The sequence below is a fragment of the Salmonella sp. SAL04157 genome, assembly GCF_046551635.1.
Lineage (GTDB): Bacteria > Pseudomonadota > Gammaproteobacteria > Enterobacterales > Enterobacteriaceae > Salmonella > Salmonella enterica.
In genome coordinates this window covers 56,183-113,853 of sequence record NZ_JBGDVS010000005.1, presented here as the reverse complement: position 1 = coordinate 113,853, position 57,671 = coordinate 56,183, and the positions used below count along the sequence as shown (strand labels likewise).

Genomic DNA, 57,671 nt, shown 5'->3' with positions numbered 1-57,671 from the left:
TGCGCGACAACCGCATCTCCCAGCATTACCGGGATGATGGCGTGATCCGCGCCTGCCAGCGTAAATCCCGCGGCAGACATCTGCTCACGGAACTGCCGGGCGTTCGCCCACAAGCGATCGCGCAGTTCTGCGCCCGCTTCCACCATCTCTAACACTTTAATAGAAGCCGCCACGATCGCCGGCGCCAGTGAATTGGAAAACAGATATGGGCGGGAACGCTGACGCAACCACTCAACGACCTCTTTGCGCGCCGCGGTATAGCCGCCGGATGCGCCGCCTAACGCTTTGCCCAGCGTACCGGTAATAATATCTACGCGGCCCATTACATCGCAGTATTCATGGGAACCGCGACCGTTTTCGCCGACAAAGCCTACCGCGTGAGAATCATCAACCATCACCAGCGCATCGTATTTATCGGCCAGATCACAGACACCTTTCAGATTGGCGATGACGCCATCCATTGAGAACACCCCGTCGGTAGCGATCAGGACATGACGCGCGCCGGCCTCACGCGCCTCTTTCAGCCGAGCTTCCAGCTCAGCCATATCGTTGTTGGCATAGCGATAGCGCTTCGCTTTACACAAACGCACGCCGTCAATGATAGACGCGTGGTTCAGCGCGTCGGAGATAATGGCATCTTCCGCGCCCAGCAACGTCTCAAACAAGCCGCCGTTAGCGTCGAAACAGGAGGAATACAGAATCGCATCTTCCATGCCGAGGAAGCTTGCCAGCTTTTGCTCCAGCGCTTTGTGGCTGTCCTGGGTGCCGCAGATAAAACGCACGGACGCCATACCGAAACCGTGGCTGTCCATTCCCGCTTTTGCGGCATTAATCAGCTCAGGGTGATTCGCCAGCCCGAGATAGTTATTGGCGCAAAAGTTAATAACGTGGCTTCCATCCGCCACGGTGATATCCGCCTGCTGCGCAGACGTAATAATGCGCTCTTCTTTAAACAATCCTTCCGCCCGGGCGGTTTCCAGATCGTTGGTTAACTGTTTGTAAAAATCCCCACGCATTGCGATTCTCCAGACTGGGCAAATTTCAGCACATATTACCCAAAGCGATACGTTGATACGAGATGACGCGTCATCACTTCTTTAAAATGCAGCATAAATCACGCGTATCCTCACGGGTTATCAGTGAATGGATGAATAGTGTTATGATAAGAGCATTCATGTCTGAGACAGTCTCTGACACCATAATTCAAAGGTTACAGTTATGATCATCGTTACCGGCGGCGCGGGCTTTATCGGCAGCAATATCGTTAAAGCCCTGAATGATAAAGGTATCACCGATATTCTGGTGGTGGATAACCTGAAAGACGGCACCAAGTTTGTAAACCTGGTGGATCTGAACATTGCTGACTATATGGATAAGGAAGATTTCCTGATCCAGATTATGTCCGGAGAAGAGCTCGGCGATATCGAAGCTGTTTTCCATGAAGGTGCCTGCTCTTCCACCACCGAGTGGGACGGCAAGTATATGATGGATAATAACTATCAATACTCCAAAGAGCTACTGCACTATTGTCTTGAGCGCGAAATCCCGTTCCTTTACGCCTCTTCTGCCGCCACCTATGGCGGTCGCACGTCTGACTTCATCGAATCGCGCGAATACGAAAAACCGCTTAACGTTTACGGCTATTCTAAATTTCTGTTTGATGAATATGTGCGCCAGATCCTGCCAGAAGCGAACTCGCAGATTGTCGGTTTCCGCTATTTCAACGTCTATGGACCACGTGAAGGCCATAAAGGCAGCATGGCAAGCGTGGCTTTTCATCTGAATACACAGTTAAACAACGGCGAAAGTCCGAAACTGTTTGAAGGCAGCGAAAACTTCAAGCGCGACTTCGTTTACGTGGGCGATGTGGCCGCCGTTAACCTGTGGTTCCTGGAAAGCGGCAAGTCCGGCATCTTTAACCTGGGCACAGGCCGTGCGGAATCTTTCCAGGCCGTCGCCGACGCGACGCTGGCATACCATAAAAAAGGTAGCATTGAATACATTCCGTTCCCGGATAAGCTGAAAGGTCGCTATCAGGCGTTTACGCAGGCGGATTTAACCAATCTGCGCAACGCGGGCTACGACAAACCCTTTAAGACCGTCGCCGAAGGCGTCACGGAGTATATGGCCTGGCTGAACCGCGACGCGTAAGTATGAAAATTTTGGTCATTGGCCCGTCCTGGGTGGGCGACATGATGATGTCGCAAAGTCTCTATCGCACGCTTAAAGCGCGCTATCCCCAGGCGATAATCGACGTGATGGCGCCAGCCTGGTGCCGTCCGTTGTTATCGCGTATGCCGGAAGTTAACGAGGCGATACCCATGCCGCTGGGCCACGGCGCGCTGGAAATCGGCGAGCGCCGTAGATTGGGCCATAGCCTGCGTGAGAAGCGCTACGATCGCGCCTGGGTGCTGCCAAATTCGTTTAAATCGGCGCTGATTCCTTTCTTTGCCAATATCCCGCACCGTACCGGCTGGCGCGGCGAAATGCGCTATGGCCTGCTGAACGATGCGCGCGTCCTTGATAAAGACGCCTGGCCGCTGATGGTGGAGCGCTACGTGGCGCTGGCCTATGACAAGGGCGTGATGCGCACGGCGAAAGATCTGCCGCAGCCGCTACTCTGGCCACAGCTCCAGGTTAGCGAGGGTGAAAAGTCGCTGATGTGCAGCGATTTTTCGCTATCTTCTGAACGTCCTCTGATTGGCTTTTGCCCCGGCGCGGAATTTGGCCCGGCAAAACGTTGGCCGCACTATCACTACGCCGAACTGGCAAAACAGCTCATTAACGAAGGGTATCAGGTCGTACTGTTTGGCTCGGCAAAAGACCATGAAGCCGGAAATGAGATCCTGGCGGCGCTGAATAGCGAGCAGCAGGCATGGTGTCGCAACCTGGCGGGGGAAACCCAGCTGGAACAGGCCGTCATTCTGATAGCCGCCTGTAAAGCCATCGTCACCAACGATTCCGGGCTAATGCACGTCGCGGCGGCGCTCGACCGCCCGCTGGTCGCCTTGTATGGCCCAAGTAGCCCGGATTTCACGCCGCCGCTGTCTCATAAGGCCCGGGTGATTCGTCTTATTACGGGTTATCACAAAGTGCGTAAAGGCGATACGGCGCAAGGCTATCACCAGAGCCTGATCGATATCACGCCGCAGCGGGTTCAGGAAGAGCTTCATTCGCTGTTGTCGGAAGAGGGCGTTTAATGCGGGTTTTGATCGTTAAAACATCATCGATGGGCGACGTATTACATACCCTGCCTGCGCTTACCGACGCGCAACAGGCGATTCCGGGGATTCAATTTGATTGGGTTGTCGAAGAAGGGTTTGCGCAAATTCCGTCCTGGCACAGTGCTGTCGATCGCGTGATTCCCGTCGCTATTCGCCGTTGGCGCAAGGCCTGGTTTTCCGCGCCCATCAAAGCGGAACGCACAGCCTTTCATCGGGCGGTATGCGCATACCAATACGACGCTGTGATTGATGCGCAGGGGCTGGTGAAAAGCGCGGCGCTGGTGACGCGTCTGGCGCATGGGATAAAGCACGGTATGGACTGGAGTACCGCCCGCGAACCGCTGGCCAGCCTGTTTTATAACCGTAAACACCATATCGCAAAGCAACAACATGCGGTTGAACGGACGCGCGAACTGTTCGCCAAAAGTCTGGGATACGATAAACCGCAGTCGCAGGGCGATTATGCCATCGCAAAACATTTTCTGCATTGCCAGCAGGCGGTTAGCGATCCGTATGCGGTGTTTTTACATGCCACGACCCGCGATGATAAACACTGGCCGGAAGCAAACTGGCGCGAGCTTATCGGCCTAGTGGGCAACACCGGATTACGGATAAAACTTCCCTGGGGCGCGCCTCATGAGGAGGCCCGGGCTAAACGACTGGCCGAAGGCTTTGACTATGTGGATGTGTTACCGCGTATGAGCCTGGAGGAGGTCGCCAGAGTGCTGGCTGGCGCAAAATTTGTCGTATCGGTTGATACCGGCCTGAGCCATCTCACCGCCGCGCTCGACAGACCGAATATTACGCTATATGGCCCAACGGACCCTGGGTTAATTGGAGGTTATGGGAAGAACCAAATGGCATGCTGCTCACCAGAACAGAACCTGGCGAATTTAGATGCCACAAGCGTATTTGGAAAGATTCATTAAAGAGACTCTGTCTCATCCCAAACCTATTGTGGAGAAAAGATGCTAACCACATCATTAACGTTAAATAAAGAGAAATGGAAGCCGATCTGGAATAAAGCGCTGGTTTTTCTTTTTGTTGCCACGTATTTTCTGGATGGTATTACGCGTTATAAACATTTGATAATCATACTTATGATTATCACCGCGATTTATCAGGTCTCACGCTCACCGAAAAGTTTCCCCCCTCTTTTCAAAAATAGCCTATTTTATAGCGTAGCAGTATTATCATTAATCCTTGTTTATTCCATACTCATATCGCCAGATATGAAAGGAAGTTTCAAGGAATTTGAAAATACGGTACTGGAGGGTTTCTTATTATATACTTTATTAATTCCCGTACTATTAAAAGATGAAACAAAAGAAACGGTTGCGAAAATAGTACTTTTCTCCTTTTTAACAAGTTTAGGGCTTCGCTGCCTTGCAGAGAGTATTCTGTATATCGAGGACTATAATAAAGGGATTATGCCATTCATAAGCTATGCGCATCGACATATGTCCGATTCCATGGTTTTCTTATTTCCAGCATTATTGAATATTTGGCTGTTTAGAAAAAATGCAATTAAGTTGGTTTTTTTGGTGCTTAGCGCTATCTACCTTTTCTTTATCCTGGGAACCCTATCGCGAGGGGCATGGTTGGCGGTGCTCATAGTAGGTGTTCTGTGGGCAATACTGAACCGCCAATGGAAGTTAATAGGAGTTGGTGCCATTTTATTAGCCATTATCGGCGCTTTGGTTATCACTCAACATAATAACAAACCAGACCCAGAACATTTACTGTATAAATTACAGCAGACAGATAGCTCATATCGTTATACTAATGGAACCCAGGGTACCGCGTGGATACTGATTCAGGAAAACCCGATCAAGGGCTACGGCTATGGTAATGATGTGTATGATAGTGTTTATAATAAACGCGTTGTCGATTATCCAACGTGGACCTTTAAAGAATCCATCGGTCCGCATAATACCATCCTGTACATCTGGTTTAGTGCTGGCATATTGGGTCTGGCGAGCCTGGTCTATTTATACGGCGCTATCATCAGGGAAACAGCCAGCTCTACCTTCAGGAAAGTAGAGATAAGCCCCTACAATGCTCATCTTTTGCTATTTTTATCTTTCATTGGTTTTTATATCGTTCGTGGTAATTTTGAACAGGTCGATATTGCTCAAATTGGTATCATTACTGGTTTTCTGCTGGCGCTAAGAAATAGATAAAAAAACGCGCTGATACTTATTACGGTATCAGCGCGTTTTCCATCATCAGGACTCAATCACTTATCAAACCAGCTTTTCATTTGTTCCTCGAAACGCTGCGCTACATTTTCCCAACTGTATTTTGAAAACACCAGGGATTTTGCTTTTTCGGCAATCTGGTGGCGTTCCTTATCAGCAAGCGCACGGTTAATATCATTAATTATACTGTCGCTCGACATAGGTTCTGCGAGGTGATAGCCCGTTATGCCATCTAACACAAATTCGCTAATCCCCCCTTTTTTGCTGGCAAGAACCGCTTTTCCTGCTGCCATCGCTTCTACAGCCACCATGCAAAATGCTTCTTCAACCTGAGACGGCACAATAACCAAATCGGCTATATGATAGAAGTTATGCATCTGGTCGGGAGATTGCCCCCCAGCCATAATACAATCCGTTCCAATCTCTTTTGCGGCGTCCAGTACTTTCTTTTGATACTCTGCTTTTTCACCCTTGCGGCTTGCATAAGGGTCGCCAACAACGACAAGTTTAATATTACTTCTTAAGGTACGTAATTTTTTGAACGCCTGCAAAAGCAACAGGATGCCTTTATCAGGCGAAATTCTCCCGGCATATAAGAGAACGGTGGCATCTTCCGCAATATTTAATTGCTGACGAAGATTATCTTGTGGGTTTCTTTTATAAGTCTCAGCACAAAAACCATTAGGAACAATACTAACAGCAGCGGCAGGCAATCTTTCTTCATAAAACGCTTTAAGAAACTGACTGGGCACGATAATTTTTGCATCGTTATCAGGAAGTTCTGGTTCAAATGCGTTATGCATGTGCATAACCAGTTTTGCATTCGGATTGCGCTCTCTGATCTGCCGATACAGTTTCATACTATTATGAATAACAATGACGCTATCTTCCTGGGTAGTCACTTTATCTCTAATATTAAGGACGCGCTGGGAATAGGGTAGTGGGTCGAGACGAGTCCATTTCTGAAAAAGACGCTTATAAACTTTACTAAACCCAATGTAATGAATATCACAGTTATCGTTTATTTTATTATATTCAGGATAGCCAGCATTCTTTATACAAGCAATAGCACTCGGTATTGATAGTCGTTTTGCAACCTGGTAAATCCAGGTTTCTACCGCAGCCGCACCACGAGGAGGAATTGAAAATATAGGAGTAACAGTAAATATGATTTTTTTAATCATAATAGCTATAATCCAGAATAGTTAACTTTATAGAAAAAGAAATGTTATAGAAAAAGAAATTCGTGCCAAAGCAACGCAAAATAATGATTTATCTAGTGTCTAGACAATTTTATCATAATATATTTCACCCTCAAGTTCCGAGGCTGTAATATATGGAATAATATCGTAATGAATTGCAGTATCATCTGATAAATTAAAGATATTTAAATCACTCACATTTTTTCTCATAAAAGTAAAAAATGGCAGTATTTTAAACAGGTCTTTACTAAGCTCAGATGGCATAGGGCTGGTAGTTTCGTCATAGAAACGTGGGCAACTCCCTGTTAAGTCAAGCCCAGAACATATAATACGGCCATACTTGAGGGAATAGGCAACCTGAATAGCGGTATAAGCAATAGTATGGCAAGAGCAATAGCCGATGCTGATATCCTTGCAAAATCCAGCCAGTCGTCCTCTTTTCGAAAGAGGAACTGAAATAAGTAATGCTTTATGAACCCGCTTGAGGATATTAAATTTAATTTTCTTTAAAAAGCCCCCTTTTTCTCGGCGATAAAAGGAGCGAATAATTAAACAGTTTTCTTCAATATATTTTTGATCATCTACTGAAGCCTGTTCGTACACATCAAGATTGACGATAGTAAACTGACTGTTACGGCTAAAGTTATAAAAATCTTCGCGCCGGCGATGAAGGAAGCGAACATCCGTCAGAAGGTACAAAAATGGCTTGACGTTATTGTTTAGCAAATATTGAACAGAACCATTGACTGCAATGACATCTTTCATTCGTAACAAGGACAGCGGCGTCTTTCTGGACGTAGGACCAGAAAGAAAAATAATACAATCTTCAGCCGTTCTTTTCGCAATAAGTTGCAGAACATCGGCGTGAGTTATGAAATTAACGCTGCCCATAAAAAACTCGTATGTTTATCATGCAACCTATAAATAAATGTTATATTCAATAACTAATATTACATCTCAAATTCTCTCAAGTATGTCATAACGCTGCAGCAAATAAAAGTCAGTCAGCCCCTTAAATTAAACCAAACGTGCTACATTGGTCAGCGCTTTTCCTTACCCTTAATACGACGAAGGAAATTTCGAAGTTTTTTCTTATAAATCAATAAGTAAAATCCGATATCTCTCACATTATTCTTGATATCATAATGTCTTTCTAAATCAATACGATCCTTTGCTTTTCGTTGCCTGGAAGGTCTTTTTCCGGACAAATCGATAATTCTGATCTCATTGCCTTGCAGGATAAAGTTACCTTTATGGGGATCGCCCGAAACCATACCATGCTGATGCAGGGAATATATCGACTGTTTGATTTTCCCTCTCACCTCGTCAGAAATTTCTGGCATATCAACAAGTTCAATACCTTCAATATACTCAATTATCATCACGTATGTTTTTACATAGCGTAATGTTTTAATTTCCGCCAGCAGGTAAAAATCATTAAGCGCCGCAAACCCTTCACGCCGCACACGATCTGTCTGATGAAAAAGCTTTTCGTAGTAATCTCCTTTTACTAACGATTTGAAAAATCGTTCAGTATTTTTTACTTTTGGACTAAATACTTTGAGAATATATTTTCCGTAGTCTGTATTAATCAATACAACTTTTGTATCTTCTATATTACGGAAGACTTTAATAATCTGATGATTATAAGATAGAAAATCTTTGAATATCTCAATGTATTTTTCACCGTCTTTTTTGACAAAGACGGTATAGTTTTTAACCTTTTTTTCAATAATCATAATGGAGATTTAGGGAAGGAAATTATTTGTGGAAAATTTTACGATAAAGATATGCGCTTCCAGCCAGAAGGCCTTTAAAATAATGCCCCTGCACGAGAAGATGTTTATATCGCTTCTTAAATTCAACTATGGTACGCGCATCTTTTGCGGGAAAATCTTTCCAGGGCGAATTCAGTCGTGCATTTTTATAATAGATAACTGAAGGATAATTTGCCCAGGCATGCCATGGTTTTGTAGCGCCCGTATAATGAATTAAAATAGTATTATCATTAATTATATTGCTATATTTTTTATGTGACTTATCTTTCAACTCACTTTTGATAGTATAAATGGTATTATACGGTCGCGGAAGAAAAATGACTTTATCCTGTAGGAGAATATTCAGAACATCCTGATCGGGATATTTAAAAGAGTCAGCCTCTTTACCTGCCAGAAGTAAAAATGCCTTTTCAGTTAAGGCATTCTCTTTCCATAATTTCAGGTTAACAAAAACCACGCCGGAGTTAAAATAACCACCTTGTAAATTAAATGCTCTTAATCTCTCATTTACCTTATTCTGGATGGAATCAACATCTTTTACGACCGCAGCGATCTTCTCTGTCAGATCAAGCTGTAAAAGATCTTGCAAAGATCCTTTGCATACAACATCGGCATCCAAATAAAGTAATGTGTTTACCTTCTTGCTGAGATAATCGAAAGCAAATAAACGAAAATACATTGCTCTCGACCATACTTTAGTTTGAGGCAATACCTCAAGGCTTTCTACTTTAATAAGATAAAGAGAAATTTTTATGTGATGCTGTACGGCTAAACGCTCTATATATTTTACAAAACACGGGGAGTATAAATCACAAATAATATGGAAAGCGAGCGGGATATTATTATTTAATACAACTGAAGCAATTGATACCCCCACACCATCAAGATAGTTTTCATCAACACCATAAGAAATGTTTAATACGTTATCATCATTATTATTATTACTTTCATCAAAAACTTTATATTCAGCTATTTCTATCTCAGGAAATGAATCCATTACATCACCTATGGGTTTTATTCAAGAAGTTTACGTTTAAAGTAGGCTATATAATAATTTATACCCGAAGTATAATGCTTCTGATTAAACATATGCTTTGCCGCATAACGTAACTGATGACTAGTGACTGGATTTAAAAGTGCACAATGAGACCATGGTGAGTTGCTCTTAGCCTGTAAAAAATATTGTGACACAGGATAAGCCCCCCAACTATGCCAGGGCTTCGTTGGTCCGATATAATGAACAAATACAGTCTCAGCATCAACTGGATTAATAACTGAATCTTTTAATTCATAGTTAAGACTAAATTGTGTATTAAATTTTTTATCAACAAAACGCGCTTTATTCACTAACAATATATTTAATACATCCTGATCAAGGTGCGTTATGCGCTGTACTACCTCCGGATCTTTTAGCATTTCAATCGCTTTCTTAGAGATATTTTCTGCGCTCCAAAGAGGTATGTTAATTAAAATAAAACCGGCATTAAAATAGCCAGAAACCAGCCCAGGCGTTGCCAAGCTAACCGAGCGCTTAGTCCACCATTCCAACTCGCCTTCAGCAACGACAGCCGCAATCTCATTTTCAGCGAAGTTAAGATCAATAAGCTCCTGAATACTCCCCTTACATGCAATATCTGCATCCAGATAAAGTACTCTATCTGTTTTATCTGAAAAATAATCGGCGATAATGAATCTAAAGTATGTTGCATAGGTCCAGTTTTTGGTACTGGGTAGCGATTTTAAGCGCTCACAGTCGATTAGGTAAACAACAATCTGCGTAGCGTACTGTTTTGCTAATGCCTCAAATCGCTGCTGGTCTTCAGAGTCAAAGAAATCGGTAAAAACATGGAAAGCTAACGCCTTCTCTGGGTTAGCGAGGAAAACCGATGCAATAGAGACACCACAGCCAAAAAGAAAGTTTTTATCAATCCCATAAGCTATATTAAATTTATCAGCATCACTATGTTGTGCATAGTTATAATCTAAAGTCTGTTGAATGACTTCTTCTTCAAAATATTTTCTGCTCATAGTGATCACTTTTGTAATTTCGAGAATATTGCATTATTAAAATTTTTAAAATATAGCACATCGTAAAATCTCTCAATCGTGCCGGGAATAATATCATGCTGATATTTTACTTCACCAGAAATAACGCGATTAAGGTGTCCTACAAAATCATCTATAGCCCCCGGGGTGTAAAGCTCACCATTCAAGCCGGGTTTAATCATATCGCGCGGACCAGACATACAATCAGAACTAATACACGGAATTCCATATGACATTGCTTCCAGCAGGGTCATAGGAAATCCCTCAAATGCAGAGGTAAGTAGTAACGCGGTGACATTTTTTATTTTTTGCTGTACGACTTGCCACGGCTCGCTTTGCCAACCATACCAGATCACACGCTGCTCAATACCAAGCTCCCGACTATAGGCCTGGCACTTTTCAAAATCTGAGCCATCACCAATAATATGTAGCTGCCATTCCCCTGTCGTACGAGCTAAGCCATCAAATAAATCTTTAACTCTTTTCTGTCCTTCAAATTTAAGACGCCCTACATAGAGAAATACAGCGGGTTTATCGCGCTCAGGCGACGGCACAATGATTGTTTTAATAGAGACAGGATTATAAACGACGCTAATATTTTGCGCTGAGATACCCCGTGCCATCATCTGTTCTTTAATACCACTACTGATGGCCAGATGATAATCTGCGTACGTTATACATTCTGCATGTTTTTTATGGTCGAGCGAAAAATGCGGCCACGAGAAAATAGTAAACTGTTTACCACTTTTCTTTCGTGCTTTATTGGCATAAAGACATGAGATGACATCAATACATATCACAATATCCGGTGACGTTTCTTTCAGCCACTGACTAAAATTATAAACATGCTTAGCTCGACGAAGAAAACTTAATTTTATATTTGAGAATGATTGCGCATATTTAATCGCTTTTAGCCATGCTTTATCCATTTTGTCATTACGACAAAAGAAAAACATTTCACAGTTGATTTTCGGAGAGCTATTTTCAAACGTATGGATAACGTTGCTAATAACGGTTTCCATCCCTCCAAAACCAGATACCGCTTCGCCTATAAATGCTATTTTCAATGAAGTCACCATTTGCTGACACTCATGTTATTCGGCTTCCTTCACTTTTAAAATTCTGTAAGAACAAACCCAATCAACACTATATTTATACTGAGACCTGATTAAAATCGAACCCCAGTCCATGATTAAAGCTATCTTTTAGAAAAGGGCTGGTTATTTTATAGTTTTTGATAGTTGAGATATTATTTAGGTTATACTGAACTGTGCTATTAAATCCATATATCTCTAATGATATCCCTTGCTCCAGATATTCTAAAATAATGTCCTCGGCTATCATTTCAGAGCTAACATTCAATACACCATTAAACTGATGAGAGTCATATCGAGGGTGAGGAATATATATATCAACCGCTTCTTTTTTAATAAACCGCTGAAGATGCTGAAGAAAAACACACTCATCTTCTTTATTTTTTAACGCATCAGTATATACAGTTCCCAATAATACTTTTTTAAAGCCATTATTCGTATCAGGAAGACCGTTATGGTGTACCAATATAATTCCTTCGGTCTTTTCAATTATGTTGGTTCTATTAGGAAATAGAGTATAATGTTTTGCGTCTAACTTTAATATTTCATCTTTATGATATTTACGCCCCATCAGCTTTCGTATTAACTTCGATGTGGCGCTTATATTCTTATTTTCATACATTATACTTTTCTGATTGATATTATTTGTACCATCATCAAAGGTTTTTATTTCAGAAAAAGTGATACAGGATAAAATATGGTGTATAAGCGGGACATGAAAATTCGCGAAGAAAACAGTATGATATTCTCTGGCATACTTTTCCATGATTTTTTTAGCATACCGTGTTCTTTGAATCGTTTTAAATGTCGAAAATTTTGCTACCTGCGGGACGATGTCTGAGTGCCGACATAACGGCTGAATTTTTTTTAAATAGTACTGATTTTTTACGTTATCTACATCGCCAATAAATAAAACATCAACTTTTTTCAACTGCTCTTTTTCTATAATTGACCGTGCAATCAATAATTGCAAATTAGTCATGCATATGAATAGAAACATATAGCCTCTAAGCTATTTAAATATATAAATTTTATATTAAAGATTTTTTCTTATTGTTCTTTCTTTAATTCGAGCGGCTTTAACATCCGCCTGATGAATCAACCCCGATTCTTTGTGCAAAATCTCTCGCAGGGGGAGAGAGAAATACTCACGCATAAACCGGAATATATCTCGCTGAGTCAGGCCAATATTCATTGAAGAAAAATAAAGCCCAATTAAATCCTTGTCACGCCAGCGAAGGGGAACGTGCTGACGTATCTGCGCGCGATGCAGGTCGATTACGGAGATTTTTAAATCCTCTTCACGACCTGTGAAAGGTAAATGCAGAAGAAAGTGGCAAATATAACAGTCACGATGGTTAATTCCCCCGGCGTGCATTTTACGTACCATAGTCGCAACACGCTTAATAATCATCCACTTCACCTGCGCGTCCGGTGGATTAACAGCCCAGTCAGCACAGTAGTCTTCAAGGCTAATGGTAGGCGTTAAATCTTCGGTGATAATAAATGATGTTCTGGTTAGCGGGTTTACGCCTTTTTCACCAAAACCAACGCCGTGCATCGTATCAACGCCCAGCTCATGTAGACGATGAATGGCGTGCCATTCTCTGTCAGCGCCCAGAACAGGCATACGTAACGAAATCAGGTTCTTCACAATTTCTTTCAGCGAAGTGCCTTTATGCCACTTCAGGAAGTAGCTTTTGCCGTCCAGCTCAAACCGCAATGTTCGACGCGTCTCCAGCTCTCTGAACACTTCGCCCTGTAACGTTTTCACTTCCTCAAAAGCATCTTTACCGCGCCATAGTGTGGTTAACGGCGCTTTCAGCTCAACCATCTAAATCACCTGTAATAATATCTGCGGCCTTCTCCGGTAAGCTGTATAAATCCTGGGTATCAGCATAATACCGCGCATTTTCAGCCCAGGCGCTGCGTAAGGAAGGCTGTGTCAGCGCTTTGAGTAAAACCTCATTTAGCGCATCCTGGCGGAATGGTTCAGTCATCGCTTCGCCACAGTTTGCATCCACAATATAATGTGCATAACCGCACACCGCGGTTGTCAGCACCGGCAAACCAGCAGTAATGGCTTCCAGCAAAACAATACCAGCAGCTTCCTGATAGGCTGGATGCAGTAAAAGGTCGGCTGCCGCCATTAACTCCGCGATATCATTACGTCCGGAGAAAAAATGCACATTCGTGCCGACGCCGCTTCTTTCAGCCAGCGCTGCAAACTTCTTCGGCTTATCCTGCCCAACAACATAGAGCACCGTATTTTGCCGTAAAGATTCGGGTAGCGATGCCAGCGCTTCAATAGAGCGATCCACACCTTTACGGGTAAAGTCAGACCCTACTTGCAACAGTAATTTTTGCTGTTCTGAGATACCATTTTTCTGACGATAAATTTGACGACTGTTTGGGATCTGTTGGCTATATTTTCTGTCCGGGTAAATCCCCGGAGGAAGAATATGGAAACGCTCCGCTTCAGTCTGATAATGTTTTTGGAAGTCAGCAATCTGCTTATTCGTCAGCATTAATAGTTGCGTCGGCTTGCCGTGTTCAAACGTGGCGCGTTCAAAAGCAGCATAATGCCGATAGCGTGATGTCAGGCGATAGAAAAATCCTTTTTCCTGTGCGACTTTTTCGGCGTAACACACGTCTGCGGCGTAATACACATCAAGGCCCGGCATCTTATTGAATCCAACCACCCGATCGACAGGGTGGTCGCGCAAATGGTGTTGCACCCAGGCATAATATTCTGCGTTACGACCGTGGTTCGTCCGGGATTTAACCGGCACGCGGATTAATTCAAAGTTATCCGGGCATTCCCCTTCCCATGACTGAGTATAAACACGAACCTGATGCCCTCGCGCCGCCACGGTTTGGGCAATGCGCATAAAATCACGCTGCAGACCGCCAAAAGGAAAATATTTATATAAGCAAAAGGCAACTCTCATAGCAGGCTGTCCAAATCTATGGGGCGTGCCTCATGCGGCAGCATTTTTTCCGTCGCGGCGATAACATCTTCAGCCGGAATCACGGAAAGGTATTTTTTATTACGATCAAGCTCATGCCGTTCAGGCATCGGCTGATAATTTCCTGCCCAAAACTGAATGATGTCGTCGGTCCAGGGACGCCAGAATACATGATCCGTCGCGCCGAAAAGGCAAATGACCGGCGTTTTGACTGCTGCGGCAATATGACCAGGGGCCGAATCAACGCCGATAAAGAGATCCGCATGGTCAATCAACGCGCCCAATTCAGGAAAGCGAGTTTTACCCGCCAGACCAGTAACCGGTTTTGTCTCACAGCCGCGTGCAATAGCATCCACGCAGGCCATCTCGTCTGCGGCCGGGCCTGACGTCAGTACAACCTGATAACCGCGGCGCTGCACGGCATCAATAACCTGAGAGAATTTATCATTATCCCAGCACTTAAATAGCTGCCGTGCCGTAGGCTGAATAACAACATATTGTCGGGTCACACCAAGTTGTTTGAGCTGTTGTCGCATGTTTTCCCAATGTTCCGGGCGATAGCTCATGGTGGTTTCCGTGACATACTGTTTTAACGCTAACGGCTTTAGCGCGGATAATGTGCGCTCAACAGCATGTTCTCCCGCATAAGGTACTAAATGCGTAAAGCTCTTTTTCCATAAAGCAGACTGACGATTACCGAAATCCTGCGAGATTTTTGTTTTTGCGTTTAAAAAACGCACAATGAGCGCCACGCTCCACTGATCGGTGAGATTGACGACCAGATCATACGAGTTAGCACGCAATTTTTTGATTAGCGATAGCGCGTTTTTAATCTTCTCTTTTGTTCCTGCGCCTTTGTTACTGATGCCGTAGAGTGCATTAATCTCCGGATTTTCCGACAATATCGGTATGGTGTTCTGGTAAAGAAGCACATCGATTTTTGCATCGGGATAATTCTGCTTCAGCGTACTGATGACAGGGGTGGTAAGTAACATGTCTCCATGAAAACGCATTTTTATAATCAGAATTCTTCGAAATGGCTTTTCCACAAGCGACTCTTTGGTTGAAATTGTCCGGATAAATAAGCAGAAAAAAGCACGCTACCGCCCCAGGCTTCACAGCAACCCGATGGCTAATACCGCACTCATTTTAGATGCGCTAGTGTAACACTTCTTTCGCAGCAATCCGATACGAATAATTTTTATACACAATCATTTTTTTAATTATAAATTCAAAGAGATAATAATTTATCCCTCTCTTGTGAATGGTCATTCCCATTGTCTGGGGCGACAAGGGCGGCAAATTTCAATGGATTGCGTAAAAATGCAAAAATAATGAGGTTCAGCGCCTGGAATCCTCGCTTCTGAGCCAATTTGGCGCAAAAATGGGAAAAGTAATGGTAAAGCCCAGGCTAAATACATAGAATCCCCAGCACATCCATAAGTCAGCTATTTACTATGCTCGAATTGCTTTACACCGCTCTTCTCTACCTTATTCAGCCTCTGATCTGGATACGGCTTTGGGTGCGTGGACGTAAAGCGCCGGCCTATCGTAAGCGCTGGGGTGAACGCTACGGATTCTACCGCCGTCCGTTGAAACCGGGCGGAATCATGCTGCATTCCGTCTCGGTGGGCGAAACTCTGGCGGCCATCCCATTGGTCCGCGCTCTACGTCATCGCTATCCCGATCTGCCTATTACCGTAACGACCATGACGCCGACCGGCTCGGAGCGCGTCCAGTCCGCCTTTGGCAACGATGTTCAGCACGTTTACTTGCCTTATGATTTGCCCGATGCGCTCAATCGTTTCCTCAATGAGATTGATCCTAAGCTGGTATTGATCATGGAGACTGAGCTCTGGCCAAATCTGATTGCTGCGCTGCACAAACGTCATATTCCGCTGGTTATCGCTAATGCGCGGCTTTCCGCCCGCTCCGCCGCGGGTTATGCGAAGCTTGGCAAGTTTGTCCGTACGCTCCTGCGCCGTATCACCCTGATTGCCGCGCAAAACGAAGAAGATGGCGAACGCTTTGTGGCATTGGGCGCGAAGAACAATCAGGTCACGGTCACCGGCAGTCTGAAATTTGATATTTCAGTTACGCCGCAGCTGGCGGCTAAAGCCGTTACGCTACGCCGCCAGTGGGCGCCGCACCGTCCGGTCTGGATTGCCACCAGCACCCACGATGGCGAAGAGAGTATCGTTATCGCCGCTCACCAGGCGTTATTACATCAATTCCCGAATTTATTACTGATTCTGGTGCCCCGCCATCCGGAGCGTTTCCCGGATGCTATCAATCTTGTGCGTCAGGCAGGGTTAAGCTACATCACTCGCTCTTCGGGCGAAGTGCCGTCCGCCAGCACCCAGGTCGTGGTAGGCGATACTATGGGCGAATTAATGTTGCTCTATGGCATTGCCGATCTCGCCTTTGTTGGTGGTTCGCTGGTTGAACGCGGCGGTCATAACCCGCTGGAGGCCGCCGCTCATGCGATTCCGGTACTGATGGGTCCGCATACCTTTAACTTTAAAGATATTTGCGCCCGTCTGGATCAGGCGAGCGGACTTATCACGATTACCGATGCGGCTACGCTGGCAAAAGAAGTTTCCTCTTTACTGACCGATGCTGATTATCGTAATTTCTACGGACGTCACGCAGTTGAAGTGCTGTATCAAAATCAGGGCGCGCTCCAGCGTCTGCTGCAACTGCTGGAACCTTATCTGCCACCGAAAACGCATTGAGGACTGTCATGCAAAAACGGGCGATTTATCCAGGCACGTTTGATCCGATTACTAACGGTCATCTCGATATTGTGACGCGCGCAACGCAGATGTTCGACCATGTCATTCTGGCCATCGCCGCCAGCCCCGGTAAGAAACCCATGTTCACCCTGGACGAACGTGTGGCGCTGGCGCAAAAAGCGACCGCACACCTGGGTAACGTAGAGGTGGTGGGCTTTAGCGACCTGATGGCCAATTTCGCCCGCGACAGACAGGCGAATATCCTGATTCGTGGTCTGCGCGCGGTGGCGGATTTTGAATATGAAATGCAGTTGGCGCATATGAATCGCCATCTGATGCCGCAACTGGAAAGCGTTTTCCTGATGCCGTCCAAAGAGTGGTCGTTTATTTCATCGTCGCTGGTCAAAGAAGTGGCACGCCATCAGGGCGATGTGACCCACTTTCTGCCGGACAATGTGCATCAGGCGCTAATGGATAAGTTGAAATAAGTTTCCTTCCTTGCCGGGCCTGGCGTTTTACTTCTGACAGTGACGGCAATAGAACGTCGCACGCTGTGCGTGTTTCGTTGCGACTATCGGCGTACCGCATACCCGACACGGCTCGCCTTTGCGCCCGTACACCTGCAACTCCTGCGCAAAATAGCCCGGTTTCCCATCGCTTTGCAGAAAATCCTTCAGCGTTGTCCCGCCTTGTTCAATAGAGCGCAGCAAAACGGCTTTAATCACCCGTGCCAGCAGGTCGCACTCCTCTGTCGAGAGTGACGACGCCAGGCGGTCAGGGTGAATACCAGCGGCAAACAGCGACTCGCTGGCGTAGATATTCCCCACGCCGACCACCAGCTTGTTATCCATCAGCCAGGGTTTAATCGCCATCTTCTTCTTCGCGCATTTCTGCTGCAAATATTCGCCATTAAACTCATCGCTTAGCGGCTCCGGTCCCAGATGCGCCAGTACGTTATGCCCTTCCAGCTCTTTGGTCCATAACCAGGCGCCAAAGCGGCGAGGATCGGTATAACGTAGAATTTTGCCATTGCTCATCACCAAATCGACATGGTCGTGCTTTTCCGCCGGCAGCGCTTCCGACAGTATCCGCAAGCTTCCCGACATCCCCAGGTGAATAATTATCCAGCCGTCAGGCAGCTCCAGCAGTAAATATTTAGCACGACGCTGAACGCTAAGGACAGGTGTATCGCTCAGACGATAAATTTCGTCTGAAACCGGCCAGCGCAGACGGCCGTTACGGATATGGGCGTGCAGGATAGTAGCGCCAACTAAATGGGGTTCAATACCCCGGCGGCTGGTTTCAACTTCGGGTAATTCAGGCATAACGTCTCCGGCTGTGTGGCAGGTCTCATTAATATGGGGACGGCCAGAAAACAAAAAACCCCGCCGAAGCGAGGTTTTTGTTACATCAAAGCGAGAATTATTTGATTTTCGCTTCTTTGTAGATCACGTGCTGACGGACAACTGGATCGAATTTTTTCAGTTCCAGTTTTTCCGGTTTAGTACGTTTGTTCTTCGTAGTGGTATAGAAGTGACCAGTACCAGCAGAAGAAACCAGCTTGATTTTCTCACGAATACCTTTAGCCATGACTTATTTCCTCTTAGTACTTAGTACTTTTCGCCACGGGCACGCAGTTCAGACAGAACTGTTTCGATGCCTTTTTTATCGATGATACGCATACCTTTAGCAGATACACGCAGGGTGACAAAACGCTTCTCGCTCTCAACCCAGAAACGGTGAGAGTGCAGGTTAGGCAGGAAACGGCGTTTAGTCGCGTTCAGTGCGTGGGAACGGTTGTTACCGGTCACCGGACGCTTGCCAGTAACTTGGCAGACTCGGGACATGTCTATTCTCCAAAAATCAAATTAGCTCGAGCTTCGTATGGGGTATCGGCGCCTCGTCAGGCTTTACAGCCTGGTCATCGCGCAGTTCTATTGAACTCTCGATTGCCAGGCCCAAATGCCAAACCCGAGATTCTCAAAGGTGGCGTAGTATACGCTGACCCGGCGATATGCTCAAGTCCCGAACAGACAAAGATCCCGATGGATCGCGCAAAGAATCTTAAATCCAGCCGCGTTCGGCAAAAGAAACGTACTCTCCGCGCCCAATTATCAGGTGATCGAGCACCCGGATATCCATAAACTGGCAACACTTTATCACGCGCTCAGTGATAAGTTTATCTGCTTTACTTGGCTCTGCGCAGCCTGAAGGGTGGTTATGCGCCAGAATGACCGCTGAAGCATTGAGTTTAATCGCTTCCCGAACAATCTCACGCGGATGCACCTCTACGTGGTTAAGCGTGCCGGAAAACAGGCGGCTGTGCTGAAGCACCCGGTGCTGGGCATCGAGGAAGATCACCAGAAAGATCTCACGCTCTTCACCCGTCAGTTGGCTTTGCAGAAATTCCCGCGTCATTTCCGGACTCAGCAACGCACTTTCCTCATTCATGCGCACGCTGTAATAGCGCCTTGCCAGCTCAGCAATGCCTTTCAACTGCGCGAATTTCGCCAGGCCGATGCCGTTTACGCCGCGAAACTGCGCAAAGTCCGCCGACAGCAGGCCATACAGTGACCCAAAGTGCTGCAATATCTCTTTTGCCAACGTCATAACATCTTTTCCCGGCGTGCCGGTACGTAAAAAAAGCGCCAGCAGTTCCACGTCGCTGAGGGAAGCAATGCCGGATCTGAGCATTTTTTCACGCGGTAATAATTCGTCCAACGTATCCATACGCGCACCTCCTTTTTTAAGGAAGCGGCATAGTGGCACAGCCTTTGGGAGAGATCGACGCCCCGATTTTGTTCTTGCGTAGCGCCTCGCAAAGTGGAGCGCAGGCAAAGACACGACGCCGTAGAGATTGTGATAAAATAGCCGCCTTTCAAAGTCACCCAACAGGAAAGACATGATGAGCCTGGCCGGTAAAAAAATTGTTCTCGGCATTAGCGGCGGTATCGCTGCGTATAAAACGCCGGAGCTGGTGCGCCGTTTACGTGAGCGCGGCGCTGACGTGCGCGTGGCAATGACCGAGGCGGCAAAAGCCTTTATTACCCCCCTGAGCTTACAGGCAGTGTCGGGCTATCCCGTATCCGACAGTCTGCTTGACCCTGCCGCCGAAGCCGCGATGGGGCATATCGAGTTGGGGAAATGGGCCGACCTGGTGATTCTTGCCCCCGCGACCGCCGATCTGATCGCCCGTGTAGCATCGGGTATGGCTAATGATTTAGTCTCCACCATCTGTCTGGCGACGCCAGCCCCGGTGGCCGTTCTTCCGGCCATGAACCAACAGATGTACCGCGCTGCCGCCACGCAACATAATCTGGAGGTGCTCGCCTCTCGCGGCCTGTTCATTTGGGGGCCGGATAGCGGCAGTCAGGCGTGCGGCGATGTAGGACCAGGCCGAATGCTGGACCCATTAGTTATCGTTGATAAGGCCGCCGCGCATTTCGCTGCCGTCAACGATCTGCGACATCTTAATATCATGATTACGGCAGGCCCGACGCGCGAACCGCTCGACCCGGTGCGTTATATTTCCAACCACAGCTCAGGTAAAATGGGCTTCGCTATTGCGGCGGCCGCAGCGCGTCGCGGCGCAAATGTCACGCTGGTCTCCGGTCCCGTTTCGTTACCAACGCCGCCTTTTGTAAAACGGGTTGATGTCATAACCGCGCTGGACATGGAAGCCGCTGTTCAGGCCGCCGTTCAACAGCAGCACATTTTCATTAGCTGCGCCGCCGTGGCTGACTATCGCGCAGAGACTATCGCCAGTGAAAAAATCAAAAAACAGGCGGCGCAAGGTGATGAATTACTAATAAAAATGGTCAAAAACCCGGACGTTGTCGCCGGGGTGGCCGCACTCAGTGACAATCGACCCTACGTTGTTGGGTTTGCCGCGGAAACGAATAATGTGGAAGAATACGCCCGGCAAAAACGTATCCGTAAGAACCTTGACCTGATTTGTGCAAATGATGTTTCTCTTTCAAATCAGGGATTTAATAGCGATAAAAACGCTTTACACCTTTTCTGGCAGGATGGAGATAAAGTCTTACCGCTTGAGCGAAAAGAACTCCTGGGCCAATTATTACTCGACGAGATCGTGACCCGTTATGATGAAAAAAATCGACGTTAAGATTCTGGACCCGCGTGTTGGTCAGCAGTTTCCGCTGCCGACTTATGCTACTTCTGGTTCTGCCGGGCTTGACCTGCGCGCCTGTCTCGACGACGCCGTAGAACTGGCGCCTGGCGCAACGACGTTGGTGCCTACCGGATTGGCCATTCATATCGCCGATCCATCACTGGCGGCAGTCATGTTGCCGCGTTCTGGCCTGGGCCATAAACATGGTATCGTGCTGGGCAACCTGGTCGGGCTGATTGATTCCGATTATCAGGGGCAGCTGATGGTTTCGATCTGGAACCGTGGTCAGGACAGTTTTACCATTGAACCGGGCGAACGTATCGCGCAAATGGTGTTTGTTCCGGTCGTTCAGGCCGAATTTAATCTGGTGGAAGCATTTGACGCCACCGAACGTGGCGAGGGCGGCTTCGGTCATTCTGGCCGTAAGTAAATTTTACGCATCCCCATAACGTCATAATACTGCCGCAAGCGCTGAGTTTGCGGTTATAGCGTGGGTGCTCGCCTGGCAAGTGCTTATTTTCAGGGGTATTTTGTAACATGGCAGAAAAACAAACTGCGAAAAGGAATCGTCGCGAAGAAATACTTCAGTCACTGGCGCTGATGCTTGAATCCAGCGATGGAAGCCAACGCATCACGACGGCAAAACTGGCGGCCTCGGTCGGCGTTTCCGAAGCGGCGCTATACCGCCATTTTCCCAGCAAGACCCGCATGTTCGATAGCCTGATTGAGTTTATCGAAGATAGTCTGATTACCCGTATCAATCTGATTTTAAAAGATGAAAAAAACACCAGCACGCGTTTGCGCCTGATTGTGTTGCTGATTCTGGGTTTTGGCGAACGCAACCCTGGCCTGACGCGCATTCTTACCGGGCACGCGCTGATGTTTGAACAGGATCGCCTGCAGGGGCGCATTAATCAGCTTTTTGAACGCATCGAAGCGCAGCTCCGCCAGGTGCTACGAGAAAAAAGAATGCGTGAAGGCGAAGGCTACACGACGGATGAAAATCTGCTGGCAAGCCAACTGTTAGCCTTCTGTGAAGGTATGCTTTCACGGTTCGTGCGTAGCGAATTTAAATACCGCCCAACGGACGATTTCGACGCCCGCTGGCCGCTCATTGCCGCTCAGCTACAGTAACGCTGACTGGATAGAGGCTCACGCCTTATCCAGGCGACAGAAACATAAGCCCGGTAAAGCGCCACCGGGCAATTCGCTTACACGCCAAATTCTTCCCGGTATGCTCGCACAGCCGCCAGATGCTCAGCCATATCAGGTTTTTCTTCCAGATAGGCAATCAGGTCTTTCAGCGTAATGATGGAGATAACCTTACAACCATAGTCGCGCTCCACTTCCTGAATCGCGGAAATCTCGCCGCGGCCACGTTCCTGACGATCCAGCGAAATCAGTACGCCAGCCAGTGTAGCCCCGTGCGCCTGAATAATCTCCATCGACTCGCGAATCGCCGTACCTGCGGTAATCACGTCATCCACCAGCATCACGCGGCCCTGTAGCGCGCTGCCCACCAGACTCCCGCCTTCGCCATGATCTTTTGCCTCTTTGCGGTTAAAGCAGTACGGCAGGTCTTTATCGTGATGTTCCGCCAGCGCAACCGCCGTCGTCGTCGCGATCGGAATACCTTTGTATGCGGGGCCAAACAGCAGATCAAATTCAATACCGGAATCCACCAGCGCTTCGGCATAAAAACGGCCTAACAACGCCAGGTCGCGCCCGGTATTAAACAGCCCGGCGTTGAAGAAATAGGGGCTTTTGCGCCCGGATTTCAGCGTAAACTCGCCAAACTTTAGTACCTGCTTGTTAAGCGCAAACTCAATAAACTGGCGCTGATACGGTTTCATGGATTCGCTCCTTTTCTTACTTTCATCATTTACGAAATTTACGGACAAAAAAAAGGCGACTTTTCAGTCGCCTTAAAATCAATTTTCTAACGCCGCCTTCTGCGTCGCCACAATGGATTCAATTCCCCCTCGGGCCAGCGCCAACAAAGTGAGAAGTTCTTCATGGCTGAACGGCTCGCCTTCCGCGGTACCCTGTACTTCAATAATGCGGCCGTCTTCAGTCATCACGACGTTCATGTCGGTTTCTGCGGCGGAATCTTCAACATATTCCAGATCGCAGATCGCTTCGCCGTTAACGATGCCTACGGAAACCGCCGCCACCATGCCTTTCATCGGATTGGTTTTCAGCTTACCGTTGGCAACCAATTTATTCAGCGCATCCGCCAACGCCACGCAGGCACCGGTAATAGACGCTGTACGCGTACCGCCATCGGCCTGGATTACATCGCAGTCCAGCGTAATGGTAAATTCGCCGAGCGTTTTCAGATCGACCGCTGCACGCAGCGCACGCGCGATCAAACGCTGAATTTCCATAGTACGGCCGCCCTGCTTACCCTTTGCCGCTTCACGCGCATTACGGGTATGGGTAGCGCGAGGCAACATGCCATACTCTGCGGTGATCCACCCCTGGCCTTGCCCTTTCAGAAAACGAGGGACGCCTTCTTCAATGGAGGCGGTGCACAACACTTTGGTATCTCCAAATTCGACCAGTACCGAGCCTTCAGCGTGTTTTGTATAGTTACGGGTCAGGGTTACGGGACGCACCTGATTAGCGCTACGGCCTGCTGGACGCATATTGAGATCTCCGGCTTAAAACGAATGTGGCTGCGCATTATACGGACTTCCGATGGTTATTCCTATCCTGACAAGGCCTGGATAGCTATAATCCCCTCATCTCTCCTTTAAAAACGGGAACATCTATGATCCGCAGTATGACCGCCTACGCCCGGCGTGAAATCAAGGGTGAATGGGGTAGCGCGACCTGGGAAATGCGCTCGGTAAACCAGCGTTATCTGGAAACTTACTTTCGTCTGCCGGAACAGTTCCGTAGTCTTGAACCCGTCGTGCGCGAACGCATTCGTACACGCCTGACGCGTGGCAAAGTCGAATGTATGCTGCGTTTTGAACCCGATGCCAGCGCGCAAGGCGAGCTTATTCTGAATGAAAAGCTAGCGAAACAATTAGTTAGCGCCGCAAACTGGGTCAAAATGCAGAGCGACGAAGGGGAAATCAATCCGGTTGATATTTTGCGCTGGCCAGGTGTCATGGCGGCGCAAGAGCAGGATCTGGACGCGATTGCCGCAGAAATTTTAGCCGCGCTGGACGGTACGCTGGATGACTTTATCATCGCGCGCGAAACGGAAGGCCAGGCGCTGAAAGCGCTGATTGAACAACGGCTGGAGGGCGTCAGCGCCGAAGTAGCGAAAGTCCGCGCGCATATGCCGGAAATCTTGCAATGGCAGCGTGAACGTCTGGTCGCGAAGCTGGAAGATGCTCAGGTTCAGTTGGAAAACAACCGTCTGGAGCAAGAGCTGGTGATGATGGCGCAGCGCATTGATGTGGCGGAAGAGCTGGATCGTCTGGAAGCGCACGTCAAAGAGACTTACAACATTCTGAAGAAAAAAGAGGCGGTAGGTCGCCGTCTGGACTTCATGATGCAAGAATTTAACCGTGAGTCGAACACCCTGGCCTCCAAATCCATCAACGCTGATGTAACTAACTCCGCTATTGAATTAAAAGTGTTGATCGAGCAAATGCGCGAGCAAATCCAGAATATTGAATAATTCTGGCGCTCAATATGTCACAGAGCCCGCCTTATGCGGGCTCTCGCGTTTATCGGTAGTACGTTTTTAATTTCCGGCGAATAGCGTCGATAAGGCGTCGCTTCCACTCTACCGTCGAAGCCCGATACTGCATAAAAATAGCGCCTTCCGCCTGCTCCCCGGCAAGCGGCAGGACAAAAAGACCGCGCTTATCGGATAAATTTTCATACCAGGGGCGCGGTACAATCGCCATTAGCGGCGCCGACTGGACAGCAGGCGCAAGTTGACTGTAATCATGACAAACAAACGCCAGCGGACGTTCAAACCCGGCACGAGCCTGCTGCCTGTCCAGTTCGTTGTTCTCTTTTGTCCACGGCAAACAGTAAATGTGCTGATAACGCTGTAGATCAGCAAAATTCAACGCTGTGGCATTCTCCAGACGTGAACGCAATGGCGCGCCATAAACCGCGATCAAACGCGTCGTCCCCACCCGCTCGTAATGCAGAGCGCTGACCTGCTTTTGATGGTCGCCAATTGCCAGCACCAAATCAACCGAGCTATCCAACAGTTCATCACGCCAGGGTCGGCGGGCAAAAGGAAGGCACTCGATCACCGCCTGATGAAGATGACCTTTCTCTGCGAGAACGGGCGTAAGCAGCGCGTTCAATGCGGGAGGAAGTACCACCCGAAAACAACGGGAGCCGTTCTCTTTATCGCCAAACAGCTCCTCATTAAGCGAAACAAACACAGGTGCCAATTTGTCACGCAGCGCCTGCGCATAAGGCGTAGGAATCTGGCGGTTCCCTTCCCGTCGAAACAACGGGTCGTTTAGCGCATCGCGCAATCTCATTAACGCATGACTTACCGCAGAAGGCGACAAAGCCAGCTTTTGCGCCGTTTTCCCCGTAGAGCTCGTCTCCAGCAGCACATACAGTACTTTTAACAGGTTCATATCCATTTGCAGCAAGTTCATTAAACGTCTCTCTTATTGAACCTGGCTAAATTACTGCCAGGTATACTGCGGGCGCTTCAATCAGGAGAACATTATGAATCGCTATGCATTATTCTTTGTATGTATATTTTCAACATCAGCACTTCCTGCCATGGCGGCATTAGATCCTTCACAACCGTTATCACCCGCGCCTCCGTTATCACTGTTTAAAGCATGGGCTAAACCTATGAAGCCGTTTCAAATCACAGAAGGCGTGTGGTATGTCGGCACGGAAAATCTCTCTTCTATTCTGCTGACCACCCCGGCAGGGCATATTCTTATTGATGCGGGATTGGATGAAAGCGCACCGCAAATTAAAGCGAATATTGAAGCGGCAGGATTCCGCCTCACAGACATACGCTATCTATTGAACAGCCATGCGCGGCTGGATCAAGCGGGGGGCATGGCACGTTTGAAAGCGTGGAGCGGCGCACAATTGGTCGCCAGCCAACCCAACGCCGATCAGATGGCGAGGGGTGGACGAGAGGATTTTGCGCTTGGCGATGCGCTCCCCTTCCCGCCCGTCACCACTGATAAAATTATCCACAACCAGGAAAGCATCAGCCTCGGAGGGATAACCGTGACAGCACTATTCACGCCCGGACATCTGCCCGGCTCAACTTCCTGGCGCGTAACGCTCCGCAACGGCAAGACGCTAATTTACGCAGATAGTCTCGCCACACCTGACTATCTGCTGATTAACAACAAAAATTACCCTGACTTGGTTACTGATATTCAGAGCAGCTTTAAGACACTGGCCGCCCAGCATGTTGATATCTTTATTGCCAACAAAGGTGACCGCTTCGGGCTACTGGAGAAACGACAGCAACTTCGCAACGGCGATACACAGGCTTTCTTTGATTCCAATGGCTTGCAACAGTATGTGGAACGCTCGCGCCAGCGCTTCATCACACAACTTACCGCACAGCAGCCATAATGAAATGATTCACCGGCGGCGCGTCCAGGGCGCCGTTCTTTTAAATTATCTAAGTCAAAATAGAAAAACCTCGCATACAATAAACCACAAAAATGATGTTCAATTTATTGATATTTATAATAAATAATTATTAATCATAAATTTAAAATCATTACTAAAATTTATTAATCGTGTAATGCCTTAGAAAATCTCAATCGTGATACAGCGCACAAATCGTTAATCTTCGCCCCCAGTAAATTAGGGGGAAATCATGCTGTTGCACGTTCTTTATTTAATTGGCATCACTGCCGAGGCCATGACGGGCGCACTCGCTGCGGGTCGTCGTCGCATGGATACATTCGGCGTAATTATTATTGCTACCGCCACCGCCATTGGTGGAGGATCGGTTCGCGACATTCTGCTCGGTCACTATCCGCTGGGTTGGGTGAAGCATCCCGAATATGTCATTATTGTGGCGACTGCCGCTGTATTGACCACCATTGTTGCCCCCGTCATGCCCTATTTACGCAAGCTTTTCCTGGTACTTGACGCGCTGGGGTTGGTGGTTTTCTCTATTATTGGCGCTCAGATAGCCCTTGATATGGGCGAAGGGCCAATTATCGCCGTGGTAGCCGCCGTCACTACCGGCGTCTTTGGCGGCGTGCTCCGCGATATGTTCTGCAAACGCATTCCACTGGTGTTTCAAAAAGAGCTATATGCCGGCATTTCGTTCGCCTCGGCGGTGCTCTATATTGCGCTGCAACATTACGTCATGAATCCGGATGTCGTCGTTATCTCTACGTTACTGTTTGGCTTTACAGCAAGGTTATTAGCGCTACGTCTTAAACTTGGCCTGCCGGTATTTTATTACCGCCATGAAGGGCACTAAGACCCAAATCCGGGAATATGCTGAGCAGCCAGCCATCTGCTCAGCGCTTTGATCTGCGGATTATTCCGCCAGTCGATGACTCTCCCGGCACGACGCTCGCCCGTCGCTGGTAACTGCCGCCAGTGTTGCTCTGTTCGCATTAATAACTGCTCCCATGAACGATCGCCGCTGGCCTGTAATGCAGCCTGCGTTAAGGGGATATCCATCGCCATGATCCAGCGGGTAAACGACTGCCGGCGCGCCAGGTTAAATTGCCGCCATATCTGCTCGCTTTTTCCTTTAGCAAAGCCTGGCGTGTTGGCTATTTGCGCTGACGTCAGGGCAAGCCAGGAGAAGATATGCTCAAAGCGATGCGTCTGATGCAAGGCCCGCCAGCTGGCTTCGCCCATTCCGTCCAGACCCAACGCCGATCGTGATCCCAGCCATACCAGCCTGGAGATAAACTGTTCCTGACACGTTGCCGACGCGTAAAAGCAGGTCAGCGAGTTGAAATGGCTATCAGGCGGTACAGGCTTACTCCGCTCACGACTCCGCCAGACGACCTCATCAAGCCGGGGAATGCCTTGCCCGGCCAGACTCACCAGGATCTGATCGCCCGGCGCGATATCCCACGCTTCCCAACGTTTCACAGAGCCGATATTGACCCGCTGAACCCGCTTATCATCCAATATAACGGGGACAAGCGACGCTACTACGGTAATTTTGCCGCTTTTCCCCACCGAGAACTGAATAGCGCTCACTTGCGCGACCTGCGCTACTGGCGGATATTTCCATGCTGCCAGCCAGTCGCCCTGCCCGGGTCGCCAGTATTGTGCCGCGGGCTCTTTAGCCATGCGTATCACTACGCCATCCGTCACAAAGGGCAACGCTGACGTCAGCCATGACTGGCGCGCCCGCTCGACCTCGCTGGCATCTTTTACCGCCAGGGTATATTTCTTCGTCAGACTGAATCCAGCCTTAGCAAGTTGGCTTAATCTTTCGGGCATATTTGCCGGACCGTCCGGCCACGCCCAAATAAAAATACCCAACGAATTTAGCGCGGAGGCGTTATCCTGGCGCATTAACATTCCTGCGACTTTCGAGCGCGCATTCATCCCGCCCATCCGTTGCTGGATATGCCCCTCGCGCTGTAGAAAGATTTCGCCCTGCAAAACCGCGTTAGCAAGCGCGCCTTGTGTTGTCTGCGGTATAGAGGGGATCAGGCGAATTTTTGGCGTCCAGTCCTCGCCTTGTAGTCCGTTACCTCGGCTGATAGCCCTGGCCAGTTTACCGTTTTGATAAACCAGCGTTACCGCTACGCCATCCACTTTTGGTTGTACCCAAAGCTCGCTGCGCCCGCGCATCCACTGTTCTACCGCCTGCCGGTCCGCGAGTTTACGTACGCCCGTATGCGCAACAGGATGCATTGTTGTACCGTTTAACGGCGGTGAAACCGGAGTAGATGAAACATCCTGACCAACACAGCGTTGCCACTGAACCAGCCTTGCGCTGAGTTGGTCGTACACACTATCGTCAACCGCGCTAACGCCTTGTTTCCAGTAAATGTCATTCCAGTCAGCGAGCTGTTGCTGTAAACGGGCAATTTCTTCAGCGGCCCTTGCTGGCGGCCAGGCCGGGCAAAGCGCCCCACTCTGCGAATGCCACAATAAAATTCCCCACGCCATACTTTTCCATAATCTCATCACGACCTCCTGCGCACATTGCCCGGCAGGTATAGCGCTTTAGTGAATAAAAACCGACAGGTAAAAATGCATCATCCGAGCCGCTTTCCAGATTTTTTGGTGGGTTGCTGCAACGACGCGATAAAAGCGGAAAAAGGGACGCAAAATGCAATAATCTGGCGCAAAAAGTGTGACAAAGACTACGTCGCATAACGGCGATGTGTATAATAAGCCCGTATCAAGGCTCTATTTCGATAATCACAGACGTAAGATACTCATGGCTCAAGGTACGCTTTATATTGTTTCTGCCCCCAGTGGCGCGGGTAAATCCAGCCTGATTCAGGCTTTATTAAAAACCCAACCGTTGTATGACACTCAGGTTTCCGTTTCACATACCACGCGCGCGCCGCGTCCGGGTGAAGTGCACGGTGAGCACTATTTCTTTGTAAATCATGATGAGTTTAAAACCATGATTGGCAGGGAGGCGTTTCTGGAGCACGCGGAAGTGTTTGGCAATTACTACGGCACTTCGCGCGAAACCATTGAGCAAGTGCTGGCAACCGGCGTTGATGTTTTTCTCGATATCGACTGGCAGGGCGCCCAGCAAATTCGCGAAAAGATGCCGCAAGCACGCAGCATTTTTATTTTGCCGCCGTCAAAGATCGAATTGGATCGCCGTTTACGCGGTCGCGGGCAAGATAGCGAAGAAGTCATTGCCAAACGAATGGCGCAAGCGGTTGCAGAAATGAGCCATTACGCCGAATATGATTATCTTATTGTGAATGACGACTTTGATACCGCGTTAAGCGACTTGAAAACCATCATTCGCGCTGAACGTCTGCGTATGAGCCGCCAAAAGCAGCGTCATGACGCTTTAATCAGCAAATTGTTGGCAGACTGAACCCACTTTCAGTATCATGCCCAGTCATTTCTTCACCTGTGGAGCATTTTAAGTATGGCACGCGTAACTGTTCAGGACGCTGTAGAGAAAATTGGTAACCGTTTTGACCTGGTACTGGTCGCCGCGCGTCGCGCTCGTCAGATGCAGGTAGGCGGAAAGGATCCGCTGGTACCGGAAGAAAACGATAAAACTACCGTTATCGCGCTGCGCGAAATCGAAGAAGGTCTGATTAACAACCAGATCCTTGACGTCCGCGAGCGCCAGGAACAGCAAGAGCAGGAAGCCGCTGAATTACAAGCCGTTACCGCTATTGCTGAAGGTCGTCGTTAATCACAAAGCGGGTCGCCCTTGTATCTGTTTGAAAGCCTGAATCAACTGATTCAAACCTACCTGCCGGAAGACCAGATTAAGCGTCTTCGGCAGGCGTATCTCGTTGCACGTGACGCTCACGAGGGCCAGACACGTTCAAGCGGTGAACCCTATATCACGCACCCGGTAGCGGTGGCCTGTATTCTGGCCGAGATGAAACTCGACTACGAAACGCTGATGGCCGCTCTGCTGCATGACGTGATTGAAGATACCCCCGCCACCTATCAGGACATGGAACAGCTTTTCGGTAAAAGCGTTGCCGAGCTGGTAGAGGGGGTGTCGAAACTTGATAAGCTCAAGTTCCGCGATAAGAAAGAGGCGCAGGCCGAAAACTTTCGCAAAATGATTATGGCGATGGTGCAGGATATCCGCGTCATTCTCATTAAGCTTGCTGACCGTACCCATAACATGCGCACGCTGGGCTCATTACGCCCGGATAAACGTCGTCGTATTGCCCGCGAAACGCTGGAAATCTACAGTCCTCTGGCGCACCGTTTAGGTATTCATCACATTAAAACCGAGCTGGAAGAGCTGGGTTTTGAAGCGCTGTATCCCAATCGTTACCGCGTCATCAAAGAAGTGGTAAAAGCGGCGCGCGGCAACCGTAAAGAGATGATCCAAAAAATCCTCTCTGAAATCGAAGGACGCTTGCAAGAGGCGGGAATTCCGTGTCGCGTTAGCGGTCGCGAAAAACATCTTTACTCGATCTACTGTAAAATGGTGCTCAAAGAGCAGCGTTTTCACTCGATCATGGACATTTACGCGTTTCGCGTCATCGTTCATGACTCCGATACCTGCTATCGCGTACTCGGCCAGATGCACAGTCTCTATAAGCCGCGTCCGGGACGCGTGAAAGACTATATAGCCATTCCCAAAGCGAACGGCTATCAGTCTTTGCACACCTCGATGATCGGCCCGCACGGCGTTCCTGTTGAAGTCCAGATCCGTACCGAAGATATGGATCAGATGGCGGAAATGGGGGTCGCGGCGCACTGGGCGTATAAAGAACACGGTGAGACCAGCACCACGGCGCAGATCCGCGCCCAGCGCTGGATGCAGAGCCTGCTGGAGCTACAACAGAGCGCCGGTAGTTCGTTTGAATTTATCGAAAGCGTAAAATCCGATCTCTTCCCGGATGAGATTTACGTTTTCACCCCGGAAGGACGCATTGTCGAACTGCCCGCTGGCGCTACGCCGGTGGATTTTGCCTATGCAGTGCATACCGACATCGGTCACGCCTGCGTCGGCGCGCGTGTCGACCGGCAGCCTTATCCGCTGTCGCAGCCGCTTAGCAGCGGTCAGACCGTCGAAATTATTACCGCGCCAGGCGCGCGTCCCAACGCCGCCTGGCTGAACTTTGTCGTCAGCTCTAAAGCGCGCGCTAAAATTCGTCAGTTGCTGAAAAACCTCAAACGTGATGACTCCGTAAGCCTGGGCCGTCGTCTGCTTAACCATGCTTTAGGCGGTAGTCGTAAGCTGGCGGAAATTCCGCAGGAAAATATTCAGCGCGAATTGGATCGTATGAAGCTGGCAACGCTTGACGATCTGCTGGCGGAAATCGGTCTCGGCAACGCGATGAGCGTAGTGGTCGCGAAAAATCTGCAGCAAGGCGAAGCCGTGGTGCCGACCGTTGCGCAATCGAATCACGGCCACCTGCCGATTAAAGGCGCGGATGGCGTGCTTATCACCTTTGCGAAGTGTTGTCGTCCGATCCCAGGCGACCCGATCATCGCCCACGTAAGCCCAGGTAAAGGACTGGTGATCCACCACGAATCCTGCCGTAATATCCGTGGATACCAGAAAGAGCCAGAGAAATTTATGGCGGTCGAATGGGACAAAGAGACGGAGCAGGAATTCATTACCGAAATCAAGGTGGAAATGTTTAACCATCAGGGCGCGCTGGCTAACCTGACGGCGGCGATTAATACCACCACCTCCAATATTCAAAGCCTGAATACTGAAGAGAAAGATGGTCGCGTCTATAGTACCTTTATTCGCCTTACCGCACGCGATCGCGTACATCTTGCGAATATCATGCGCAAAATCCGCGTGATGCCAGACGTTATTAAAGTCACCCGTAACCGAAACTAGCGCTATGAATCCAAAACGTTATGCGCGTATATGCGAAATGCTCGCCAGGCGTCAGCCTGATCTCACGGTCTGCATGGAGCAAGTCCACAAACCTCATAACGTTTCTGCAATCATTCGTACCGCAGATGCCGTTGGCGTCCATGAAGTCCATGCTATCTGGCCAGGTAGCCGGATGCGTACCATGGCTTCCGCGGCGGCGGGCAGCAACAGTTGGGTACAGGTGAAAACACACCGTACCATTGGCGATGCGGTAGCCCATTTGAAAGGGCGGGGAATGCAGATTCTGGCAACCCATCTTTCTGATAAGGCCGTAGACTTTCGCGAGATTGATTACACGCGCCCGACCTGTATTCTGATGGGTCAGGAGAAAACCGGTATTACTCAGGAAGCATTAGACCTGGCAGATAGGGACATCATCATTCCGATGATCGGCATGGTACAGTCGCTGAACGTTTCCGTCGCCTCCGCGCTCATTCTTTATGAAGCCCAGCGCCAGCGGCAGAACGCGGGCATGTATCTGCGTGAAAATAGCATGTTGCCGGAAGATGAACAGCAGCGCCTGCTATTTGAGGGCGGTTATCCGGTGCTGGCGAAAGTCGCTAAACGTAAAGGTCTTCCTTATCCTCGCGTCAATCAGCAGGGCGAAATAGACGCCGATGCTGACTGGTGGGCGACGATGCAGGCGGCAGGGTAATCACCATGTCAGGCCGCTTGTTAGACGCTGTTCCGCTCAATTCCCTGACAGGTGTCGGCGCAGCGCAAAGCAGTAAACTGGCGAAAATTGGCCTGCATACCGTCCAGGATTTGCTATTACATCTTCCTCTGCGTTACGAAGACCGTACCCATCTCTACCCCATTGGCGAACTGCTGCCTGGCATCTACGCCACCGTTGAAGGTGAAGTGCTGAACTGCAATATCACTTTCGGCGGTCGTCGGATGATGACCTGCCAGATTAGCGACGGTTCCGGCATTCTTACCATGCGCTTTTTCAATTTTAACGCAGCGATGAAAAACAGCCTGGCGACGGGGCGACGTGTGCTGGCCTACGGGGAAGCGAAGCGCGGCAAGTATGGCGCAGAGATGATCCATCCGGAATATCGCCTGCAGGGCGATCTCAGCACGCCGGAACTTCAGGAAACGCTCACCCCCGTCTATCCGACCACCGAGGGCGTGAAGCAAGCGACACTGCGCAAGCTTACCGATCAGGCGCTGGAGTTGCTCGACACCTGCGCCATTGCCGAACTACTGCCGCCGGAACTGGCGCAGGGTATGATGAGCCTGCCGGAGGCGCTACGTACCTTGCATCGCCCGCCGCCGACACTCCAGCTCGCCGATTTAGAAACCGGCAAACACCCGGCGCAGCGGCGGCTTATTCTTGAAGAGCTACTGGCGCATAATCTCAGTATGCTGGCACTTCGCGCAGGCGCGCAGCGCTATCACGCTCAGCCGCTAAGTACAAACGATACCTTAAAGCAGCAACTGTTAGCGTCGTTGCCGTTTAAACCCACCAGCGCGCAGGCGCGGGTGGTAGCAGAGATCGAACACGATATGGCGCTCGATGTGCCGATGATGCGTCTGGTTCAGGGCGACGTGGGTTCCGGTAAAACGCTGGTTGCCGCGCTTGCCGCCTTGCGCGCTATTGCCCACGGTAAGCAGGTCGCGTTGATGGCGCCGACCGAACTGCTCGCCGAACAGCACGCAAATAATTTCCGCAACTGGTTCGAACCGTTGGGCGTTGAAGTGGGTTGGCTGGCGGGTAAGCAAAAAGGTAAAGCGCGTCAGGCGCAGCAAGAGGCTATTGCCAGTGGTCAGGTACAGATGATTGTCGGCACCCACGCAATCTGCCAGGAACAGGTGCAGTTTAATGGGCTGGCGCTGGTCATTATCGATGAGCAGCACCGCTTTGGCGTCCACCAGCGTCTGGCATTGTGGGAAAAAGGCCAGCAGCAGGGCTTTCATCCGCATCAGTTGATTATGACCGCAACGCCTATTCCGCGCACCCTGGCGATGACTGCCTACGCCGATCTCGATACCTCGGTGATTGACGAGCTACCGCCGGGCCGTACCCCTGTCACTACCGTTGCTATTCCGGATACCCGTCGCCATGAAATCATTGATCGTGTGCGCAACGCCTGCACAACCGAAGGCCGTCAGGCCTACTGGGTCTGTACGCTGATTGAAGAGTCCGACCTGCTGGAAGCGCAGGCGGCGGAAGCCACCTGGGAGGAACTCAAGCTGGCGTTACCGGAGTTGAATATCGGCCTGGTACACGGCCGCATGAAGCCCGCCGAAAAACAGGCGGTGATGCAGGCCTTTAAGCAGGGTGAACTGCATCTGCTGGTCGCCACTACGGTGATTGAGGTGGGGGTCGATGTTCCTAACGCCAGCCTGATGATTATTGAAAACCCTGAGCGACTGGGCCTGGCGCAATTACACCAGCTCAGAGGGCGCGTTGGCCGTGGCGCGGTCGCATCGCACTGCGTGCTGCTCTATAAATCACCGTTGTCGAAAACGGCGCAGAAGCGTTTACAGGTATTGCGCGACAGCAATGACGGCTTTGTGATTGCGCAAAAAGATTTAGAGATTCGCGGCCCGGGGGAATTACTGGGCACGCGCCAGACGGGTAACGCCGAATTTAAAGTAGCTGATTTGCTGCGCGATCAAGCCATGATCCCCGAAGTTCAGCGTATTGCCCGTCATATTCACGAACGTTATCCGCAGCAGGCACAAGCGCTGATTGAGCGCTGGATGCCGGAAACCGAACGTTATTCCAACGCCTAATGAGCACGGCGGCTTTAATGCCGCCGTACAAACTATTATTGCGCGAAAATCGGCAGCATCAGGTACAGCTTGATCACCAACGCATTAACGATATCGATAAAGAACGCACCAACCATCGGCACCACCAGGAACGCCATATGCGAGGGGCCAAAACGGTCGGTAATCGCCTGCATATTAGCAATGGCGGTCGGCGTTGCGCCCAGGCCAAAACCGCAGTGACCCGCCGCCAACACCGCTGCATCGTAGTTTTTCCCCATCATGCGCCAGGTGACGAAGATCGCGTACAGCGCCATGAAGATGGTCTGTACCACCAGAATCGCCAGCATCGGCAGCGCCAGCGACGCCAGTTCCCACAGCTTCAGGCTCATCAGCGCCATTGCCAGGAACAGTGACAGACTCACGTTCCCCAGCACCGAAACAGCACGCTCAAATACGCGATAAAAACCCACCAGCGCCAGGCCATTGCTGAGGATCACCCCAACAAATAGCACACAAACGAAGACCGGCAGTTCAAGCACCGTTCCCGCCAGTAGCTGCGCTACGATTTTGCCCACGGTCAGACAGATAGCAATCAGGGCGATGGTTTCGATTAGCACCAGAGAAGTGATCATACGGCCCACATCCGGCTTTTCAAAGGCTGTCGGCACGGCCTGATCGTCAGGCATTCCATCCGGCGTGGTGGAGTGTTTCACCAGATAACGCGCTACCGGGCCGCCAATCAACCCGCCCAGCACCAGGCCAAAGGTTGCACATGCCATCGCAACTTCGGTGGCATTGGCAAAACCATAACGTTCGACGAACAGTTTACTCCACGCCGCGCCGGTACCGTGTCCGCCGGACAGCGTAATTGACCCGGCAATCAGCCCCATTAACGGGTCCAGCCCCAACAGACTCGCCATGCCGATACCGATGGCATTCTGCATCAGCAGTAATCCGACCACGACGACCAGGAAGACGCCAACAACGCGTCCCCCCTTGCGCAGGCTGGCAAGGTTAGCGTTAAGGCCGATCGTCGCGAAAAACGCCAGCATCAACGGATCGCGCAGGGTCATATCAAAGTTGACCTCCCAACCGACGCTTTTTTTCAGCACCAGCAGCGCAACCGCGACCAGTAACCCCCCTGCCACCGGCTCCGGAATCGTATATTTCTTCAGTAAGGAGACAGACTGGACCAGCTTGCGACCCAGTAGCAGCACCAGCGTGGCGGCGACAAGGGTCGATAAGGTATCGAGTTCAAACATTTAAAGCTCCTGTAGTGCGCTGTGACACGTGCGCACAAATCATTTCCTGAGTCAGTTTTTTAGCTCTTTGCGAGTCTTCGGCATGGATTTTAAGCAGAAAAAGGCAAAAAGTTATATAAAAAGGTGCATTTATCTTTTTTAAATATTAAGAATATTCGCTCGCAATCGTTTGCTTTTACCACCTGGTCAGATAAAATCACCGCTTTTCCACCACGAGAATGTCCCTGATGTCCGTTAACGCCATCGAGCCGGCAGATGCGCAACCGGTTGCGCAGACGCAAAACAGCGAATTAATTTACCGTCTTGAAGATCGCCCGCCGCTCCCTCAAACACTTTTTGCCGCTTGTCAGCATCTGCTGGCCATGTTTGTCGCGGTAATCACGCCAGCGCTGTTAATCTGCCAGGCGTTGGGTTTACCGGCGCAGGATACGCAGCACATTATCAGCATGTCGCTGTTCGCCTCCGGCGTAGCCTCTATTATTCAAATCAAAGCGTGGGGGCCGGTAGGATCGGGGCTGTTATCCATCCAGGGAACCAGTTTTAACTTTGTCGCCCCGCTGATTATGGGCGGTACCGCGCTGAAAACCGGCGGCGCGGATGTCCCGACGATGATGGCGGCGCTGTTCGGCACGCTGATGCTGGCAAGCTGCACCGAGATGGTGCTTTCTCGCATTCTACATCTGGCGCGCCGGATTATCACGCCGTTAGTCTCCGGCGTCGTGGTGATGATTATTGGCCTGTCGCTGATTCAGGTGGGGCTAACCTCCATCGGCGGCGGCTATGCCGCCATGAGCGACAACACCTTTGGCGCACCGAAAAACCTGCTGCTGGCCGGCGTCGTCCTGGCCATTATTATCCTGCTGAATCGGCAGCGTAATCCCTACCTACGCGTGGCTTCTTTGGTTATTGCCATGGCGGCAGGCTATCTTTTGGCCTGGTTTATGGGCATGTTGCCTGAGAATAACGCACCAGTCTCGCAGGACATCCTGATGGTGCCGACCCCGCTGTATTATGGTCTGGGCATTGACTGGAACCTGTTACTGCCGTTGATGCTGGTCTTTATGATTACGTCGCTGGAGACCATCGGCGACATCACCGCCACCTCTGATGTCTCCGAGCAGCCGGTATCCGGCCCCTTGTATATGAAACGGCTAAAGGGCGGCGTACTGGCTAACGGCCTGAACTCATTTGTTTCAGCGGTATTTAATACGTTCCCGAATTCCTGTTTCGGTCAGAACAACGGCGTAATTCAGTTGACCGGCGTCGCCAGCCGCTATGTGGGATTTGTCGTCGCGCTGATGCTGATTATCGCCCTGTCGCTGGCCGTGGGTCTTGGCGTCTCGCAACAGCCGCAGATCCTGCAGTTCGCGCCGGAATGGGTGAAAAATCTGCTCTCATCCGGAATTGCCGCTGGCGGCATCACGGCTATCGTGTTGAACCTGATTCTCCCGCCGGAAAAACCGTAAAAACCCTGCGGCGGCGACGCGATTCGCCGCTGCTGTAACGCTCTTTCACCATTCCTGTCTTGAGGATTGCACGCAAATCGTGCATAAATCCCCTATGTGCATTTCACGGGATGGAAGACCATGAAATTGATTGGGAGGTTGCTTCTCTATGTGCTGATCGCCTGTTTAGTGGTGATTTTCGGCTTTTATTTTCTGCTGCAAACGCGCTGGGGCGCAGATCACATCAGCAACTGGGTATCAGAGAACAGCGGTTATCACCTCACATTCGACGTGATGGATCATCGTTTTTCCGCCCCATCCCATCTTTTACTGGAGAATGTGACCTTTGGTCGTGATGGTCAGCCTGCTACCCTGGTCGCGAAAACCGTAGATATCGGTCTGAGCATTCGCCAGTTAACCGCGCCGCTGCATGTCGACACGATTCTGTTACAGGACGGCACGCTGAATATTTCAGTGCAAACCGCCCCTTTCCCGTTTGAGGCCGACCGCCTGCAACTTCGCAATATGGCGCTCAATAGTCCCGGCAGCGAATGGCGGTTGAGCGCCCAGCGCGTTAACGGCGGCGTTATGCCCTGGCGCCCCGAAGCCGGTCGGGTATTGGGCAATAAAGCCCAGATCCAACTGAGCGCTGGTTCGCTGACGTTAAACGACGTTCCCGCCACGAATGTGCTTATTGAAGGCAGTATCGACCATAATCAGGTGATGTTAAACACCGTCGGCGCCGATATGGCGCGCGGAGCGTTAACCGGCGTCGCCCGGCGTAACGCTGACGGTAGTTGGGTCGTTGAAAATCTGCGGCTGAATGATATTCGGTTACAAAGCGATAAATCCCTGAGTGAGTTTTTCGCGCCGCTTACTACGGTTCCATCTTTGCAGATTGGTCGTCTTGAAGTGACGGACTCCAGCCTGCAAGGACCAGACTGGGCAGTCACCGATCTTGACCTGAGTTTGCGCAATCTGACTCTGCGCAAAGAAGACTGGCAAAGTCAGGAAGGTAAATTATCGATGAACGCCAGCGAGTTTATTTACGGCTCGCTGCACTTGCTCGATCCAATCCTGAACGCCGAATTTTCACCACAGGGCGTTGCGCTACGCCAGTTCACCACCCGCTGGGAAGGCGGTATGGTCAGAACTTCCGGCGCCTGGTTACGCGAAGGCAAAGCGCTTATTCTGGACGATACCGCTATCGCCGGGCTGGAGTACACGCTGCCGGAAAACTGGAAGCAGTTATGGATGAAGCCGTTGCCCGACTGGTTGAACAGCCTGACGCTGAAAAAATTCAGCGCCAGCCGCAACCTGGTGATTGATATCGACCCAGCCTTCCCGTGGCAAATCACCGCTCTGGACGGCTACGGCGCAAACCTGGAGCTGGTACAACATCATCAATGGGGCGTCTGGAGCGGCAATGCGACCCTCAACGCCGCAGCGGCAACCTTTAACCGTGTGGATGTGCGCCGCCCGTCGCTGTCGTTGACGGCTAATGCCAGCACGGTCAACATCAGCGATCTGAGCGCGTTTACTGGAAAAGGGATACTGGAAGCCACTGCCAGCGTATCGCAACTGCCGCAGCGTCAGACGCAAATCAGCCTGAACGGACGCGGCGTACCAATGGATGTGCTACAGCAGTGGGGCTGGCCGGCATTACCGATTGCTGGCGATGGCAATATTCAGCTCACGGCCAGCGGCAATATTCAGGCCGATGCGCCGTTGAAACCGACGGTAAATGGGCAATTACACGCGGTCAACGCACAAAAGCAGCAGATAACGCAAACGATGCAAGCGGGCGTGGTGTCCGGCGGGGAAGTTACGTCAACGGAGCCAGCGCTGTAATTGAGGGCTTGCCCGGTGGCGATGGCGCTTACCGGGCTTACGGTTCTTGCTCATTTATAGGCCGGATAAGCGCAGCTCACGGCGCCATCCGGCGATTCAGATTTAAAGCGTAATCACCACTTCATTTCCCTGCGGGGTGATCACTACGCCCAGTTCACTTCCCGCATATGAGCCGCATTTGGTACCGCTAATCTGCGTAATATTACGCAGACACAGCGTCCAGTTGCGCGCCTCGCCTTCGCCGCTCACCGTAATGGTATTGCCTGTGCGTTTCGCCTGCAGCGTAAAGATTGTCGAACCATCCGTAGCAGGGACTTCGCAGACCGCTTCGCAACCGTCATCCAGATGGAATAACTGGAAGGCCGTACCCTCATGCCAGGCGTAATCGGGCTTCTGGCTATTGTTGCCCAGCGCCAGTAGTGTATTGTCACGCACGTACACTGGCAGGCTCAGGAAGCCATGCTGCTGTTTATGCCAGCGACTGCCCTGCACTTCATCGTTGCGCCACAGGTGCGTCCAGCGGCCTTCTGGCAGGTAGAACTCCACGTCGCCCGCTTCACTAAATACCGGCGCTACCATGACCGCATCTCCCAGCATGTACTGGCGATCAAGATAATCACACGCCGGATCGTCCGGGAACTCCAGCATCATCGCCCGCATCATTGGCGTACCGGCTTCGTTGGCGCGCGCCGCTTCCCGATACAGATACGGCATCATCCGGCACTTCTGTTCGGTGAAGAAGCGCACCACGTCACAGGACTCGTCGTCATAGGCCCACGGAACCCGGTAGGATTTGCTACCGTGCAGGCGGCTGTGGCTGGAGAGCAAGCCGAATGCGCACCAACGCTTGTAGACATGCGCCGGCGCGGTATTCTCGAATCCGCCAATATCATGGCTCCAGAAGCCAAATCCTGACAGGCCAATGGACAGCCCGCCGCGCAGGCTTTCCGCCATCGATTCGTAGTTGGCGTAACAGTCGCCGCCCCAGTGCACCGGGAACTGTTGCGCGCCCACCGAGGCGGAACGGGCGAACAGCACCGCCTCTTCAACGCCGACGGTCTCTTTCAGCACGTTCCACACCAGTTCGTTGTAGATATAGGCATAATGGTTATGCATTTTCTGTGGATCTGAACCATCAAACCACTGCACATCCGTTGGAATGCGTTCGCCGAAGTCAGTTTTGAAGCAGTCCACTCCCATCTCCACCAGGCCCTTCAGCTTGTCGGCATACCATTCGCAGGCTTGCGGGTTGGTGAAGTCGTAAATCGCCAGTCCCGGCTGCCATTTATCCCACTGCCACAAGGAGCCGTCCGGGCGTTTAAGCAAATACCCTTTCTCTTTTAGCTCCTGGAAGACCGGGGATTTCTGGCCGATGTAGGGGTTAATCCACACGCAGACTTTCAGCCCTTTCGCTTTCAGGCGGCGAATCATCCCTTTCGGATCGGGGAAAGTCACCGGGTCCCAATCAAAATCGCACCACTGAAAAGCTTTCATCCAGAAACAGTCGAAGTGGAAGACGTGCAGCGGTAGATTGCGCTCGGCCATACCGTCGATAAAGCTGTTAACGGTCGCTTCGTCGTAGTTGGTGGTAAATGAGGTGGTCAGCCACAGGCCAAACGACCAGGCGGGCGGCAGCGCCGGACGACCCGTAAATTGGGTATAGCGGTTCAGCACGTCTTTCGGGGTCGGGCCGTCGATGACGAAGTATTCCAGATACTCGCTCTCAACGCTGAACTGGACTTTGGAGACTTTCTCGGAGCCAATTTCAAACGACACGCACTGCGGATGGTTTACCAGCACACCGTAGCCACGGTTGGTGATATAGAACGGGATGTTCTTGTAAGACTGCTCGGTGCTGGTGCCGCCGTCGCGGTTCCAGGTCTCCACCGTCTGACCGTTACGCACCAGCGCGGTAAAGCGCTCGCCCAGCCCGTAGACGGTTTCGCCCACGCCGAGATCCAGGCGCTCGAACATGTAGTTGCGCCCGCTGTTGGTGTCCTGTACATAGCCGTTATTTTTCAACTGGCTACCGGTGATACGTACACCGTTGCGCAGAAAATCCAGGGACCAGAGCTCGCCTTTGGTGACGCGCACGCTCAGGCTGCCGCTCTTGAGTTCGGCAAATTCGGCGTTGTTCTGCATCTCTACGTTGATATCTTGCAAGACATTGAGTGGATAATGTGGGCCGTTATCCAAAGCGCCCTGGAAGTGTTCCATCCGTACACCTATCACTCCTTCCTGCGGCGAGAAAAAGCGCAAGGTAAACAACGGGGTATCCAGTTGCCAGGTTCGTTCGCGGACATCGCGCGGCGCGGCATAGACCACCATCTCATTCCCCTGCTGTTCAACGTCGAACACCTGAACCGGGTGAATCAAATTAAGGCCAGGCTGGATCAGCCAGTTTCCGTCGCTAATTTTCATAGTCTGTTCCTTTAGTTCTGCAATTCTTTATGGGGAAATTCTTGTTCGTTACGGTGTGCGCCCTGCGCCAGTTGTTCCAGAATGGTTTTCAGGAACGGGCTTTTCAGGGTGTAGTAGCGTTTAGCGATCGCGGCGCTCAGCAGATAACAGATGGCCGGGACGATAGTGAACAGAGCGATGATGATGCTGATCGTGGCGCTGTTTTGCGTTTTCGCCGCCGCGTCGTAACCGCCGCCTGCCAACATCCAGCCAATCAGCGCCCCGCCGAGGGCAAGACCCAGTTTCAGCACGAACAACGTGCCGGCAAAACTGATCCCCGTCAGGCGTTTGCCGTTACACCATTCGCCATAGTCGACGGTGTCAGACATCATCACCCACTGGATAGGCGTGACTAACTGGTGCAACACGCCAATCACGAAGATAAAGACGAACATAGCGATCGTGGCGTGCATCGGTACGAAGAACATCGCCACGCTGATTACTGCGAGTAAAGCGTTGGTCCACCAGAAAACGCTCACTTTGCATTTCCAGTCGGTCAACGGTTTTGCCAGCGCCGAGCCAATCAGGTTGCCGACGCAATAGGTGGTGAGGAAGGCGACAAACACGCCCGGTTTGCCCAATATCCAGGTGACGTAATACATCATCGCCCCGCCGCGCACGCATACCGCCAGAATATTCAGGATGGTGAGCAGGCCGACTATGCGCCACTGGTCGTTGTGCCAGATATCACGCAGGTCTTCACGCATGGAGGTATGGGTGGCAGGCGCTTCAACGCGCTCTTTGGTGGTAAAGAAGCAGAATGCCAGCATCAGGAACGCCACCACCGAGAGCGCCGCGATACCCCCCTGGAAGCCCAGCGCCTTATTCTCGCCGCCAATCAGTTTCACCAGAGGCATCATCAGTACGGTAGAGAGCATTCCGCCCGCCGTTGCCAGCACAAAGCGCCAGGATTGCAGGGAGATACGCTGCGTTGGGTCATTGGTTATTACACCCCCCAACGCGCAGTAAGGGATGTTGACCACAGTGTACAGAAGGGTGAGCAACGTGTAGGTGATGGCGGCATAAATCATTTTGCCGTTCAGACTGAGATCCGGCGTGCTATAAGCCAGCACACAAACGATACCAAACGGCAACGCGCCAAACAGCACCCAGGGTCGGAATTTGCCCCAGCGAGAGCGGGTGCGGTCGGCCAGCAGGCCCATGCAAGGGTCGGAGATGGCATCAAGCGCACGCGCCAGTAAAAACATGGTGCCGACAAAACCAGCAGGAATGCCGAAAATATCGGTATAGAAGAACATCATATATAACATGACGTTATCAAAGATGATGTGGCTCGCGGCATCGCCCATACCATAGCCAATCTTCTCCTTAACGGAGAGAATTTCACTTTTCATTACGCATCCTTAACGCTCACAACACTCACTGATACCGGTTACAGTTTTTGTAAACCTTCCCTGCGAGCGTGAATATTCCGTTATTTAGTTATCAAATTACGATTCTTGTTTTCTGTGATCGGGGTAGCGTCAAAAAGTGTGATGAAATGTAACTAATGGATTTTATGGGGATTTACATGAAACCGATCATGGCAGAAGGAAAGGGAAGTTAAAAAAGCACGGGAGGGGATGTGGAAACGCCAGGAAGTAGCTATAATGCGCGCGCCTCCATGTAGCAATCGAGGCGCGGAAGATCGTCGTCTCCGGTGAGGCGGCTGGACTTCAAATCCAGTTGGGGCCGCCAGCGGTCCCGGGCAGGTTCGACTCCTGTGATCTTCCGCCAAAATCCTTCTCTTATGCCCACCATTCGTCCTCTATTTCAAGATAAAGTATTTGCTTATTATTAAGACCAGTTCTTGCATATAATACGAAAGGAAAGGTGGAGAGAGAAAGTGGAATATTATTTTATTAACCACCACTTACCGATTGCTAAAACCGAACGTCCATTTATTGTGGAATATCGACCGCAAAGAAGGGATAAAAGTACGCCAGGACTAACGCGGGCGGGACTTAACTAATCACCAAACGAACTTGTGGGTCATACTTACAGGTTCATCCTTTCTCAAAAGAGATAACGCTTACCAGGCCAAAATTATAAGATCAACGTATAGAGCCATCCGGATAAAGATACATGCCTTCCTCCAGATACACGGGTTCTCCTTCTTCTACCGCTAAATTATGATATAGCGATTGCATTTCATCGTCTGTACTTTCTTCCTGTTGGTTTTTAACTCGATAATAGGTATCTACATCATAGTTCTGTTTACGGAGATCGTCGTCGCTGTATACGCCAAGCCGTTTTTTTAAGCCTGTTATATTAAATATCCATTTTAATCCATCTTTAATATAATAGGCATCACCATAAGCATTTTCATCTGGGCATTCTTTATAGCCCATCCGCAATGCAACATCACAGCCATGCTTACCAACATATTTATAACTCATATCCCCCCCAATATGTTGCTTCAATATCCCAGATAAAATTCATAACGAAAACCTATCCTGATAACCTATGCCACATGAAGGATAGAATTTAAACTAAAGTACGCGTTATATTATCCCCAAAGTACGTATCAAGTATGCGTATTCTGTGGTAGGTAGTAATATGTTCTAATTTATTAATGTGAGTTATATATGAAGAGATTATTTACAGCGATGATTATCGCTTTTATTACCGTCACGGCATCATCCGGTGCGCTTGCCTGCCCAAAGGGTCAACATCCACATGGGGGTACGGGCTCACATCATAAGGGTGGATGGTGTTCATACGAGCAGTAACGTCGCAGCTTACTCATCTACTTGAAGGCACTATAGCCTTACGTTTATTAACGCAGGCGCTACGTTTGTCGATGCCGTAACTTTCTGAAGAAAAAACATGAACGAGTTGGTATCGATCGCAAAGAATATGGTTACCAGCAACAGTCACCTTGTCTCCAGGCTGTCGATATCCTACGGGCACGACAGGAAAGGATTTTATTAATTCCTTAGAAAAACCATTTTAATCAACAGGATAAATAGTTGAAACGTGATAAAAGGCGTAACCTTTGCCCGCTTAAAGCGGGCAATATTGCAGGCAAGAGATGTTATTATACTAAAACATAAAAACAGGTGAGGCTGGTGTAATGAGAATCGACAAACTTTCACTGCTTAACTTTCGTTGTTTCAGGCAGCTCGATATTACTTTTGATGAACACATTACGATTCTGGTTGCACCGAACGGCGCGGGCAAGACGACAGTGCTGGATGCGATACGCCTGGCGCTGTTTCCCTTTATTCGTGGTTTTGATGCCAGCCTCTACGTAAAAGATAAATCGCTGGCGATCCGTACAGAAGATGTACGTCTGGTTTTCCGCCCCGAAGCGCTGAATATGGAAATGTCGTCTCCGGCCATGATTACGGCTACCGGGGAATGGGAAAGTGGAAAAACGGCAACCTGGATGCTCGACAAGCGAGGAGAACAGCCGCCGCATGAAGATAAGACAGCGGCGCAGCTTACCCGTTGGGGTGAACAAACTTCAGACGCTGGTGCGTGAAGAGCATAATTTGCAGCAGGTTGAGCTTCCCCTAATGCTTTATCTGGGGACTGCTCGCTTGTGGTATCAGGAACGTTATGAGGCACAGCCTACTGAACAGCGTCTGGATAACAGCGCCTTTTCACGTTTGTCTGGTTATGACGATTGCCTTTCTGCCACATCAAATTATAAGCAATTTGAACAATGGTATAGCTGGTTATGGCTTAGCTACCGTGAACATCAAATCACACAACTTGAATCACCTTCAGCAAAGTTAAAAGAAGGTGTTCGTGCTCAGCGGATGAAAGAAGCTATTCAGGCTATCCAGCAAACCATTAATTATCTGACGCAGGAAGTGACTGGCTGGCGCGATCTGGAATACAGTTCCAGCCATAACCAGCAACTGGTCATGAGCCATCCACAGCACGGTAAGATCCCCTTACCCCAGCTTAGCGACGGCCTGCGTAATGCGGTTGCGATGGTAGCGGATATCGCGTTTCGCTGTGTCAAACTCAACCCCCATTTACGCGATGAAGCCGCCTTAAAAACACAGGGGATTGTGCTGATCGATGAAGTCGATATGTTCCTGCACCCAGCCTGGCAGCAACAAATTATCCAGTCTTTGCGCAGCGCATTTCCGCAGATCCAGTTTATTGTTACGACCCATAGCCCGCAGGTTATCAGCACGGTAAAACGTGAGTCTGTTCGCCTACTTGAACAGGACGAGAAAGGTAATGGTCTGGCGTCAATACCACCGGGGCGACCTACGGCGAGCCAAGTAATGATGTACTGCACAGCGTGATGGGCGTCGATCCGCAACCTCCGGTTAAGGAACAGGATGTTTTCGAACGTGGGGTTATCAATGTATTTAAGGGGTTAAGCCAGGAGTACAAAACCAATAATCCTTGTTATTTCGGCAAGAAGACTATCGTCAACAATCTGGTGAAGCATGACCGATGGGGCTACAGCCTGAACTGGGGCTGGCGACGCGACCAGCTCGCCGATCTGGAACGAATGCTCTACCTGCTGGATAGTAAAACCATTCCTGACAACTGGCATGATGTCTCTATCCGGTTTATGGACTTCGTGCGCGATAATCCGCGTGAGCAGGTCTTTGAAGACGATATGTTCACCATCCGCTACTTTTAGAAGGGCAGCGGACATATCACATTTAAGCGTCTGGATCTGGTGGAGAAGATGAATGATATCGTGGCGAAGCATTATCCGGGGGCGCTGCCCGCAAAATAAACGCTATCTGCGTAATAAGCTTCACCAGGAATTTCTGGCATACTAGGCAGATTACGGCATTGCGAGTCAGATATAAGCGGAGGCGGCATGGCAGACAAATACTTAACCCAATCCCCGGCAGGCGAATTTGTTATGTTTGCCAGCGATGACGGTGAAGTTCGTGTGGAGTGCCGCTTTGAGCAAGAGACGCTATGGCTCCCTCAGGCAACCATCGCCAACCTTTATCAGATCACTCCCCAGGCAGTTACACAGCACATTAAAGCGATCTATGAAGAAGGCGAACTTGAGCAAAATGCAACCTGTAAGTCTTACTTACAAGTTCAACAGGAAGGTAGCCGTCAGGTAAGCCGCAACAGGCTTCACTACAGCCTGCCTGTCATCCTTGCTGTCGGCTACCGCGTTCGCTCCCCGCGCGGCACGCAGTTCCGCCAGTGGGCAACCCAGATGCTCCAGGAATACCTGATCAAAGGTTTTGTGATGGACGATGAGCGGCTGAAAAATCCGCCCGTGGGTTCATCGGCTGTACCCGACTATTTTGATGAGATGCTGGAGCGTATCCGCGATATTCGCGCCAGCGAGCGTCGGGTTTATTTGCGGGTACGAGAGATCTTTGCGTTAGCCGCCGACTATCAACCATCGCTCAAAGAAACCACGCAATTTTTTCAAACCATCCAGAACAAGTTGCATTTTGCCTGTACCGGGCATACCGCCGCTGAACTCATTCATCAGCGTGCTGACGCCTGCCAGCCGCATATGGGGCTAACCAGCTATAAAGGTGAAGAGGTGCGCAAATGTGACGTGACGGTGGCAAAAAATTATCTCACTCAAGATGAAGTCAGCGAGCTTAACCGCGTAGTTAACATGTGGCTGGATTTTGCCGAGGATCAGGCCCGTCGTCGTCAGCAGGTCTTTTTACGCGACTGGCAGGATAAGCTGGATCAGTTCCTGCAATTTAACGACCGTGAGGTTTTACAAGGCGCAGGTAAAGTCAGTAAGAAAATGGCCGATGAAAAAGCGCAGGCGGAATATAGTCAGTTTGCTGAACAACAACGGCGCTTAAAAGAAGCCGAAGGTGAGAAGGATATCGCCGGTTTGCTACAATGGAAAACAGAACCTTAAAAGTAGCTCAAAATGCCCAGAACCCCACAAGCAAAATCATTTGGGGGCACAATAGTGGGCACCAGTAAAAATCCAACAAGATAAAAATCAATAAATTCAACAGGCCAAGATATCAAATTAGACTCCTGTGATTGCATGATACCGTCGTGAATATGGCGGCTTTATCCAGGCGTAAAGACTGTGGGTAGTAATATCAAGACGTGTTGCGACGCTGGAAACAGAATGGCCGCGCTCAATAACCTGTTTTACCGCTTTAATTATAAACTCTTCGGGATAACGTTTACCGCTCATGGGCTCCTCTCTTTAAGCCATCTTAAATGACTCTGCGGTGTCTGTTAAACCTGTGGCGATTCATTTAATTTTTTGTACGTATTCCACATAATCGTGCTATTCACATTTAGAGATCACGTCATCGATCTGCTGACGAAGGAATCTCTATGCGTAAAGCCCGTCTCACTGAGCATCAGAACATCGCCGTAATTAAGTTGGTCGAAGCCGGACGAACGGTTAAAGATATCTGCCAGGAGGCGGATATTTGTGAAGTGACTGACGACATCTATGGACATTAGGTTTGACCACATTCTGTTTCTCACTAATGTGCTCCGGGAAAGAGTTTTCATCAGATGAACAATTGAAAAGAGAAGCCAGAGGCTGAAGTTGCCTCGACCGATAAGTCTGTCGGTTGCTCACACTGTCACATTCAGAATTAAGTCAGATCAACTTATTGGCAAGGTATAACCCCCGGCATTAAGTTACAAGATTTTCTCATGGCATTAGCATTACACCCCCTTAAAGTTTACATGCGTCTCTATAAAATAGTCTTAAATTTGTATATAAGAAGTTGATGAGAGCACAAATGTCACCATTAAGTCATTGAATAACAATGCAATGAAAGAAAAAATCTTAAATTAGGTTTTAATAATAAGAATTCATTACAGGTTTACAGGAATTACTTTTATATTTCATCACATCACCCCGATAGTGACGAGGGCAGCAGACAGATGGTATTGAGAACCATTATTTATCACTCTCATGATTTAGCAAATAGTGCTGTTTTAAGATTTTTTCTGATATTGGAGATTATGTATAAAAATCCCAATGGGTGAAATACAAATCCGAAATGATGTATTACGACTGTCGGATCTGTCATGGTTCCTTAAAGCTGTATTTTAGGTCTTTCCAGGAGTTTATGACACTGACAATAATTCACGACTTTTGACAGCCGTAGCACTGTATATTATCTGGATTGACACATTTATTTACCAATGAAATATTAATAGAAACATCGACGGGAGTCGTTCAGGATGATGAGAAAGCCTTCACAAATTGTCCATTGCATTAGTTGCGATTTATCCTGTCAATTATTCCCTGACAGCGCAGTACGGGTGCAATACTGTCATAATGCGGCATTTTCCATCTGGCCAGATGGTAATGCTTTCCTGAAAAAAGGGTTTATTGAAAAGTTATTGCTTGATAGACACAACCATTTATCCAGCGGTTTTATCTTTGTTGATTTTTCTTTCCCGAATCTTCGACGATTTACCGATTTACAATGGGCTGACAGTCTGGCAAACAGTGGTATGCATATTGTTCTGATTTCTGACAGAAGTTTAACTCCGCTGGCCAATTACTGGATTTTGAAAAGCAATAAAATACAAGGAATTATTTATTCCGATGACGATGATATTGTGCAACAGCAAAAGATGCACCGCTTGTTTACCGGTCGGCTTGCCAACAGTAAACGTGGACGAACGCTTAACTATACGGAATTTATATTACTGAAGCGCTTTGTATCAGGAATAAGTATTCAGCAGATTGTAAATATTGACAATATTGATATTAAGAAACTTTATGTGCATAAGCTGCGGCTTGAAAATAAGCTAGGGCATAGCATTCATAAAATAATATCAAATATTTTATAGATCCGTTTCCATTTTTATTATTTCCATATTATTGCGATGTGGAAGACGCTTTACGCCATAATGCAGGAGGCAGAATGCCAACTCCCCAAAATTACTCATTCATCGCCATAGCGGTATCAGCAGCATTAGCCTCTATGGTATTTCCCTCCCAGGCGGCCTGGGTTGACGTTGATAGTCTGCCATCCAGTGGGCTGGTTAGTCAGTTGCCGCCGGAATTACAGGCTATTATTCCCGCTCAGGCCAGTACCGGTTTCACCAAAGTCGGTACCATGCCCAACTACGTTTATCAGTGGAACACCGGCACCATCCCGGTTTATGGCAATGGCCTCACGCTTAATGGGCCGGGCGCGGAGGCGTTTGAACACACTGTCACGGTTATTCAAAACAGCGGGACGGGAAGTCCGGGCGTGATTTTTGGCAACGACCTGACCATTCGGACGCAGTCGGCGAATGCCGCGAATAATGGTAGAGACGTCGATGGCATCCGTACTCACGGCGCGAATACTCCGGATAACCCGGTATTTATTATTACCGGTGACCGTACCCGCATCTACGTGGATGGTCAGGATGGTGACGGTATTAACGCCGGATATAACTCACTGGGCCAGGGTTGGACCGGATCGGCCAATATTTACGTCGGCGACGATCTGTATATCAAAACAACAGGTAGCCAGGGACGTGGAATTACAGCCAACGCCATGAGGGATGCGTCACGTGCCAAAAATACGATTGTCGTCGGCAATCGTGCACATATTGTTACTACTGGCGACAGTTCGGAGGGGCTGCGTACCGGACAAAGCGGTTCGTTGATTCGTCTGGGTGACGATGCAACCATCGAAACCTCCGGCGCATCCTCAACGGGGATTTACGCAGCATCCTCCTCCAGAACCGAGCTTGGCCACAACGCTACTATTACGGTGAACGGTGCCAGCGCACACGCGGTATATGCAACTAACGCTACCGTTAATTTGGGAGAGAATGCCACTATTAGTGTTAACAGCGCCAGTAAGGCTGCATCCTATAGTAAAGCTCCTGCCGGTTTATACGCCCTCTCCCGAGGCGCCATTAATCTGGCAGGCGGTGCGGCTATTACTATGGCGGGCGATAACAGTAGCGAAAGTTACGCCATCAGCACGGAGACTGGCGGCATTGTTGACGGTTCTTCAGGAGGACGTTTCATCATCGACGGTGATATTCGTGCTGCTGGCGCCACCGCTGCCAGCGGTACACTACCGCAGCAGAACAGTACGATTAAGCTCAATATGACGGACAACTCGCGATGGAACGGGGCGTCGTACATCACCAGCGCTACGGCGGGCACAGGCGTTATCTCTGTACAAATGAGCGATGCGACCTGGAATATGACCAGCAGCTCAACGCTCACTGACCTGACGCTGAATAGTGGCGCAACCATTAACTTCAGCCATGAAGATGGCGAGCCATGGCAAACGCTCACCATCAATGAAGATTATGTAGGCAACGGCGGTAAGCTGGTCTTTAATACTGTGCTCAACGATGATGATTCCGAAACGGACAGGCTGCAGGTTCTCGGCAATACTTCAGGTAACACATTTGTTGCAGTAAATAATATTGGAGGAGCCGGGGCACAAACCATTGAAGGTATTGAAATTGTTAACGTTGCTGGCAATTCCAACGGTACTTTCGAAAAAGCAAGCCGTATTGTTGCCGGAGCCTATGACTACAACGTGGTGCAGAAAGGTAAAAACTGGTATCTGACCAGCTACATTGAGCCGGACGAACCGATTATTCCTGATCCAGTAGACCCGGTCATCCCTGACCCTGTCATTCCCGATCCGGTGGACCCTGATCCTGTAGACCCGGTCATCCCTGACCCTGTTATTCCCGATCCGGTGGACCCTGATCCTGTAGACCCTGAGCCAGTAGACCCGGTCATCCCTGATCCGACAATTCCTGACATAGGGCAATCTGACACACCGCCGATAACAGAACATCAGTTCCGTCCGGAAGTGGGCAGCTATCTTGCCAACAACTATGCGGCAAATACGCTGTTCATGACGCGTCTCCATGACCGTCTGGGTGAAACCCAGTACACCGACATGCTGACGGGTGAGAAGAAGGTCACCAGCCTGTGGATGCGTAACGTCGGCGCCCATACTCGCTTCAACGATGGCAGCGGGCAGCTAAAAACCCGCATCAACAGCTATGTGTTACAACTGGGAGGCGATCTGGCACAGTGGAGCACTGACGGTCTTGACCGTTGGCATATTGGTGCAATGGCAGGTTATGCCAACAGCCAGAACCGCACGCAGTCGTCCGTGAGTGACTATCATTCCCGTGGTCAAGTCACCGGTTACAGCGTCGGCCTTTACGGCACCTGGTATGCTAACAATATCGATCGGTCTGGGGCTTATGTGGATACCTGGATGCTGTACAACTGGTTTGATAACAAGGTCATGGGTCAGGATCAGGCCGCTGAGAAATATAAATCCAAAGGAATTACCGCCTCGGTTGAAGCCGGTTACAGCTTCAGGTTAGGTGAAAGCGCGCATCAAAGCTACTGGTTGCAGCCCAAAGCGCAGGTGGTATGGATGGGCGTGCAGGCTGACGACAATCGCGAAGCCAATGGTACTCTCGTGAAGGATGATACCGCCGGTAATCTGCTAACCCGCATGGGCGTAAAAGCCTATATTAACGGCCACAACGCTATTGATAACGATAAATCTCGAGAGTTCCAGCCGTTCGTGGAAGCGAACTGGATCCATAATACGCAGCCTGCCAGCGTGAAGATGGACGATGTCAGCAGCGATATGCGTGGTACGAAAAATATTGGTGAACTGAAAGTGGGCATTGAAGGGCAAATTACCCCGCGCCTGAACGTATGGGGTAACGTGGCGCAACAGGTAGGTGACCAGGGCTATAGTAATACCCAAGGCCTACTGGGGGTTAAATACAGTTTCTGATTCAGGTAACAACAGAGCCGCTGATCTTCAGCGGCTTTTACCCGGAAGCGCTTTCATTTGGCTGATACGTTCCATAAACGGCTCCCAAAACAGCTTAATGTGTACAGAAAAATATCGGGCGTTTCCCGATAGTGAACATAAAGCCACGATGGCCCTGAGTCAGGATGGTGTAACTGATGCTTTTCCCTGGATAGACATAAAAATCGGGTAAAACCGTCTCGATAACCGCATCGGACAGTGTTTCGTCACGCGTGACTTTGTTGATATCCGTCGATATAAAATGGGTGCTGTCTTTATTTTCACTCCATACATAGGAAACATCACGGCGGATCACGCCGCTCATTTTATTATCGACGTAATACGTTCCGCTGATGGAAACTACCCCAGTGCGTTTTTTCAGCGAATACATAAAGTCCAGCGTCAGGTTAGCCTGAGTATTGTTATAAAACACAATCACAGGCGCCGTACATTTCTCTGGATCCCGGTGCTTTTCCGTATACAAATGAAAAAGATGCCCAAGCCCTACTCCCAGACACAGTAGCGTCAGGCAGGCTAACATCAGTGCCTTTTTACCCATGTGTCACCCCGCGGAAAAAAAGCGTCACGCAGCCTGTATCGCCGCGCGTTTTATACGGTTGCTGACAAATCAATGCCGTAACCGCTGGGGTGCGACTGCTGGAAGGAAAATAGACCCATGGGTATTTCTGACAATCCATACCGGTTTTTAGAATCATTGACTTATAGCCTGCAAAGCGGCTACCGCTTTCGATATCTTCATTCCGCGAGAAAAAATGACAACCCTGCGTTGTTTCAACCAGCGTGTAGCGATCATAAAAATCCTTATCGGGAACGGTTTGCCAGCTTATAGTGCCAAGCAAAATACCGACAGCAAATGTCCCGGTCATCCAAAGTACAGGTACATAATGTTTAAACCAACGCCCTGACATACGCGGCGGCGTCTCACCCTTTTTTTCTATTGTCTGAGCGAAGTCTTTGCGGATGGTCATGATGCTCACGCCAGGCTCAATCTGAAAGCCTCTACGCGGAACCGTGATTATCAGCGTATCTTCATTTTCGCCAACGGTACGTAATCCGCGGCGAATAATGGAGATATTCTGATAAAGCGTATTTGCCGACACCACCATGCCGTCTTCTTCCCACACTTTTTGAAAGAATGTTTGTTGTGAGACGACGGAGGGGGCGTTTTCCAGCAGAAGGCGCAAGCAGCGGCTGGCGGGCGTTGTCAGAATAATGTTGAGATCTGGCCTCGATAATGACGCCAGGCGATTCATTTCTGGATTAAATTCAATATTATCGTTAATTATCCATAACATCGCATTGTTACCATGCCAAAACATAACGTAGTTGGAGAGGGTTAATAGACACCACTGAGTATAGTCTGATGCTGTGGCTGCGTAGCAGGACATGGATTGTCCCCTGCACATACCGATCATATAGAAGAGCGAGAGGCATAAGACATTAACAGGTAAGCGTAGACACCGCTTTTCTCATTATAGCAGGCAAATAATGTGATGGACGCCCCTTCCTGAAGTAGCCAGAGCTATATTTTTACAAACTGCATTATTCCGGGAGTAGTATCACACGGTATTGATATTGCCAAATCTGTTTTTCAGTTCTGCGTCTGGATGGATGGTGGCTCCGTTGCATGGAATAAAAAAATCTCACGCTCCAGATTGCAGGATACCTTTCGACAAATTGAGCCCGTAACGCTTAACGCTATGAGGCTTGTTTAACCTCTCATTTTTGGGGAGTAACGTTCAGTACAATGGGGTATCCCGCGAGGCTGACTCCAGCACAACATGTAAAAGCCTTTTTTCGTAGCCAGAGGAACAACGCCAACGATACTCTGGCAATTTGTGAGACTGTGTTTCGCCCGGGTATTTACTTTGTTTCTGTAAATACACCTCTCTGTGGGGTGAAAAAAAGGCAGGATACTCCAGTTTACCCCTGGTGCTATTTTCAGCGGGAAGGTCAGCTCTGAAATTTATTTCATAACTTATGGTTCTACCCTGGAACCGACAAATTTTGAGCGATTATTTATGAAAGTTACGTTTTTTTGGAAGCTGGTAACGTTGTACACGCTCCTGATGCTCCCTCAATTTTTCCTTGTACCACATATCACTACACCCCGGATCACTCGGAGTAAGGCAATATAAATTTTTATCTGTTTGAGGCTCCTTCTTCTCCCAGGATAATGTTGGTTTATCTTTTGGTAAATATAAATATTCTTTATTATCAGTAGAATATGGATGATTTGATGAGGCAGATGCTGCCATGCTATAAAGCAATAAGATTAAAAGGATATTCATCTTTTTTAAGCGTGGCATGAGCGTGCTTCCTTCAGGATTAAATACATACGACCTCCCTGAAAAGGTCAAAGTTCCCGTTAAAGCATTGACCCTCCCCCCTGAAAACAACGACTGCTGGTAGCATTTCAGGAACACGCCCTCCCGGATAAGTGTAAGCTTTCCCGGACGGGCACTCAGCGCCACCCTATCCTTTATCTCCATCATTCATTGTCCTTATTTTCCCCCGCGTTCCCGCGGAGGAGAATAAAAACCATCATTAAAAATAAAAACCAAAGGTTAAAAACTAAAGACCCTGACGACACACCACGTTGATCTTGCTGCTATCGCTGCTGAAGTAGACGCCGCCATAGCGCAGGCTGACGTTGTTATGGGAGCCGCTACTCAACTGGTCCGATGACCAGTAGGTGTTGTCGGAGAAACGCGCGCTGGTATAACGTGTCATCATGCCCCACTCGTTCAACAGCGCTCCGGTGCCCCGGATCAGTGTTGCGGTGTGATTTGTACGCAGGATCATCTGGGCGATCGTCGGCAGGCTGTAACCCGACTGCGATGAGCAATACGTGTTCGCGTCGGACCAGCTCATTCTGGTCGACCCACTATGTATGAACCAGCTCTTAAGCGTGAAACTGTACTTAATGATGTTCCCCTGACTGCTTGTCGGCGTACCCGTAATGGTCACCTTGTCGCCCGTACCTGTTCCGGTGAACTTCACCACCCCGTCCGTCACTGATACCCAGCTGGCGTCGGAGGTCCAGGTGTAATCAGTCACGCTCTTGCTGTCCTTCGGCACGATGGTGAACGTCGCCCCGGTAAAGCCGGTGGTCGGGAATGTCCCCTCTTCGCTGGTCTGTGTAAAGGTGTAAGCATTGACCTGCGTATTGATGGATGCAGGGGCCTCATATCCCAGAATGATGCCGTACTTACCAGACTGCGCCGCCGTGCTCCACCCGCCCAGCCTCACCGTCGCCCTCAGGTTCGTACCCGCCGTGGTGGCCGTGTAGGCCGCCGTGTAGGTCCCGTCCCCGTTGTCCCGCCAGCGGCTGCCGGCTTTAAGGATCGCATTCGGTACGGTGACCGTATCCGCCGTCAGCGAGGCGGCCGTCCCGGTCACTGCGTTGTCCTGTCCGTCCTTCAGCGTCACCGTCACTGCCATATCAGAACCGGACACATAGGCAGTGGCGTCGGTGCTGATAGCCGATTTCGCCCCGTCCGGCGTGGCCGCCGTGATGGCATACGCATCAGATGACGCCGGGTTGCCCCTGCCGCCCAGCCTCACCGTCGCCTTCAGGTGTGAACCCGCCGTGGTGGCCGTGTAGGCCGCCGTGTAGGTCCCGTCCCCGTTGTCCCGCCAGCGGCTGCCGGCTTTAAGGATCGCATTCGGTACAGTGACCGTGTCCGCCGTCAGCGAGGCGGCCGCCCCGGTCACCGGGTTGTCCTGCCCGTCCTTCAGCGTCACCGTCACTGCCATATCAGAACCGGACACATAGGTAGTGGCATCGGTGCTGATAGCCGATTTCGCCCCGTCCGGCGTGGCCGCCGTGATGGCATACGCCCCGGACTGCGCCACCGAGTCCCACCCGCCCAGCCTCACCGTCGCCTTCAGATCTGTGCCCACCGTGGTGGCCGTGTAGGTGGCCGTATAGGTCCCGTCCCCGTTGTCCCGCCAGCGGCTGCCGGCTTTAAGGATCGCATTCGGTACGGTCACCGTATCCGCCGTCAGCGAGGAGGCCGCTCCGGCCACCACATTATTGTTCGTGTCCTTCAGCGTCACCGTCACTGCCATATCAGAACCGGACACATAGGCGGCGGCATCGGTGCTAATGGTCGACCGTGCCCCGTCCGGCGTGACGCTGCTGATAGTTACCACGGCTGAGGACAACGTAGTACCGTTGACTACTGGCGTAAGGGTGACATTCTCAGCATCCCTTCCGGCTGTTACTGTAACCGCATAAACTCCTGCAGATTTTCGTGTCAGGGCCGATATCGTGGCGCTTTTCAGGACGCTGCTGTTCAGGCTGATGTCCTTCACATCCATATCTACCGGCTGGTTA

At 49.8% G+C, this 57,671-nt stretch carries 49 protein-coding genes, 1 tRNA gene and 5 pseudogenes (2 of these 55 running past the window's edge); 27 read left to right on the top strand and 28 right to left on the bottom strand.

What is annotated here, in order from left to right:
• Positions 1–1,016 carry the 5' portion of a glycine C-acetyltransferase gene (kbl, locus tag ACLJRE_RS12940; RefSeq protein WP_001213790.1) on the bottom strand. It extends 181 nt beyond the left edge of the window, so 1,016 of the gene's 1,197 nt are visible here — the first part of the coding sequence; the start codon lies at positions 1,014–1,016; the stop codon falls past the left edge of the window.
• Between the two features lie 202 nt (positions 1,017–1,218).
• Between kbl and rfaD the strand changes: the two genes are divergently transcribed.
• From rfaD to rfaL, 4 genes are read left to right on the top strand one after another with little or no spacing between them, the layout of a single operon-like run.
• Positions 1,219–2,151: an ADP-glyceromanno-heptose 6-epimerase gene (rfaD, locus tag ACLJRE_RS12935; RefSeq protein ID WP_000587780.1), complete on the top strand. Its 933-nt coding sequence runs from the start codon at positions 1,219–1,221 to the stop codon at positions 2,149–2,151.
• Positions 2,152–2,153: 2 nt separating this feature from the next.
• On the top strand, positions 2,154–3,200 hold the full coding sequence (gene rfaF, locus ACLJRE_RS12930; protein WP_000699198.1) for an ADP-heptose--LPS heptosyltransferase RfaF: 1,047 nt from the start codon (positions 2,154–2,156) through the stop codon (positions 3,198–3,200).
• Positions 3,200–4,153, top strand: a complete 954-nt coding sequence (gene rfaC / locus ACLJRE_RS12925) for a lipopolysaccharide heptosyltransferase RfaC (protein ID WP_001264614.1) — start codon at positions 3,200–3,202, stop codon at positions 4,151–4,153. Before rfaF ends, rfaC begins: the two co-directional genes overlap by 1 nt.
• A gap of 39 nt (positions 4,154–4,192) precedes the next feature.
• The gene (gene rfaL, locus ACLJRE_RS12920) at positions 4,193–5,407 is read left to right on the top strand and encodes an O-antigen ligase RfaL (protein WP_023212615.1); all 1,215 of its coding nucleotides are present in this window, start codon (positions 4,193–4,195) and stop codon (positions 5,405–5,407) included.
• A gap of 56 nt (positions 5,408–5,463) precedes the next feature.
• On the opposite strand, the gene ACLJRE_RS12915 is transcribed toward rfaL, so the two are convergent.
• The 10 genes from ACLJRE_RS12915 to rfaQ form a co-directional block, all read right to left on the bottom strand.
• Positions 5,464–6,609, bottom strand: coding sequence for a lipopolysaccharide N-acetylglucosaminyltransferase (locus ACLJRE_RS12915; RefSeq protein WP_000591827.1), 1,146 nt, complete (start codon positions 6,607–6,609; stop codon positions 5,464–5,466).
• A 99-nt stretch (positions 6,610–6,708) separates the two neighbouring features.
• Complete coding sequence (gene waaZ, locus ACLJRE_RS12910; RefSeq protein ID WP_023212616.1) at positions 6,709–7,518, bottom strand: 3-deoxy-D-manno-oct-2-ulosonate III transferase WaaZ; 810 nt, start codon at positions 7,516–7,518, stop codon at positions 6,709–6,711.
• A 149-nt stretch (positions 7,519–7,667) separates the two neighbouring features.
• Entirely contained in the window at positions 7,668–8,366 is a 699-nt protein-coding gene (rfaY, locus tag ACLJRE_RS12905) for a lipopolysaccharide core heptose(II) kinase RfaY (RefSeq protein ID WP_023212617.1), read from the bottom strand.
• Positions 8,367–8,388: 22 nt separating this feature from the next.
• Positions 8,389–9,402 carry a lipopolysaccharide 1,2-glucosyltransferase RfaJ gene (gene rfaJ, locus ACLJRE_RS12900; RefSeq protein ID WP_023195504.1) on the bottom strand — a complete coding sequence of 338 codons (1,014 nt, stop codon included), beginning with the start codon at positions 9,400–9,402 and terminating at the stop codon, positions 8,389–8,391.
• A gap of 17 nt (positions 9,403–9,419) precedes the next feature.
• A complete protein-coding gene (waaO, locus tag ACLJRE_RS12895) occupies positions 9,420–10,433 on the bottom strand; it encodes a lipopolysaccharide 3-alpha-galactosyltransferase (RefSeq protein WP_023212618.1) in 1,014 nt (337 codons plus the stop codon).
• Between the two features lie 5 nt (positions 10,434–10,438).
• Positions 10,439–11,518 carry a lipopolysaccharide 1,6-galactosyltransferase gene (waaB, locus tag ACLJRE_RS12890; RefSeq protein WP_001631304.1) on the bottom strand — a complete coding sequence of 360 codons (1,080 nt, stop codon included), beginning with the start codon at positions 11,516–11,518 and terminating at the stop codon, positions 10,439–10,441.
• A gap of 85 nt (positions 11,519–11,603) precedes the next feature.
• Positions 11,604–12,476: a glycosyltransferase family 52 gene (locus tag ACLJRE_RS12885; protein ID WP_223352565.1), complete on the bottom strand. Its 873-nt coding sequence runs from the start codon at positions 12,474–12,476 to the stop codon at positions 11,604–11,606.
• 105 nt (positions 12,477–12,581) lie between these two features.
• Positions 12,582–13,379: a lipopolysaccharide core heptose(I) kinase RfaP gene (gene rfaP, locus ACLJRE_RS12880; protein ID WP_000229823.1), complete on the bottom strand. Its 798-nt coding sequence runs from the start codon at positions 13,377–13,379 to the stop codon at positions 12,582–12,584.
• Complete coding sequence (locus ACLJRE_RS12875; RefSeq protein ID WP_001261579.1) at positions 13,372–14,496, bottom strand: glycosyltransferase family 4 protein; 1,125 nt, start codon at positions 14,494–14,496, stop codon at positions 13,372–13,374. The genes rfaP and ACLJRE_RS12875 overlap by 8 nt, the downstream gene beginning before the upstream one ends.
• Positions 14,493–15,563: a lipopolysaccharide core heptosyltransferase RfaQ gene (gene rfaQ / locus ACLJRE_RS12870; protein WP_001528295.1), complete on the bottom strand. Its 1,071-nt coding sequence runs from the start codon at positions 15,561–15,563 to the stop codon at positions 14,493–14,495. The genes ACLJRE_RS12875 and rfaQ overlap by 4 nt, the downstream gene beginning before the upstream one ends.
• 408 nt (positions 15,564–15,971) lie before the next feature.
• Between rfaQ and waaA the strand changes: the two genes are divergently transcribed.
• Positions 15,972–17,249, top strand: a complete 1,278-nt coding sequence (gene waaA / locus ACLJRE_RS12865; RefSeq protein ID WP_000891580.1) for a lipid IV(A) 3-deoxy-D-manno-octulosonic acid transferase — start codon at positions 15,972–15,974, stop codon at positions 17,247–17,249.
• Positions 17,250–17,257: 8 nt separating this feature from the next.
• Positions 17,258–17,737 carry a pantetheine-phosphate adenylyltransferase gene (gene coaD / locus ACLJRE_RS12860; RefSeq protein WP_001171884.1) on the top strand — a complete coding sequence of 160 codons (480 nt, stop codon included), beginning with the start codon at positions 17,258–17,260 and terminating at the stop codon, positions 17,735–17,737.
• A gap of 27 nt (positions 17,738–17,764) precedes the next feature.
• Here coaD and mutM read toward each other — a convergent pair whose 3' ends face one another.
• The 4 genes from mutM to radC all read right to left on the bottom strand — a co-directional run bounded on the left by mutM (position 17,765) and on the right by radC (position 19,979).
• Positions 17,765–18,574 (bottom strand): bifunctional DNA-formamidopyrimidine glycosylase/DNA-(apurinic or apyrimidinic site) lyase, encoded by an 810-nt coding sequence (mutM, locus tag ACLJRE_RS12855; RefSeq protein ID WP_001114511.1) that lies wholly within the window; start codon positions 18,572–18,574, stop codon positions 17,765–17,767.
• 97 nt (positions 18,575–18,671) lie between these two features.
• Positions 18,672–18,839, bottom strand: a complete 168-nt coding sequence (gene rpmG, locus ACLJRE_RS12850) for a 50S ribosomal protein L33 (protein WP_001051798.1) — start codon at positions 18,837–18,839, stop codon at positions 18,672–18,674.
• Positions 18,840–18,859: 20 nt separating this feature from the next.
• Entirely contained in the window at positions 18,860–19,096 is a 237-nt protein-coding gene (rpmB, locus tag ACLJRE_RS12845; RefSeq protein WP_001519051.1) for a 50S ribosomal protein L28, read from the bottom strand.
• Between the two features lie 217 nt (positions 19,097–19,313).
• On the bottom strand, positions 19,314–19,979 hold the full coding sequence (radC, locus tag ACLJRE_RS12840; protein WP_000380129.1) for a RadC family protein: 666 nt from the start codon (positions 19,977–19,979) through the stop codon (positions 19,314–19,316).
• Positions 19,980–20,154: 175 nt separating this feature from the next.
• Between radC and coaBC the strand changes: the two genes are divergently transcribed.
• From coaBC to slmA, 3 genes are all read left to right on the top strand, one after another.
• Positions 20,155–21,375 carry a bifunctional phosphopantothenoylcysteine decarboxylase/phosphopantothenate--cysteine ligase CoaBC gene (gene coaBC, locus ACLJRE_RS12835; protein ID WP_023212619.1) on the top strand — a complete coding sequence of 407 codons (1,221 nt, stop codon included), beginning with the start codon at positions 20,155–20,157 and terminating at the stop codon, positions 21,373–21,375.
• Positions 21,353–21,811 carry a dUTP diphosphatase gene (gene dut, locus ACLJRE_RS12830; RefSeq protein WP_000976078.1) on the top strand — a complete coding sequence of 153 codons (459 nt, stop codon included), beginning with the start codon at positions 21,353–21,355 and terminating at the stop codon, positions 21,809–21,811. Before coaBC ends, dut begins: the two co-directional genes overlap by 23 nt.
• Before the next feature lie 107 nt (positions 21,812–21,918).
• Complete coding sequence (gene slmA / locus ACLJRE_RS12825; RefSeq protein ID WP_000818607.1) at positions 21,919–22,515, top strand: nucleoid occlusion factor SlmA; 597 nt, start codon at positions 21,919–21,921, stop codon at positions 22,513–22,515.
• A 77-nt stretch (positions 22,516–22,592) separates the two neighbouring features.
• Here slmA and pyrE read toward each other — a convergent pair whose 3' ends face one another.
• Together pyrE and rph are read right to left on the bottom strand one after the other, a co-directional pair.
• The gene (pyrE, locus tag ACLJRE_RS12820; RefSeq protein ID WP_000806167.1) at positions 22,593–23,234 is read right to left on the bottom strand and encodes an orotate phosphoribosyltransferase; all 642 of its coding nucleotides are present in this window, start codon (positions 23,232–23,234) and stop codon (positions 22,593–22,595) included.
• 78 nt (positions 23,235–23,312) lie between these two features.
• Positions 23,313–24,029, bottom strand: a complete 717-nt coding sequence (gene rph, locus ACLJRE_RS12815) for a ribonuclease PH (protein WP_001247078.1) — start codon at positions 24,027–24,029, stop codon at positions 23,313–23,315.
• A 125-nt stretch (positions 24,030–24,154) separates the two neighbouring features.
• On the opposite strand from rph, the gene ACLJRE_RS12810 reads away from it, so the two are divergent.
• Positions 24,155–25,018, top strand: a complete 864-nt coding sequence (locus tag ACLJRE_RS12810) for a YicC/YloC family endoribonuclease (protein ID WP_000621347.1) — start codon at positions 24,155–24,157, stop codon at positions 25,016–25,018.
• 49 nt (positions 25,019–25,067) lie between these two features.
• Here ACLJRE_RS12810 and ACLJRE_RS12805 read toward each other — a convergent pair whose 3' ends face one another.
• A complete protein-coding gene (locus tag ACLJRE_RS12805) occupies positions 25,068–25,970 on the bottom strand; it encodes a LysR family transcriptional regulator (protein ID WP_023212620.1) in 903 nt (300 codons plus the stop codon).
• A gap of 73 nt (positions 25,971–26,043) precedes the next feature.
• Here ACLJRE_RS12805 and ACLJRE_RS12800 point away from each other — a divergent pair, with 73 nt between their 5' ends.
• Both ACLJRE_RS12800 and ACLJRE_RS12795 read left to right on the top strand, forming a co-directional pair.
• Positions 26,044–26,925 (top strand): HARLDQ motif MBL-fold protein, encoded by an 882-nt coding sequence (locus tag ACLJRE_RS12800; RefSeq protein ID WP_001082970.1) that lies wholly within the window; start codon positions 26,044–26,046, stop codon positions 26,923–26,925.
• 250 nt (positions 26,926–27,175) lie between these two features.
• Positions 27,176–27,793 carry a trimeric intracellular cation channel family protein gene (locus ACLJRE_RS12795; protein ID WP_000924334.1) on the top strand — a complete coding sequence of 206 codons (618 nt, stop codon included), beginning with the start codon at positions 27,176–27,178 and terminating at the stop codon, positions 27,791–27,793.
• Here the strand turns inward: ACLJRE_RS12795 and ligB are convergent.
• A complete protein-coding gene (ligB, locus tag ACLJRE_RS12790; RefSeq protein WP_023212621.1) occupies positions 27,790–29,475 on the bottom strand; it encodes an NAD-dependent DNA ligase LigB in 1,686 nt (561 codons plus the stop codon). The genes ACLJRE_RS12795 and ligB overlap by 4 nt on opposite strands.
• Positions 29,476–29,731: 256 nt before the next feature.
• Between ligB and gmk the strand changes: the two genes are divergently transcribed.
• Genes gmk through recG form a run of 5 tightly spaced genes read left to right on the top strand, consistent with a single transcriptional unit; the run spans position 29,732 to position 35,596 of the window.
• Positions 29,732–30,355: a guanylate kinase gene (gene gmk / locus ACLJRE_RS12785; protein ID WP_000046966.1), complete on the top strand. Its 624-nt coding sequence runs from the start codon at positions 29,732–29,734 to the stop codon at positions 30,353–30,355.
• A gap of 54 nt (positions 30,356–30,409) precedes the next feature.
• Positions 30,410–30,685 carry a DNA-directed RNA polymerase subunit omega gene (gene rpoZ, locus ACLJRE_RS12780; RefSeq protein ID WP_000135058.1) on the top strand — a complete coding sequence of 92 codons (276 nt, stop codon included), beginning with the start codon at positions 30,410–30,412 and terminating at the stop codon, positions 30,683–30,685.
• A gap of 18 nt (positions 30,686–30,703) precedes the next feature.
• The gene (gene spoT / locus ACLJRE_RS12775) at positions 30,704–32,815 is read left to right on the top strand and encodes a bifunctional GTP diphosphokinase/guanosine-3',5'-bis pyrophosphate 3'-pyrophosphohydrolase (protein ID WP_000280481.1); all 2,112 of its coding nucleotides are present in this window, start codon (positions 30,704–30,706) and stop codon (positions 32,813–32,815) included.
• Between the two features lie 4 nt (positions 32,816–32,819).
• Entirely contained in the window at positions 32,820–33,509 is a 690-nt protein-coding gene (trmH, locus tag ACLJRE_RS12770) for a tRNA (guanosine(18)-2'-O)-methyltransferase TrmH (RefSeq protein WP_001068436.1), read from the top strand.
• Between the two features lie 5 nt (positions 33,510–33,514).
• Positions 33,515–35,596 (top strand): ATP-dependent DNA helicase RecG, encoded by a 2,082-nt coding sequence (gene recG / locus ACLJRE_RS12765; protein WP_410957405.1) that lies wholly within the window; start codon positions 33,515–33,517, stop codon positions 35,594–35,596.
• A 35-nt stretch (positions 35,597–35,631) separates the two neighbouring features.
• Here the strand turns inward: recG and gltS are convergent, their stop codons facing one another.
• Positions 35,632–36,837 carry a sodium/glutamate symporter gene (gene gltS, locus ACLJRE_RS12760; RefSeq protein WP_000462250.1) on the bottom strand — a complete coding sequence of 402 codons (1,206 nt, stop codon included), beginning with the start codon at positions 36,835–36,837 and terminating at the stop codon, positions 35,632–35,634.
• 227 nt (positions 36,838–37,064) lie between these two features.
• Between gltS and ACLJRE_RS12755 the strand changes: the two genes are divergently transcribed.
• A complete protein-coding gene (locus ACLJRE_RS12755; protein ID WP_410957404.1) occupies positions 37,065–38,303 on the top strand; it encodes a nucleobase:cation symporter-2 family protein in 1,239 nt (412 codons plus the stop codon).
• Positions 38,304–38,423: 120 nt separating this feature from the next.
• Positions 38,424–40,133, top strand: coding sequence for an AsmA family protein (locus ACLJRE_RS12750; protein ID WP_000766646.1), 1,710 nt, complete (start codon positions 38,424–38,426; stop codon positions 40,131–40,133).
• Between the two features lie 102 nt (positions 40,134–40,235).
• Here the strand turns inward: ACLJRE_RS12750 and yicI are convergent, their stop codons facing one another.
• The gene (yicI, locus tag ACLJRE_RS12745) at positions 40,236–42,554 is read right to left on the bottom strand and encodes an alpha-xylosidase (RefSeq protein ID WP_023197167.1); all 2,319 of its coding nucleotides are present in this window, start codon (positions 42,552–42,554) and stop codon (positions 40,236–40,238) included.
• 11 nt (positions 42,555–42,565) lie between these two features.
• Positions 42,566–43,948 (bottom strand): glycoside-pentoside-hexuronide family transporter, encoded by a 1,383-nt coding sequence (locus ACLJRE_RS12740; protein WP_000834258.1) that lies wholly within the window; start codon positions 43,946–43,948, stop codon positions 42,566–42,568.
• 287 nt (positions 43,949–44,235) lie between these two features.
• Here ACLJRE_RS12740 and ACLJRE_RS12735 point away from each other — a divergent pair.
• Positions 44,236–44,330 (top strand) — tRNA-Sec (locus ACLJRE_RS12735).
• Positions 44,331–44,647: 317 nt separating this feature from the next.
• Here ACLJRE_RS12735 and ACLJRE_RS12730 read toward each other — a convergent pair.
• Positions 44,648–44,992, bottom strand: coding sequence for a hypothetical protein (locus ACLJRE_RS12730; RefSeq protein ID WP_001636043.1), 345 nt, complete (start codon positions 44,990–44,992; stop codon positions 44,648–44,650).
• Between the two features lie 379 nt (positions 44,993–45,371).
• On the opposite strand from ACLJRE_RS12730, the pseudogene ACLJRE_RS12725 reads away from it, so the two are divergent.
• From ACLJRE_RS12725 to rhuM, 4 genes and pseudogenes are all read left to right on the top strand, one after another.
• Positions 45,372–45,535, top strand: a pseudogene (locus tag ACLJRE_RS12725) (TA system toxin CbtA family protein); the annotation flags it as partial.
• A 134-nt stretch (positions 45,536–45,669) separates the two neighbouring features.
• A pseudogene (locus ACLJRE_RS12720) lies at positions 45,670–46,861 on the top strand (AAA family ATPase).
• 29 nt (positions 46,862–46,890) lie between these two features.
• Positions 46,891–47,307 (top strand): annotated as a pseudogene (locus ACLJRE_RS12715) (DUF4942 domain-containing protein); the annotation flags it as partial.
• Positions 47,308–47,394: 87 nt separating this feature from the next.
• Positions 47,395–48,426, top strand: coding sequence for a virulence protein RhuM (gene rhuM / locus ACLJRE_RS12710; RefSeq protein ID WP_001636046.1), 1,032 nt, complete (start codon positions 47,395–47,397; stop codon positions 48,424–48,426).
• A 159-nt stretch (positions 48,427–48,585) separates the two neighbouring features.
• On the opposite strand, the pseudogene ACLJRE_RS12705 reads toward rhuM, so the two are convergent.
• A pseudogene (locus ACLJRE_RS12705) lies at positions 48,586–48,717 on the bottom strand (transposase); the annotation flags it as partial.
• Positions 48,718–48,863: 146 nt separating this feature from the next.
• Here ACLJRE_RS12705 and ACLJRE_RS12700 point away from each other — a divergent pair.
• The 3 genes and pseudogenes from ACLJRE_RS12700 to misL form a co-directional block, all read left to right on the top strand.
• Positions 48,864–48,974, top strand: a pseudogene (locus ACLJRE_RS12700) (transposase); the annotation flags it as partial.
• Positions 48,975–49,730: 756 nt separating this feature from the next.
• Positions 49,731–50,348, top strand: a complete 618-nt coding sequence (locus ACLJRE_RS12695) for a helix-turn-helix transcriptional regulator (RefSeq protein ID WP_000984812.1) — start codon at positions 49,731–49,733, stop codon at positions 50,346–50,348.
• 74 nt (positions 50,349–50,422) lie between these two features.
• Positions 50,423–53,290: an intestinal colonization autotransporter adhesin MisL gene (gene misL, locus ACLJRE_RS12690; RefSeq protein WP_023212624.1), complete on the top strand. Its 2,868-nt coding sequence runs from the start codon at positions 50,423–50,425 to the stop codon at positions 53,288–53,290.
• Between the two features lie 94 nt (positions 53,291–53,384).
• On the opposite strand, the gene ACLJRE_RS12685 is transcribed toward misL, so the two are convergent.
• The 4 genes from ACLJRE_RS12685 to ACLJRE_RS12670 form a co-directional block, all read right to left on the bottom strand.
• Complete coding sequence (locus tag ACLJRE_RS12685; RefSeq protein ID WP_023212625.1) at positions 53,385–53,849, bottom strand: hypothetical protein; 465 nt, start codon at positions 53,847–53,849, stop codon at positions 53,385–53,387.
• 10 nt (positions 53,850–53,859) lie between these two features.
• Complete coding sequence (locus ACLJRE_RS12680; protein WP_023229738.1) at positions 53,860–54,717, bottom strand: transcriptional regulator; 858 nt, start codon at positions 54,715–54,717, stop codon at positions 53,860–53,862.
• Between the two features lie 627 nt (positions 54,718–55,344).
• Positions 55,345–55,824, bottom strand: coding sequence for a hypothetical protein (locus ACLJRE_RS12675; RefSeq protein ID WP_000970020.1), 480 nt, complete (start codon positions 55,822–55,824; stop codon positions 55,345–55,347).
• A 79-nt stretch (positions 55,825–55,903) separates the two neighbouring features.
• Positions 55,904–57,671, bottom strand: partial view of an inverse autotransporter beta domain-containing protein gene (locus ACLJRE_RS12670; protein WP_053296620.1) — the 3' portion only. Its footprint extends 1,682 nt past the window's final position; only the last 1,768 of its 3,450 coding nucleotides appear in the window; its start codon lies off the right edge, out of view; the stop codon is at positions 55,904–55,906.

Bases quoted from the DNA above. Each gene is read 5' to 3' on its own strand.
- rfaD (WP_000587780.1), top strand. From the start codon at position 1,219: ATGATCATCGTTACCGGCGGCGCGGGCTTTATCGGCAGCAATATCGTT.
- rfaF (WP_000699198.1), top strand. From the start codon at position 2,154: ATGAAAATTTTGGTCATTGGCCCGTCCTGGGTGGGCGACATGATGATG.
- rfaC (WP_001264614.1), top strand. From the start codon at position 3,200: ATGCGGGTTTTGATCGTTAAAACATCATCGATGGGCGACGTATTACAT.
- rfaL (WP_023212615.1), top strand. From the start codon at position 4,193: ATGCTAACCACATCATTAACGTTAAATAAAGAGAAATGGAAGCCGATC.
- ACLJRE_RS12915 (WP_000591827.1), bottom strand. From the start codon at position 6,609: ATGATTAAAAAAATCATATTTACTGTTACTCCTATATTTTCAATTCCT.
- waaZ (WP_023212616.1), bottom strand. From the start codon at position 7,518: ATGGGCAGCGTTAATTTCATAACTCACGCCGATGTTCTGCAACTTATT.
- rfaY (WP_023212617.1), bottom strand. From the start codon at position 8,366: ATGATTATTGAAAAAAAGGTTAAAAACTATACCGTCTTTGTCAAAAAA.
- rfaJ (WP_023195504.1), bottom strand. From the start codon at position 9,402: ATGGATTCATTTCCTGAGATAGAAATAGCTGAATATAAAGTTTTTGAT.
- waaO (WP_023212618.1), bottom strand. From the start codon at position 10,433: ATGAGCAGAAAATATTTTGAAGAAGAAGTCATTCAACAGACTTTAGAT.
- rfaP (WP_000229823.1), bottom strand. From the start codon at position 13,379: ATGGTTGAGCTGAAAGCGCCGTTAACCACACTATGGCGCGGTAAAGAT.
- ACLJRE_RS12875 (WP_001261579.1), bottom strand. From the start codon at position 14,496: ATGAGAGTTGCCTTTTGCTTATATAAATATTTTCCTTTTGGCGGTCTG.
- waaA (WP_000891580.1), top strand. From the start codon at position 15,972: ATGCTCGAATTGCTTTACACCGCTCTTCTCTACCTTATTCAGCCTCTG.
- coaD (WP_001171884.1), top strand. From the start codon at position 17,258: ATGCAAAAACGGGCGATTTATCCAGGCACGTTTGATCCGATTACTAAC.
- mutM (WP_001114511.1), bottom strand. From the start codon at position 18,574: ATGCCTGAATTACCCGAAGTTGAAACCAGCCGCCGGGGTATTGAACCC.
- rpmG (WP_001051798.1), bottom strand. From the start codon at position 18,839: ATGGCTAAAGGTATTCGTGAGAAAATCAAGCTGGTTTCTTCTGCTGGT.
- rpmB (WP_001519051.1), bottom strand. From the start codon at position 19,096: ATGTCCCGAGTCTGCCAAGTTACTGGCAAGCGTCCGGTGACCGGTAAC.
- radC (WP_000380129.1), bottom strand. From the start codon at position 19,979: ATGGATACGTTGGACGAATTATTACCGCGTGAAAAAATGCTCAGATCC.
- coaBC (WP_023212619.1), top strand. From the start codon at position 20,155: ATGAGCCTGGCCGGTAAAAAAATTGTTCTCGGCATTAGCGGCGGTATC.
- dut (WP_000976078.1), top strand. From the start codon at position 21,353: ATGATGAAAAAAATCGACGTTAAGATTCTGGACCCGCGTGTTGGTCAG.
- slmA (WP_000818607.1), top strand. From the start codon at position 21,919: ATGGCAGAAAAACAAACTGCGAAAAGGAATCGTCGCGAAGAAATACTT.
- pyrE (WP_000806167.1), bottom strand. From the start codon at position 23,234: ATGAAACCGTATCAGCGCCAGTTTATTGAGTTTGCGCTTAACAAGCAG.
- rph (WP_001247078.1), bottom strand. From the start codon at position 24,029: ATGCGTCCAGCAGGCCGTAGCGCTAATCAGGTGCGTCCCGTAACCCTG.
- ACLJRE_RS12810 (WP_000621347.1), top strand. From the start codon at position 24,155: ATGATCCGCAGTATGACCGCCTACGCCCGGCGTGAAATCAAGGGTGAA.
- ACLJRE_RS12805 (WP_023212620.1), bottom strand. From the start codon at position 25,970: ATGAACTTGCTGCAAATGGATATGAACCTGTTAAAAGTACTGTATGTG.
- ACLJRE_RS12800 (WP_001082970.1), top strand. From the start codon at position 26,044: ATGAATCGCTATGCATTATTCTTTGTATGTATATTTTCAACATCAGCA.
- ACLJRE_RS12795 (WP_000924334.1), top strand. From the start codon at position 27,176: ATGCTGTTGCACGTTCTTTATTTAATTGGCATCACTGCCGAGGCCATG.
- ligB (WP_023212621.1), bottom strand. From the start codon at position 29,475: ATGAGATTATGGAAAAGTATGGCGTGGGGAATTTTATTGTGGCATTCG.
- gmk (WP_000046966.1), top strand. From the start codon at position 29,732: ATGGCTCAAGGTACGCTTTATATTGTTTCTGCCCCCAGTGGCGCGGGT.
- rpoZ (WP_000135058.1), top strand. From the start codon at position 30,410: ATGGCACGCGTAACTGTTCAGGACGCTGTAGAGAAAATTGGTAACCGT.
- trmH (WP_001068436.1), top strand. From the start codon at position 32,820: ATGAATCCAAAACGTTATGCGCGTATATGCGAAATGCTCGCCAGGCGT.
- recG (WP_410957405.1), top strand. From the start codon at position 33,515: ATGTCAGGCCGCTTGTTAGACGCTGTTCCGCTCAATTCCCTGACAGGT.
- gltS (WP_000462250.1), bottom strand. From the start codon at position 36,837: ATGTTTGAACTCGATACCTTATCGACCCTTGTCGCCGCCACGCTGGTG.
- ACLJRE_RS12755 (WP_410957404.1), top strand. From the start codon at position 37,065: ATGTCCGTTAACGCCATCGAGCCGGCAGATGCGCAACCGGTTGCGCAG.
- ACLJRE_RS12750 (WP_000766646.1), top strand. From the start codon at position 38,424: ATGAAATTGATTGGGAGGTTGCTTCTCTATGTGCTGATCGCCTGTTTA.
- yicI (WP_023197167.1), bottom strand. From the start codon at position 42,554: ATGAAAATTAGCGACGGAAACTGGCTGATCCAGCCTGGCCTTAATTTG.
- ACLJRE_RS12740 (WP_000834258.1), bottom strand. From the start codon at position 43,948: ATGAAAAGTGAAATTCTCTCCGTTAAGGAGAAGATTGGCTATGGTATG.
- ACLJRE_RS12730 (WP_001636043.1), bottom strand. From the start codon at position 44,992: ATGAGTTATAAATATGTTGGTAAGCATGGCTGTGATGTTGCATTGCGG.
- rhuM (WP_001636046.1), top strand. From the start codon at position 47,395: ATGGCAGACAAATACTTAACCCAATCCCCGGCAGGCGAATTTGTTATG.
- ACLJRE_RS12695 (WP_000984812.1), top strand. From the start codon at position 49,731: ATGATGAGAAAGCCTTCACAAATTGTCCATTGCATTAGTTGCGATTTA.
- misL (WP_023212624.1), top strand. From the start codon at position 50,423: ATGCCAACTCCCCAAAATTACTCATTCATCGCCATAGCGGTATCAGCA.
- ACLJRE_RS12685 (WP_023212625.1), bottom strand. From the start codon at position 53,849: ATGTTAGCCTGCCTGACGCTACTGTGTCTGGGAGTAGGGCTTGGGCAT.
- ACLJRE_RS12680 (WP_023229738.1), bottom strand. From the start codon at position 54,717: ATGTCCTGCTACGCAGCCACAGCATCAGACTATACTCAGTGGTGTCTA.
- ACLJRE_RS12675 (WP_000970020.1), bottom strand. From the start codon at position 55,824: ATGATGGAGATAAAGGATAGGGTGGCGCTGAGTGCCCGTCCGGGAAAG.